The sequence below is a fragment of the Neisseria sp. genome, from assembly GCF_041804105.1.
In the GTDB taxonomy this organism is placed as follows: Bacteria; Pseudomonadota; Gammaproteobacteria; order Burkholderiales; family Neisseriaceae; genus Neisseria.
In genome coordinates this window covers 1-45,348 of sequence record NZ_JBHCJY010000060.1, presented here as the reverse complement: position 1 = coordinate 45,348, position 45,348 = coordinate 1, and the positions used below count along the sequence as shown (strand labels likewise).

Here is a 45,348-nt window from a genome sequence, read left to right as displayed (position 1 = left end):
GCCAAAACCATGAGCAAAAAAGAAGTCAAACCGAAACTGACACAGAAAGAAGCATTGACGCGCCTGCTGGATTTGATGAGCGTGGCGCAGACCACGGAAGATTTTTCTCCGCAGCGTTTGGAGCAGGTGTTTGGTTTGCCGGTTAAATATAATGAAACCGACAAGGGATATAGGATTAGTGAGCAGTTGCCCAATAGTGGGTGGTATATGTTTAAAGCCTACTATGTTCCCCCAAAAATGGAACAGTTGTCTTTCCGTTTTTCGGTCGGTGTCAACAACACAAAACCGGGCAGCGATCCCGATATGCGTCCTGTTTGCGAAATGACGATGGATGATTTCGGTGTGTTGGCCAAAAGCAAGGGTTTTACCATTCTGCCGAGAAGGGCATGGGGGCGCGCGCCTATTTTGGAAGGGTTTGATATGAAGAAAGGCAATCTTCAGGCCAAGATCAGTTTGACAGCCAGGGGCGGTCCGGGTACGGATTGGCGGAATCCGGGGCCTGCTTGTATCAAAACAATTGGCATTTATGTACCTGAAAAAAACAAAGGACGGTAAATCATGCCCAATCAACAGCTAACCTTAAGCCCTGCATCGCTGCAAATGTTGGATGATTTCCGCAAACAACCCGATGTGTTGCCAGAGCATTATCAAAACCTGATGGATGCCCTGACTGCTTCGCCCTTTTTGACGAAGCAGTTTAATACCGCCGTGGCCGAAGGGCGAGTGGCCGGTTTTAAAGCCCTTGATCCGTCGGTGAGCGCAGGCGGCAACTTTGATCCCGTTACGAAAAAAATCAGCCTGCCGTTAGGCAATCTGACCAACAGTGCATTTCAGGTTAAGGAAAACAAATACGATATGGTTTTTGTGCTGGCCCATGAGATACAGCACGGTTTAAATGACCCCGAGCAGCAAAAGGCAACGCATGAATTTTTCCAAGCCATTGACCGCAAAGCGCGGCAACCCGCCGTGCGCGACTATACCGAAGAAATCCAATCCCTGTTGGCATCTTTCCGGAGGGATGAAGCCAGCGCGGAGATTGCCGGATTCAACGCCTTGGTCAGCGCAGCAAACCCGACCAATAATCCGGCAAATATTCCGTCGTGGGCACAACTTTATGGAATGGCATGGCAACGAATGGAGGATTTTATTGCAGAGGAACCAACGTCGGAGGGCGATTTCTATTCTTTGAAAGGTATTGTGCCGAATGCCGATATGACTTTGTCGGAAGAGAAAAATCTGGACGTGATGGGCAGAAATTATTTTGACAAGGGGAGGGAAGAGGTGCAGCTGGCCAATTACTGCCCGCCGACAGGCTGCCAGCTCAACGACTATGTCGACTATTACAATCATTACGGCTCATGGATTGTGGGACAGGTTATTACGGCGGAACGCCGACACAATCCGAACAGCAAAGAGCCTTTGGTGTTGGATATGGTTAAATCGAGGCTGACCGAAGAAATGCTGGAAGAGAACGGCCTGTGGGTGGACGGGCAAACCATGCCCTACAAAGACATCGGTAAAAATCCGCCCGTACTGGGAACATTCAACCACACTTACGACGGCGCACAGCGCAATACTTGGATTCCCATTGCTTATGGCAGGGGCAGTTACCAGGAGTGGGCCGCTCAAGAAAAAGCGGTTGCCGACCCGCAGGAATCCAAATTGGATGCTCTGTTTTCCAAATACGGCAAACTGCTGGAAGCCGCCAAGCAGGACGACCATGAGACGTTCCGTCAGGCAAACCGGCAACTGATTGCCGACAGCCCCACGGCAAGCAGGAAAATGGCGGAATTTGATACAGCCGCCGAAATGAACAGGCTGCAGGCGGAAGAGGAGAAACGCCGTTTCAGTCTCGGCAATATGCCGCAGCGCGCCCAAGAGCTTTACGGCCAAATCGATACCAAGCTGCGGGCATATTACGACGAACACAAACTGCCTTATACCGAACACGGCATGAGAAACAGCGTTGCCGCGCTGACGGCGGAAGCCTATGCCAAACGTATGCCTGCGGTTCAAGATGTGGGCGTGAGTAACGACGGCAGGGTCGCAGCATGGCACGAGACCCGTGCCCACCGTTTCAGTGATGCCGTAATCCATGCGGAAAAAGCCGCAGCTACTCCGGCCCGCGAGAGTTTCGAGCAGACGCTTCAGGCACAGGAAAGGCTGGCGGAAGAAGACCGCAGGCGCGAATTGGAAAGGCAGATGGAGCGGCAGCATTCCTACGGCATGAGCCGTTAGGCCGTCTGAAACAGTATTTGATTTATTTAAAGTGATGGGAGTAGCGAATGGATGCGGAACAAACCGTTGAGAAGATAGATGCGGTTTTGGAAATGGGCGCGATGCTGACGGAAAGGTATCAGCAGCAGATGGAAGAGGCGACCGACCGGATGCAGCGCCAACTCGATGAATCGCTGGCGCAGTATAAAAAAGAACTGACGGCTTTTGCGACCGAAAACATCAAAACGGATTTGGACAGGGTGCTGCGGCAATACAGGCAGGACATGGACGAAACGCATGAAACGATGGTACACCGCAGTAAAGAGTTCAACACCTATCTGCATTTGGTAACGGAAGAAAACCGCAAAATTGCCCGCAAGGCTTGGATAGGAACAACGGTTTGTTTGGTGTGTATGGTGTCGATGCTGTTTTGCGGCGTATGGCTGGCGGCACATTATGCAGACAGAATCAAAGAAAACAAAGCGGCTGCGGAAATAACGGAGTTGTTGGCGAAATCGGATATTGTCCGCTGCGGCGGTTCGCTGTGTGCAAAAACGGATAAGGCAGGACGGGATGGGTATCGAACCATCAAGCTGAAGTAAATTATCTCTATATTAATATATGTAAATTTTAAGATGGAATGAAAGGCTAAACCATGCAAATCATCCACACAGTCAAAGAGTTGCGCGAATGGCGCAAAACCGCAGGGCGCGTGGCGTTCGTGCCGACGATGGGCAATCTGCACGAAGGGCATCTGGCGCTGGTGCGCGAGGCGAAGAAGCGTGCGGAAAATGTTGTTGTCAGCATTTTTGTGAACCGCCTGCAATTCGGGCAGGGCGAGGATTTCGACAAATATCCGCGCACGCTGTCGGATGATGCGGCCAAGCTGGAAGGCGAGGGCGTGGCGGTGGTGTTCGCACCGGACGAGCGCGAGCTGTATCCGAATGTGGCGCAGCGTTACAACGTCGAACCGCCGAATCTGCAAAACGAGCTGTGCGGCAAGTTCCGCCCGGGCCATTTCAGGGGCGTGGCAACGGTGGTAACGAAGCTGTTCAATATCGTCAAACCTGATGCGGCCTGTTTCGGCAAGAAGGATTACCAGCAGCTTGCGGTGATTAAAGGGTTTGTCGAAGATTTGGATTTCGACATCGAAATCGTGCCCGTCGATACCGGCCGCGCTTCAGACGGCCTGGCGCTGTCGAGCCGCAACCAGTATCTGAGCGAGGCGGAACGCGCCGAAGCACCGCGCCTGTACCGCGAACTGTGTGCCGTTGCCGAAGCGGTAAAAAGCGGCGATGTGGACTATGCGGGCTTGGAAGCGGCGGCGGCAGGCCGTCTGAAAGATGCGGGCTGGACGGTGGATTATGTGGAAATCCGCCATGCGGACACGCTGGAAGTGGCGCATGCGGGCGACAAGCGGCTGGTGGTGCTGGCGGCGGCGCGCTTGGGCAGTACGCGGCTGATCGACAATCTGGAAATCGTTTTGGCCTGACGCTGTTTTCAGACGGCCTTGATGGGTAAAGGTATGATAAAGAAACTGTTTACGGCCAAAATCGCCGTTGCCGCGATACTTGCCGCGCTCGGTGTGGCGGGTTATCAGAGCGACGAACTGGAATGGGTGCGCGACGGCGTGAGTCTGGTGGAAAAGGCGGGCGCGTCGGGTTTGGACAGTCTGCTGCCGGAAAAAACCGGTTTTCGCAGAGAAGGCGGGCAAAACGGGGCGGAAGCCGTTTCGGAAGCACCGTCGGGCGGAAACGGTCGGGCCGAATCCGCGTGGAAAAGCCTGTTTGACGACGGCAAAAGCCGCAGCGACGGCGGCCGCAACGATAAGCGGCAAGTTCCCTCGAAACGCAGCTACACGGGCCGAGTTACTTCCGTTGCAGACGGCGATACCCTGCGCGTAACCGATTCGGACGGGCAGAAGCACAAAATCCGTCTGGCTTACATCGATGCGCCCGAAATACAGCAGGCTTACGGCGAAGCCGCCCGTGATTCGCTGCGCGATATGGCCGACGGTAAAACCGTTGCCGTAACCGTGTTCGAGCGCGACCGCTACCGCCGCGAAGTGGCCAAAGTGGAAGTGGACGGCAAAGACCTGAACCTTGCCCAGCTGCGGCGCGGTGCGGCATGGCACTACACGTCTTATGCCGCGAAAAAACAGGACGGTTCGGACTATGCCGGTTACGCCGCCGCCATGAAAAAAGCCCACGCCGGACGGGTCGGTTTGTGGAAGAAAACCGATCCGCAAGAGCCTTGGAATTTCCGCAAACAGCAGCGCGAACAGCAGGAAAACAGCGGGAAAAAGAACCGGGATTCCGGCATGGAATGGTTGCGGTTGTGGTAGCCGGATAAGGTTCGGAGCGGTTGCTGAACCATTTTATTTTAAAAGCCTGTATTTGAGGGCTGTATTTGGTTGGTGCTGCCTGATGCAGAATCGTTCTCAGCCGTTATTCCCGTTCAGGCGGGAATCCATCTTTGAGGTTTCAGAAACCTTTTCAATCCATGAGCTTGTGAGTTGACGGTAAATTCCCGCCTGCGCGGGCATGGACGGTATTTTTAGTGTCATCAAATACATCACCTATACATTACCCGACACACCCGACACAGCCTTTGGAACAACTGCGACAGGCCGTCTGAAAACCGTCGGGTCGCCTTAATTGTGGCGGTTTGCGGCGGTTTGCGGTATGGTATCGGTTATTTCGGACGGCCTTTAACGGAGCTGCCCGAACGCTGGAATAGATTCAAACTGCGGCGGATGTGCAGGCCGCAAACGGAAAGGCCGTCTGAAAATCATGAAAACCATCTTAATCGTCCGTCCCGCGCAGCGTGCGGCGGCAGATGCCGAAACCTGCCGTAAGGCGGGATGGGATGCTTTGCCGTTCTGTCCGCTCGACATCGTGCCCGACGAAGCGGCGCTGGCGCAGTTTGCGGAACGGTATGCTGCGGCGGATGCAGTGTTTTGGGTCAGCCCGACGGCGGTGGAAACGGCGCGGGCTGCTGTGGATTTTTCAGACGGCGTCAAACCGCAGGTGGCGGTGGGTGCGGCAACGGCCAAAGCGTTGCAGGCGGCGGGCGTAGCGGAAATCCATTTTCCCGATGACGGCCACGACAGCGAAGCGGTGCTGCGTCTGCCGTTTTGGCGCGATTTGAAACTGGGTTCGCGGGTGTTAATCGTACGCGGCCACGGCGGACGCGATGTGCTGTCGGAAGGTTTGGCCGCGCTCGGCTTGAAACCCGAATATGCCGAAATTTATTTCAGACGGCCTCATACGCTCGATTGGCAAACGTTGGACAACCGCGATATGCGGGCTGTTTATGTTACTTCCGCAGAATTGGCGCAGGCCGTGTTCGCACAAGCGCCGCAGGAGTACGCCCAATTTTTGCGGAACTTGCTATACTTCACCCATCATCCGCGCATTGCCGAAGCGCTCCGCCGTGCGGGTGCGGAACGGGTGGAAGTGGTGCGGCGTTTGGACGGTGCGGCTTTGGCTTTGGCGGATAAAACGGATGCCGGGCCGTCTGAAAAAGCGGCCGTACCGCAACATTCTGAAGACAGGCCGTCTGAAAACGTTTCCGGATACCATGCCGAAGCATCCGTGCATGACGTTGCGGCATCAGGGAACGTGATTACCGTGGATGCGGCAGGGCAGGCTCTTGTTCATGATTCCCCCGTCAAGTCCGAGAATACGCCGCCTGTTTCAGAAGGCTCGAAAAGCAAAACTCCGGAACCCGTTTCCGAACCGATTCCCGCGCAGCCCCAACCGCAGGCTGCGCCACACACAGGAAAACCTATGCAAGAACCGAACAACCAAACCCCCGCCGCGCAGCCGGTGGTCATCAAGCAATCTTCAGGAAAAGGCGTGGCGCTCGGCGCACTGGTGCTGTCGCTTCTGGCTTTAGGCGCGGCAGGCTTCCTGTTCGTACAGGGGCAGAACGAGTTGAAAACCCGCGATTTGGCGGTAGAGCAAAAACTGGACAAAGCCGCGTTGGGCGAATCGCAAAACGCCACGCTGCTGCAGGAAAGCCTGCACCGCCAGCAGGCCATTACCGCGGAGCTGACGAAACTGGCTTCCGGCCAGCAGCAGAACAGCGGCCAAATTGCTTCGGCGCACCGTGCGTTTCAGGAATTGCAGAAAGGCCGCGTCAACTGGCTGGTGGACGAAACCGAAACCATGCTGAACCTGGCGTCGCAGCAGCTTTTGCTTTCGGGTAACGTGCAGGCGGCGGTGGGCGTGCTGGAACACATCGAAAGCCGTCTGAGCCGTTTCGACCAACCCGATCTGCTGCCCATCAAACAGGCGGTCAGCCAAGACTTGACCGCACTGAAAACACGTCCGTATCTGGACGTTTCCGGTACTGCATTGCGCATCGACCGTTTGGAAACTGCGGTAGCCGGTTTGCCGCTCATGGTTGACGGCACGCTCAAGCCGGGCGAAGCCGCTCCCGTGCAGCAGCCCGCACAGTCCGGCTCGTGGTGGGAAAACGCGTGGAACAAAACCGCCGAAACTTTGAAAGGCTTGGTGGAAGTACGCCGTCTGAACAGTTCGGATGCCATGCTGATGTCGCCCGAACAGGTTTATTTCGTGCGCGAAAACCTGCGCCTTCGTCTGCTGGATGCGCGTTTGGCGCTGCTCCAGCACAACGGCGAGGTTTATCAGAGCGATTTGAACAACGCGGAAGCAGCGGTCAAGCAGTATTTCGATGCGCAATCGCCCGCCACGCAGGCATGGCTGAAAGAAATCGCCGCACTCAAAACATTGGATTTGCGCATGATTTCCGATGATGCGCTCAAAGCCAGCCTGACTGCGGTCAATACTTATCAGGAAGGCCGCCGTACCCGCGTGGACGCTTCCGGTTTCGAATCCGCTCCCGCCGCCGCTGCATCTGCACCGGCAGCCGCTTCCCAGCCTGCGGCAGAACAGCCTTCGGCCGCACCGAAAATCCCTGCGCTGCCGTCTGAAAACAAAGCGGCAAGCGGTGTGAAAACGCCGGAGCCTGCCAAAGAAGCACCGAAAGCAGCCGAAAAACCTGCGGCCGCTCCAGCCGCGAAGCCTGCTTCAGCAGCCAAACCCGATACCGCTAAGCCGGCTGCGAAACCGGAAAACGGCGCGAAAGGGGCGTAACACATGAAAAGCGTAATCTGGATTGTGGTTTTGTTTGCCGTGGCTGTCGGTTTGGCGCTGGCGGCAGGCACGTATAGCGGCAATGTCTATATCGTGGTCGAACAGACCATGCTGCGTGTCAACCTTCACGCTTTCGTGGTCGGGCTGTTGTTGTTCGTGGTGGCGCTTTATATGCTGGTGCGCCTGGTTGCGGGGCTGTTGGGTATGCCCGACCGCATGCAGCGTTTCGGTACCGCCCGCAAAGGCCGTCAGGCTGCGCTGGCTTTGAACCAGGCGGGGCTGGCCTATTTTGAAGGCCGTTTCCAAAAAGCCGAGCAGGAAGCGGCCAGAGTGTTGGCCAACAGAGAAGCGGGCGATAACCGTACTTTGGCCTTGATGCTGGGTGCACATGCCGCCGATCAGATGGACGATGCCCCATTGCGCGACCGCTATCTGAAAGACATCGAAACCCTGCCTGCGAAACAGCAGCTTTCCCGCCATCTGCTTTTGGCCGAATCTGCGCTCAACCGCCGCGACTATCCCGAAGCCGAGCAGAATCTGAACGCCGCCGCGCGCATCAATGCCAACCTGACCCGCCTGGTGCGCCTGCAACTGCGTTACGCTTTTGATCACGGCAATGCGCTGGAAGTATTGTCCACTTCCGACAAGCTCGCCAAAGCAGGTGCCGTCAACGATTTTGAAGCAGCCGAATACCAAACTTGGGCATACCGCCGCCTGCTGGCGTTGGTGTCCGACGCGGGCGGCCTGAAAGCCTGTCTGAAACGCATTCCCGACAGTCTGAAAAACGGCAGCCTGAGCGTACCGATTGCTGAAAAATACGAACGGTTGGGGCTGTACGAACAGGCGGTCAAATGGGTAAAAGAACATTACCCCGACAGCCGCAATGCCGAGTTGCTCCGACCTTTTGCCGACAGCGTGCGTTTTCTGAGCAGCCGCGAGCAGCAGAAAGCCATCGACACTGCCGACGGCTGGCTCAAAGCCGATCCCGACAACGCGGGCCTGCTGCTGTGTTTGGGCGAACTGGCCTACGGCGGCCAGTTGTGGGGCAAAGCGCAGGGCTATCTTGAAGCCAGTTTGTCGGTCAAACCGACGTCGGCGGCCTATCTTGCGCTGGCCAAAGTATATGATGCCACCGAACAGGGCGAAAAAGCCGAAGCCCAACGCCGCCTCGCTTTGGAAAACATCACCGCAGCGGAAAACGCACAGTTGCCCGCTGTGAAATAACCGATCCGGCACAGGCCGTCTGAAACAGGTTTTCAGACGGCCTGTGCCGGTAAGTTGTTTGCAGATACCGGATTTGCTTGTTTTGCGGCAACAATGTATCCGCGTATCCGTCCGCAGTTTGGACTCTTCCGAACGTTATCCGCACAGGCCGTCTGAATCTTTCAGACGGCATTTCATCCGAAAGCGCACATCACATGACCGAACTTAAAAACGACACCTTCCTGCGCGCGCTGTTGAAACAGCCCGTCGAATATACCCCCATTTGGATGATGCGCCAAGCAGGCCGCTATCTGCCCGAATACAAAGCCACCCGAGCCCGTGCGGGCAGTTTTCTCGAACTCTGCAAAAACACCGAGTTGGCCACCGAAGTAACGATACAGCCGCTCGAACGCTTCGATTTGGACGCGGCGATTCTGTTTTCCGACATCCTCACCGTTCCCGACGCAATGGGCTTGGGGCTGTATTTTGCCGAAGGCGAAGGGCCAAAATTTGAGCGTCCGCTGCAACACGAAGCCGACATCGCCAAACTCGCCGTGCCCGATATGGCCAAGCTGCAATATGTGTTCGACGCGGTAACGTCCATCCGCAAGGCCCTGAACGGCCGTGTGCCGCTCATCGGCTTTTCCGGCAGCCCGTTCACGCTGGCCTGCTATATGGTGGAAGGCGGCGGCAGTAAAGAGTTCCGCACCATCAAATCGATGATGTATTCGCGCCCCGACCTGCTGCACAAAATTTTGGACGTAAACGCCCGCGCCGTTACAGCCTACCTTAACGCCCAAATCGATGCCGGCGCGCAGGCCGTGCAGATTTTCGACACTTGGGGCGGCGTGTTGAGCGATGCCGCGTTCAAAGAATTCAGCCTGCGCTACATGAAACGGATTTCAGACGGCCTCAAACGCGAAAGCGAAGGCCGCCGCGTGCCGGTCATCATGTTTACCAAAGGCGGCGGCCAATGGCTCGAAGCGATGGCCGAAGCAGGCGCGGATGCGCTCGGCTTGGACTGGACGTGCAACATCGGCCAGGCCCGCGAACGCGTCGGCGGCAAAGTCGCCCTGCAAGGCAATTTCGACCCGTTCGCCCTGTTCGGTACGCCCGACAGCATCCGCGCCGAAGTCGCCCGAATTCTCGAAGCCTACGGCCACGGCAGCGGCCATGTGTTCAACTTGGGACACGGCATCAACCAGCATACCGACCCTGAACACGCCAAAGTGCTGGTGGACGCGGTACACGAATTGTCGCGGCAGTATCACGGTTGACCGTGATAAGGACAAAGGCCGTCTGAATGTTTTTCAGACGGCCTTTGTGTTTGGAATGTGTTTGAACATGCTGTATTTAGAGATTGTGTTGATGACATGTTGGCACAATGGATTTCTCCAACTTCCGTCATTTCTGCGCATACGGAAAGCCGGTTGAAACTTGGGAAATCTCTTGCATTTATGAATTTGTAAATAAAGTAAATGCAGGGGGGAATTTTAATAGATAAGGCCGTCTGAAAAACAACGGCTTACGATGACGATGCAGTTTTCTTGGGGCAGCCTTTTCCTTTTTCTACACACCGCCGCGGCGCTGGCCTGTGCGGTGCGCGTACTCTATAAACAGCACAATACCGGCACGGCTTTTGCGTGGCTGATTATCCTGTTTCTTTTCCCGCTGTTCGGCACGGTTGCCTACCTGCTTGTCGGCGAACCCCGGCTGGGCATGGCGCGGGCGAAGCGGTCGGAAGAAATGAACCGCTTTTACCGCGGGTTTGCCGAGAAATATCTCGACGGCATTTATCTCGATACCGGAAGCGGTATCAGTCCGCGTTACCACGGGCTGAGCCTGGTGGCTTCCCGCAGCACGGGTTTGGGCGCAACCCGCAGCAATGCCATGCAACTGCTGTCGACCACAGACGGCATCATCGATACCATGCTGCAAGATATTGATGCGGCGGAGCATTCCTGTTTGCTGGCGTTTTACATCATCGAACCGCAGGGGCGGATTGAAGAGATTCTGAACGCCGTGCTGCGTGCCGCTGATCGTGGCGTGGATTGCGCGGTATTGGCCGACGCAGTCGGCAGCAGCGTTTTTTTCGGCAGTATTTGGCCGGAAATGTTGCAGGAAGCAGGTGTTGAAGTCCACAGCGCCCTACCGGTAGGGCCGCTCAGAACGCTGTTTACCCGCAGCGATTTGCGGAACCACCGCAAATTGTTGATTGTGGACGGTAAAATCGGTTATACAGGCAGCTACAATCTGGTTGACCCGCGCTTTTTCAAACAGGGAGCGGGTGTCGGCGAATGGGTGGATGTGATGATGCGCTGTACAGGGCCGATGGTGTTGGAAATGGCCGCGGTGTTTTATGCGGATTTGGCAGTCGAAAACGATGAAAACCTGCAAAGCATCCGCCAATATCTGACCGAAAACGAAGCGCGCATTCCCGAAATGCTGCCCGAAAAAATGCAGCAGGGCAGTGTGGTTGCGCAGGTGATTCCGTCATCCCCCGAGCAGAGCGACCGAGTGATTTACGAAACCATCCTGTGCGCCGTGCATCAAGCCAAGCGGCGCATTACCGTAACCACGCCGTATTTCGTTCCCGACGAACCGCTGCTTACCGCGTTGACCACTGCTGCCAAACGTGGCGTGGAAGTCATTCTGATTCTGCCGGAAAAAGTCGATTCGCTGATGGTGCGTTATGCCAGCCGGGCCTATTACCCGATGCTCTTGGATGCAGGCGTGAAAATCGCGTTGTTCAAAGGCGGCCTGCTGCATGCGAAAACAATGACTGTTGATGACGGCTACACGTTGTTCGGTACGGTGAATATGGATATGCGCAGCTTTTTCCTGAATCTGGAAATCAGCTTGGCTGTGTACGATAGAACCGTAACCGCCGAAGTCCGCGCACTTCAGGAAAACTACTTGGCCGACAGCAGCTACATTACCGTGAAAGCATGGCAGCAGCGCGCGAAGTGGTGGGGATTGGTGGAAAACACCGTCAGACTGATGGGGCCGCTGTTATGAACGGGAGTAGGAAGAACCGGAAGAGTATGGAAAATAGGCTTTAAAAATCATATATGTCTCGATATACATCGGTTGGTATTCGGTTTAGTCAGATCGGGAAACCATGTTGGATACGTTAAAAAACCGCATATTAACCGCCGTATTATCTGAACCAATTTTTCTCCGAGAAGCACGGCTTCCCAGTTGGACAGGGCGGCGGCAGGGAAAAATTTATATTGCTGTGCAAACTAATCCGTTAGAGGGCGTTGCAGCGTAATCTTGTTTTTAAAATAAGGCCGTCTGAAAAAGTTTTCAGACGGCCTTATTTGAGTGGCTGATTTGATAAATAAAAAATCCCTTGAATTATCAAGGGATTTTAATGTTGTGGCAGAGGGGAAGGGATTCGAACCCTCGATACGCTATTAACGTATACACACTTTCCAGGCGTGCGACTTAAACCACTCATCCACCCCTCTAAAAACTTTAGCTTTCAGACGGCATTATAAACCATAAGGCCATCTGAAAAAATCCTTAACCGTTAAAAAACGGAAAACCGGTTTGTTACCGGTATTCTGGTGCCCAGGAGAAGACTCGAACTTCCACACCCGTGAGGATACCAGCACCTGAAGCTGGCGCGTCTACCAATTCCGCCACCTGGGCAATTATCTTTATCCGAATGAAACAGAGCTGTGGTGCCCAGAAGAAGACTCGAACTTCCACACCCGTGAGGATACCAGCACCTGAAGCTGGCGCGTCTACCAATTCCGCCATCTGGGCTTTGCTTTATTCGGTGTTTTGCGATACAGTGCGACTGCAGCCGCAAAGAAGTCAGAATTATATATTTAAGTGAAAGATTGTCAACAGCCAAAATGAAAAAAAACACTAAACAGTTAAATTTGAGAGAGAAAGACCCTTTTTTAAATCGGGAAAAACAGCGTTACGATCAGCCGTTGCCCAGTCGCGAATGGATGATTGAAATTCTCGAGCGGGAAGGCGTGCCGCTGAAAACCGCCGTACTGGCGCAGATGCTGTCGATTACGGAAGACGAATATGAATTTTTCGTGCGCCGTATCCGCGCGATGGAGCGGGACGGGCAGGTGCTGATCAACCGCCGTGGTGCGGTGTGTGTGGCCCAAAAGCTGGAACTGGTAAAATGCCGCGTGGAAGCGCACAAAGACGGTTTCGGTTTCGCCGTGCCGCTGGTGTCTGCGGGGCAGGGCGATTTTGTTTTGTATGAACGCCAGATGCGCGGGGTGATGCACGGCGATATTGTTACCGTCCGTCCTGCCGGTATCGACCGGCGCGGCAGGCGTGAGGGGCAGGTGCTGGACATTGTCGAACGGGCGCAGTCGCAGGTGGTGGGCCGTTTTTATCTTGACCGCGGCGTAGCGATTCTCGAGGCCGAAGACAAACGCCTGCAGGACATTGTATTGGAACCTGACAGCGTGGCCGAATTCAAGCCTTCAGACGGCCAGGTGGTTGTGGCCGAAATCGACAGCTATCCCGACGGCCACCGTCCGGCCGTTGCGAAAATCGTCGAAGTGTTGGGCGGTTATGCCGACAGCGGCATGGAAATCGAAATCGCCGTACGCAAACACCATCTGCCGCACCGTTTCAGCGAAGCCTGCGGAAAAGCCGCCAAAAAAATCCCCGACCGTGTACGCAAAAGCGATTTGAAAGACCGCATTGATTTGCGCAGTCTGCCTTTGATCACGATAGACGGCGAAACTGCGCGCGATTTCGACGATGCCGTTTATGCCGAGAAAATCGGACGAAACTACCGCTTGGTGGTGGCGATTGCCGATGTGAGCCATTATGTGCAACCGCTAGATGCCATCGACAAAGATGCGCTGGAACGCAGCACCAGCGTGTATTTTCCGCGCCGCGTGATTCCGATGCTGCCGGAAAATCTGTCCAACGGCATCTGTTCGCTCAATCCCGATGTCGAGCGTTTGTGCATGGTGTGCGACATGACGGTAACTTATGCGGGCAATGTGAAAGCATACAGCTTCTATCCCGCCGTGATGCGTTCACATGCGCGGTTGACCTACAACCAGGTTTGGGACTGGCTCGAGCAGGGCGGCGATTATCCGCATAAAACCCAAATCGAAACGCTCTACAAACTGTTCAAAATCCTGCAGGCCAAGCGGCAGCAGCGCGGTGCGGTGGAATTTGAAAGCGTGGAAACGCAGATGGTGTTCGACGGTAACGGCAAAATCGAACGCATCGTTCCCGTTGTCCGCAACGACGCGCACAAACTCATCGAAGAATGTATGCTTGCCGCCAACGTGTGCGCGGCGGAATTTTTACAGAAACACAAGCATCCGGCATTGTTCCGCAACCATCTCGGCCCTACGCCCGAAAAACTCGCCGCCTTGCGCGAACAGCTCGCCCTGCTCGGCCTGACGTTGGGCGGCGGCGACAAACCTACGCCGAAAGACTACGCTGCGCTGGCCGAACAGTTCAAAGGCCGTCCCGACGCGGAGATGCTGCAAGTGATGATGCTGCGTTCCATGCAGCAGGCCGTGTACGAACCCGCCTGCGAAGGCCATTTCGGGCTGGCTTATTCCGCTTATGCGCATTTTACGTCGCCCATCCGACGCTATCCCGACCTGACCGTCCATCGTGCGATTAAGGCTGTTTTGCAGGGTAAAACATATGTGCCCGAAAAATCATGGCAGGAGCTCGGCGTGCACACCTCGTTTTGCGAACGCCGTGCCGATGATGCCAGCCGGGATGTCGAAAGCTGGCTGAAAACCTACTATATGCGCGACAAAGTCGGCGAAGTGTTCGGCGGCCGCATTTCCGGCATGACCAGTTTCGGCATCTTCGTTACCCTTGACGACATCCACATCGACGGGCTTGTCCACATCAGCGATTTGGGCGAAGACTACTTCAACTACCGCCCCGAAATCATGGCGATCGAAGGCGAACGCAGCGGCGTGCGCTTCAGTATGGGCGGCCGTGTTACCGTGCGTGTGGCGCGTGCGGATTTGGATACCAGCCGCATCGATTTGACGTTGGTGAGCGGCGGAGAGGCCGGTAAAAAACGCAGCCGGAAAAGCACGGCAAAAACAGCGGCCGCCCAACAGGGCAAAGCTGTGCAAGCCGCCGTACCGGGCAAAAAAGCGGGCAGGCCGTCTGAAAACGGCAACGGAAAATCCGCAGGCAAAGCCAAGGCAGACAAAGGCAAACGCAAGGCAAAAGGCGTGAAGATTAAGGTAAAGGAAGCTGCGAAAACCGAAGCCAAGCGCAAAAAACGGAGTAAAGCCAAGTAAGCGGCAAGTATTCCGCGTCGTTTAAGGTTAACGTGTTGCAAACGTTATGAGGCCGTCTGAAAAACATTTTTTCAGACGGCCTGTTTTCTGTACAGGATTTCCGTATCGGCGGTTGATGGTTTGGTTGATTCGGCAAGCGGTTTTTTTGATTGAAGGGGCGTGATTTTTATCAAGGCGGCAGATGTGGGCACGGGATGGCAGTGGAGAAATGCGTATTCCGTCTGTAAAGGAGCGGCTATATCGGATAAGTCGGATAAGGCAGTTGGATATCCGAAGGCTGTGTTTGGATATTGTGTTGATACTTGGTTTCCGTTATTCCTACGCAGGCGGGAATCCATTTTTTATCTTTTCAAGTGATTGTTTAAAAAAAGGATGTCGGATTTCAAGCATGGGTTTCCGCCTGCGCGCGAATGAAGGAAGTGGGAAAAAAACCATCTTGCCGCTGTGTTATCAACACTACCCAAATACGGCATATCTGAAAGCTTTCGGCCAACCTAGTCAATCGTGTATGAGTTATCAATACTACCCAAATACGGCATATCTGAAAGAGGCCGAACCACCCGTTACAAACCATATGCGGTACGGGATGGCGGCAATCAGGAGGGTTAACTGTTTTTCAGACGGCACGAAGTTGTCAGGATACGGGCAGGCCGTCTGAAAAAGTGTTCGGCACAACGTTCAGACGGCCTGCTGCCACCGTTGCAGGCGTTCGGCCAATCCTTTCAGAATCAGGGCGGTCAATCCCCAGATGTCGTGGTTCAGATAGGGCAGTTGCGGCGTGTGCAGGGTTTGGCCGCGATGGACGGCGGTGCGGCTTGTGTAGCGGGCAAGGTCGAGTGCGTCATCCAGCGGCAGGTAAATGATTTCCGCAACTTCGTCGGGATTGGGGAAAACGGGAGGATTGTGGCGGCAAAGCGCGGGAACGGGGTGGACGCGGTATCCCGACGGAGTGGCCAGACAGGGCAGGGCGGGGAAGGTTTGCCATGCTTCGGCGGGAATACCGGTTTCTTCGTATGTTTCGCGTAGGGCGCAGGTTTCGGGCGTGTCGTCGGAAACATCCATGCGTCCGCCGGCAAACGAGATTTGTCCGCTGTGGTGGCGCAGGTTGTCGGCGCGGCGGGTCAGCAGGATGTGCCAGCCGCTTTGCTTGGCGACGATGCCGATCAGAACGGCGGCTTCTTTCGATGCCGAATGTTCAAACATGTTCAGCCGTTGCGTTTCGCTCTCGAGCGGAATGGCAGCGGCCTGTTGCAGGAAAAGGACGAGTCGGTCGGTGTTCATGATGTTGCGGAACGGTTTTCAGACGGCCTGCGGCGGAACGGGAACTGCGGCATGTCGGTACCGTTTGGTTGTTCCGGCGTTTTGGCCGTTACAGGCCGTCTGAAAAAAACGGAAAACACCGCCGATGTTGCGGGGCGGCAAATCAACAAATGCGCGTGCTTGTGATAAAGTATCGGTTCTTCGGAAAACTGTCCACCGTTTTCCGGCTCTGGCGGACGGGCGCAGTAAACCCGAACGGGAAACCATGCCGTCCGGTGGACGGATGCCTGTTTCGACGGATGCCGTTTTTCCGCACAGTAAAGATTTGATTGGAATGCAGGGTTCAGGCCGTCTGAAAACCGCGTGTTCCCCCATTATGATATTAAGGATTCTGTATGTTTTTTGCCCGTAAACGCTTCGCCGCTCCGCTGTTGGCGTTTTGTATGGCATGTGCAGGCTATGCCCACTCTGCCGGAGAAGTGCCGGAAACCAAATTGAAAATGCCGTCTGCAAAGGAATACCGGCGTATTATTCCGACCAACCGTTTGGAGCAGGACAGCCGCCTTTCCGAAGAAAAGCGACGCAAAAGAATCGTGGAACGCGCGAACACGGTATTTACCCTGTTGGGCGGCGAAACCGCCCTGCAAAAGGGGGATGCGGGTACGGCTCTGGCCACTTATATGGTGATGCTCGACCGGCAGAAAAATCCCGACATCGCCGAACGTGCGCTGGAAATGGCCGTTTCGCTCAATGCCTTTGAACATGCGGATATGATTTACCGCAAGTGGCAGCAGATAGAGCCTGTGCCGGGCGAAGCGCAAAAACGCATGGCTTGGGTGCGCAGCCTGCTGTCGGGCGATACCGAATATACGCTGAAAAATTTCGACGGCGTATTGAACAATGCCGACGAAACCCAGGCGCGGCGGCTGTTTCTGCTGTTGGCGCAGGCATCGGTGCGCCAGCCCGGTTTGAGTGAGAAAATCGCAAGCCAAGTGCACAAGGCTGCCAAAAAATACCCCGATATGCCCGAGGCGGCGATTGCCGACGCAATTTTCAGCGCGCACGGCAACCATGAAAAACACGCTGTCGAAGCCTTGCAGCGTTTGGCAAAACTCGATTCCGAGCTTCTGCCGCCCACCGAGCTGACCCTGCGCCTGATTGCGCACCGCAATCCCAAAATCATCAGCCGTTTTTTTGAAAAAACCGATACGAAAAACCTGTCGCCGATTTGGCAGGAGTTGGAAATCAGCAGCCTGATTACCGCCAAAGACTACGGTAAGGCTTACAGTCGCCTGCAGCAGATGCTGTCGGAAAATCCCAGCGCCGATCTCTACATGCAGGCCGCGCTGCTGGCGGGTATCCGCAAAGACGATATTTCCGTGTTCGGCAATTATGTGGAAAAAGCCTATAACGCAGGTACGCGCGAACAGAAGAGCCGTGCCGCCATCATCGCCACCATGCGTTATGCCGACGACAAAAACTACCAATCCGCCCAAAAATGGCTTGACCGCGTGAGTGCTTCCGATTATGCGTTTGACAAAGCCGTATTGAGTGCTTCCCTTTATGCCGACCGCGGCAACTATGCAGCCGCGCTGAAAGAGGCGCAAAAAGGGCAGAAACTGCCTGTGCAGCAAGGGCGTTTTTTCAACAGCGGCGATTTGCAGCGCATCCAGATTTATGCGCTGTCCAGAAGCAACCGCCCGAAAGAAGCGCTGTCCGAATTAAACAAACTGTCCGCCAAAGTCGAAAAACAGCGCGGTTCGACAGAACAGTTGTCCGACATTCTCTACCACCGTGCCATGATTTACGCCGACGGGCTGAACCAGCCAGCAAAAGCCGTATCCGACTTGCGCCGCTATCTTCAGCTCAACCCCAACAGCGCCACTGGCATGAACGCGCTCGGCTATACGTTGCTGACTATGGATAAAAAGCATGTCGACGAAGCCTTGACCCTGATTCAGGCGGCCCATCAAATCGAACCTGATTCTCCCGCCATCAACGACAGTCTCGGCTGGGCGTATTACCTGAAAGGCGATGTGCAGGCAGCCCGCCCCTATCTCCAATTTGCGTTCGAACAGTATCCCGATCCCGAGGTGGCCGCGCATTACGGCGAAGTTTTGTGGCAGCTCGGCGAAAAACAGCAGGCGCAGGAAGTGTGGAAAAAAGGGCTGGAACGCGGCGGAAAAAGCCAAGTCATCAGACAAACCGTGCGACGTCTCGGAGCCAGGCTGCATGCGGTTAACCCTGCGGCGAAAAGAAAAAACTGACCCTGTTCCAACTCCGATACGGTCGGCCTCGATTGCAGGGATTGCCCGAACCGAAAGCCTGACGGCACAGCCGCCAGGCTTTCGTCAGGCCGAAACCTTCGGCTTTATGGCAGATAAACGCTGCAATACGACCCGATACGGCAGGCCGTATTTAGAACCGATTTGCCTAATAAAGGCCGTCTGAAATTCCGATAATGATGAAATCCACGCTTTTTTTCCTGCTGCTTGCCGCCGTCGGCAGCAGCCTGTACCACGTCGGCCAAAAATCCCTACACGACGTTTCTGCCAATCCGATGCTGCTGCTCAGTCTTTACTACGTCAGTGCGCTGGCGTTGTGTTTGGCGGCTATGCCGTTTTTCGGCAAAACCGATTTTTCATCCGTAGGCACGTTGGCTGCGGATTGGCGGCTGTGGCTGGTGGCCGCAGGCATTTTGTGTATCGAACTCGGTTTTCTGCTGGCTTATCAGAGCGGCGGTTCGGCACAATGGTCTGGTGTGGTGGTCAACGGCGCGGCCGCGCTGTTACTTGTGCCCCTGAGCCTGATACTGTTTCAGGAGTCGTTTTCTTGGAACAAAATCATCGGCATTGCGATGACGCTGACAGGCATCTATTTTGTGGTGAAGAAATAAGCTAAGGCCGTCTGAAAAACATTTTTCAGACGGCCTTTCAGTTGTATGTGCATGGCAGACGGAGATGTTCCTGTGATGTCCGAAGCGGATGAAAATCCAATCATCCGCATGACGGAAAACCGATGGCGTCGGCGGAGTCGGTAACCGGTTTTTCGGATGGTGTTACGGGAACGGCCACTCCTCCGACGGCTTGATGTTTCAGGTTTCCAGTGCCTGCCGCTGCAGGGCGGTCAGTTCCGATATGCCTTTCTGCGCCAGCGCAATCAGTTTGCCCAATTCGTTGGTGGTAAACGGCGCGCCTTCAGCCGTGCCTTGGATTTCGATGATTTTGCCCGATGCGGTCATGACAATGTTGACATCGCTGTCGCAGCCCGAGTCTTCGGGATAATCCAAATCCAGCAGCGGCACGCCGCCGACCACGCCTGCGGATACGGCGGCCACGGCTTCGCGGACGGGGTTTTCCGCAATCAGGCCGTCTGAAAGCAGCTTGTTGACGGCGATTTGCAGGGCGACGAATGCGCCGGTAATCGAAGCCGTGCGCGTGCCGCCGTCGGCCTGAATCACGTCGCAGTCAATCAGAATCTGGCGTTCGCCCAGTTTTTCCATATCGACCACGGCGCGCAGCGAACGGCCGATTAAGCGTTGGATTTCCTGCGTGCGGCCGGACTGTTTGCCCGCGGCGGCTTCGCGGCGCATACGGCCAGCGGTGGAGGCAGGCAGCATGCCGTATTCCGCCGTTACCCAGCCTTCGCCTTTGCCGCGCAGAAAAGGCGGCACGGCTTCGTCGATGCTGGCGGTGCAGATGACTTTTGTGTTGCCGAATTCAATCAGCGCCGAACCGTCGGCATGGGGCAGGAAACGGGGCGTGATGGTTACGGCGCGCATCTCGTCGGCGGCGCGGCCGCTGCGGGCGTAGTCGGTCATGGTTTGTCCTTGCAATGATGGTGCGGCGGATTATATCACGCGTAAATGTGTTATATTTCGGGCTACTTCCACCCGCAACCAGAACGGAGCTAAATCGATGACCGCACGCAAAGCCCCTGCGAAAACAGCCGAAACGCAAACCGTAGAAAAATCACCGGCCAAAGCCGCCGCCCGTAAAACCCCCGCAAAAACCGCACCGGCCAAGGCAGCGGCAAAACCCGCCGCAACGCCGTCTGAAAAAACCGCGGCCAAAGCCGTTGCCAAATCTGTTTCCAAACCTGCGGCCAAAGCCGCTGCGGGCAGCATTCACAGCATGACCGGTTATGCCAACGCTTCCGGCGAAGCTGCGGGCAAACGCGTCAATCTCGAAATCCGCTCCGTCAACCACCGCTATCTCGACTTGCAGTTCCGTATGCCCGAAGACCTGCGCCATTTGGAAGGCACGCTGCGCGAACAAATCGCCGCAGCTGCCCAGCGCGGCAAAATCGAATGCCGCATCCAGTTGCAGGACGTTCAGAACGGCGCCGCTTTAACCGTTAACCAAGAGTTGGTCGGAAAACTTGCCGCGCTGTCGAAAGACATCCGCAAAGCGCACGGCGGTTTGGGTAAGCTGACGGTGGCCGACATCCTCAATTTCCCCGGCGTGCTGGCCGCAAACAGCACCGATGCCGAAGCCCTCGGCACGGCGGTGGCCGGTTTGCTGACGGCGGCTCTGAAAGAATTTTCCGCCTCGCGCCTGCGCGAAGGGAAAAAACTCGCCCAGCACCTGATCCAGCGTCTTGATTTGATGGAAGAAATCATTGCCGCATTGGAAGAGCTGTTTCCTGCGCTGATTGCCGCCTATACAGACAAACTGAAAACCCGCCTGCAGGAAGCCGTCGGCAACATCGACAACGACCGTTTGCAGCAGGAGCTTGCCCTGTTCCTGCAAAAATCCGACGTTGACGAAGAATTCAGCCGCCTGCGTACCCACATCGCCGAAGTGCGCCGCACCGTTACCGAAGGCAAGGGCGGTGCGGGCAAGCGTCTCGATTTCCTGATGCAGGAACTCAACCGCGAAGCCAACACGCTCGGCAGCAAAGCCATCGCCGCCGAATGCACACAGGCTTCGGTCGAACTGAAAGTGTTAATCGAACAAATGCGCGAACAGGTTCAGAACATCGAATAAGCCGTGTTTTATTCGTGCATAAACAAAGGCCGTCTGAAAAATGTTTTCAGACGGCCTTTAACTTGCAGACGGACGGCGGAACCGTATGCGGATTTGTTCCTTATCGCCACAGGTTTTGCGGGCAGTCTGGGGGATTTTGATGCGCCATAGTCCGCCAAACGGTTGTACACAGAAAAAAGGAGCGGGGTTGGCGGTAAATAACTTTCTTGAAAAAACAAATGGTTGTGATGGAAAAGAGCAAAGAGAAAGCCGTGCTATACTAGGCTCGGCCTTTTTCGTGAATGCTTGGCGAAACTCGGTGGCGGAAGCCTGATGCGGCAAGGTTTTCGGAGAAGGCTCAGCCGTTTTCAGACGGCTGTGTGTTGAAACGGCCAGTAGCCTTTGGTTACCGGCCAGTATTTGTCAGCCGTTTTCAGACGGCTGTGTGTTGAAACCAGTCTCGCCGCCTGTGGGGACAACCACGGGGACCAGCCGTTTTCAGACGGCTGTGTGTTGAAACTGCGGTTATTGACAACAATATGGATGACCGGAAACAGCCGTTTTCAGACGGCTGTGTGTTGAAACGCGATTGGACAATTTCCGCAGGCGGTAGCTGATTCAGCCGTTTTCAGACGGCTGTGCATCAAAACCGCCTATTGAAATTGCTGAATTTGGTGGTATCACGTCAAAGGCCGTCTGAAAAACGTTTTTCAGACGGCCTTTCATTTCAAACTGTACGCGAATCAGTTTTCCGGTTTGGCATCGGGCAGCAGCCAGTTGAGCAGAATCGCCAGAATCGCGCACAAACCCACACCGGCGAAGCTGATGCTGCCCGCTTTGATAATCATGCCGCCCAAGCCCGTGGTCAGCACGGAGCTGACAATCACCAGATTTTTCGGCTGCATCAAATCCACTTTCGCATCAATCAGGGTTTTCAGGCCGAGCGAGGCGATGGTGCCGAACAGCAGAATCATGATGCCGCCCATCACGGGCAGGGGAATCGAGGCGAGCAGGGCGTTGAATTTGCCGAAAAACGCCATGCAGATGGCGAATACGGCCGCCCAAGTCATGATTTTCGGATTGCTGTTTTTGGTAATCATCACCGCGCCGGTTACTTCGCCGTAAGTGGTAACGGGCGGGCCGCCGATCAAGCCGGCCACGCACACGCCCAAGCCGTCGCCCGCCAGCGTTTTGTGCAGGCCGGGGTCTTTGGTGTAGTCTTCGCCGGTCACTTTGCCGATGGCCATGATGCCGCCGATGTGTTCGATGGCCGGGGCGATGGCGACGGGCAGCATAAACAGCGCGGCCTGCCAGTTGACTTCGGGGGTGACGAAATCGGGTACTTTAAACCAAGGCGCATCGATAATCGGCTGAACGTTCACCACGCCCAACGCCAATGCCAAAACATAGCCTGCGGCCACGCCGATTAAAATCGGGATGAGCTTCATCATTTTGCTGCCGAACACGGTTACCACCACGGTGACGGCGAAGCTGAACCCGGCCAGCAGCAGCGACAGCGAATAATCGACCACCTGTTTGCCGTCGGCCTGCCCCATCGCCATGCTGCTGGCGGCTGCGGCCACCGATAGGCCGATGACCATAATCACGGGGCCGATCACCACGGGCGGCAACAGGCGGTTGACCGCGGCCAAACCGCGCCAGCGCACGAGAGCTGCGAAGACGAAATACATGAAGCCCGCCGCAAACAGGCCGAACATGGTTGCAGGCAACCCCCATTCGGCCACGGAGTAGATAATCGGTGCGATAAATGCAAACGAAGAGCCGAGAAAAATCGGCACTTTCTGTTTGGTGAGCAGTTGGAACAGCAAAGTGCCGATGCCTGCGCCGAGCAGCGCCATCGCGGGGTTGAGTCCGGTCAACAGCGGCACGAGCACCATCGCGCCGAAAGCGACGAACAGAATCTGTGCGCCCGAAACCGCCAATTTGAGTTGTTGCATGGTTAAGTTCCGTTAGGGAGTTTAAACAAACGGGGCGGATTATACTCTGATTTCAGGCGGATTCCGTACGCCGCACCAGGGCAGGGTGGAATTTTTACATTCGGTATGTCAGGCCGTCTGAAAACCGTTTTCAGACGGCCCGGAAGATGGATGGCAATACCCACTCTGATTGCCGCTTTGCTGCGGCGGCAACCGGATGGCAGGCAGATTTCGAAACATGGCACGGCGCCGTTATTGCCGTGCAGGAAAGTAGCGGCAAAATAGAGAAGAACATTGATGGAACAATGGCTCATGCCGGAGACGGATTCCCTGTCGCATGGAAGAGGCATTGGTCGGATATGGCAGGCCGGATACGGCACGGCTTAAAAATCCGGCCGGTTCGGTTCCGTTTTATCTTTAGGATAAACGTAGCGGTTTCCCTGCGGCTGCTTTACAATCCGCAGCAACGGCGGACGTTTTCAGACGGCCTGTGCCGCAACAGGCCGTCTGAAATTCTGTTCCGCATTTTCCGACTGTTTTTCATTAAAGAACCATCATGACCCATACCAAACAGAAAGTCATCGCCATCGACGGGCCGAGCGCGTCGGGCAAAGGCACGGTTGCTTCGCGCGTGGCCGCCGCGCTCGGCTTCGATTATCTCGATTCGGGCGCGCTTTACCGTTTAACCGCGCTGTATGCGCAAAAACAGGGCGCGGCGTGGAACGACGAATACGCGGTGGCGGCATTGGCGCAGAAACTGCCGGCGGTGTTTTCAGACGGCCTGATTCTGCTCGACGGTGAAAATGTAAGCGAAGCCATCCGGACGGAAAGCATCGGCATGGGCGCGTCGGAAGTGGCTCAGTTCCCCGCAGTGCGCGCCGCGCTGCTGCAACGCCAGCGCGATTTCCTGACCGCAAAAGGTTTGGTGGGCGACGGGCGCGACATGGGGTCGGTGGTGTTTCCCGACGCGGAGCTGAAAATTTTTCTGACGGCCAGCGCGAAAATCCGTGCCGAACGCCGCGCCAGACAGCTCGGCCTGCCGTGCGAAGGCGTTGCATTCGACCGCATCCTGTCGGACATCGAAGCCCGCGACGAAGCCGACCGCCGCCGTGCGGTTGCACCGCTGGTGCAGCTTCCCGATGCCTTGCTGCTGGATACTTCCGATATGGGCATAGAAGAATCTGTAAAAAAAGTGCTTGATTGGTATGCGGAAATCTGATTTTGCAGTATAATCCCGCCAGTTTTTCAGACGGCCTTACGCTTTATCAAAAGGCCGTCTGAAAATACGTCTGCAGTTTTACCGGTCTGCCGCGCCAGGGGCGGCAGGCTGTTTTCAAACCAACCCCGCGCCCCTTGGCGGTGCACCGAAAAGAGTTATTTATGACTATGGAAAATTTTGCCCAACTGCTGGAAGAAAGCTTTACCCTTCAGGAAATGAACCCCGGTGAAGTGATTACCGCCGAGGTGGTCGGCATCGACCAAAACTTCGTTACCGTAAATGCCGGCCTGAAATCCGAATCCCTGATTGACGTAAGCGAATTCAAAAACGCCCAGGGCGAGATTGAAGTAAAAATCGGTGATTTCGTTACCGTAACCATCGAATCCGTCGAAAACGGTTTCGGCGAAACCAAACTGTCGCGTGAAAAAGCCAAACGTGCCGCCGACTGGATTGCCTTGGAAGAAGCCATGGAAAACGGCGACATCCTGTCCGGCGTCATCAACGGCAAAGTCAAAGGCGGCCTGACCGTAATGATCAACAGCATCCGCGCATTCCTGCCCGGTTCGCTGGTGGACGTGCGCCCCGTCAAAGACACTTCGCACTTTGAAGGCAAAGAAGTCGAGTTCAAAGTCATCAAGCTCGACAAGAAACGCAACAACGTGGTGGTGTCGCGCCGTGCCGTTCTGGAAGCCACTTTGGGCGAAGAGCGCAAAGCCCTGCTGGAAAACCTGCAGGAAGGCACTGTGGTTAAAGGTATCGTTAAAAACATCACCGATTACGGTGCATTCGTCGACTTGGGCGGCATCGACGGCCTGCTGCACATCACCGATCTGGCATGGCGCCGCGTGAAACACCCGAGCGAAGTGCTGGAAGTGGGTCAGGAAGTCGAAGCCAAGGTATTGAAATTCGACCAAGACAAACAGCGCGTTTCTCTGGGTATGAAACAGTTGGGCGAAGATCCGTGGAGCGGCCTGACCCGCCGTTATCCGCAAGGAACCCGCATTTTCGGCAAGGTTTCCAACCTGACCGACTACGGTGCGTTCGTTGAAATCGAACAGGGTATCGAAGGTTTGGTACACGTTTCCGAAATGGACTGGACCAACAAAAACGTCCACCCCAGCAAAGTCGTACAACTGGGCGACGAAGTGGAAGTGATGATTCTGGAAATCGACGAAGACCGCCGCCGCATCAGCTTGGGCATGAAGCAGTGCCAGGCCAATCCGTGGGAAGAATTCGAAGCCAACCACAACAAAGGCGACAAAATCTCCGGCGCGGTTAAGTCCATCACCGATTTCGGCGTATTCGTCGGCCTGCCCGGTGGTATCGACGGTTTGGTTCACTTGTCCGACCTGTCTTGGACCGAAGCCGGTGAGGAAGCCGTACGCAAATACAAAAAAGGCGAAGAAGTCGAAGCCGTCGTATTGGCCATCGATGTCGAAAAAGAACGCATCTCTTTGGGCATCAAACAGCTCGAAGGCGATCCTTTCGGCAACTTCATCAGCGTGAACGACAAAGGCTCTTTGGTTAAAGGCACTGCCAAAACCGTTGATGCCAAAGGTGCGGTCATCGCCCTGTCTGACGAAGTGGAAGGCTACCTGCCTGCTTCCGAATGGTCGAGCGAGCGCGTGGAAGACCTGCGTAACGTTCTGAAAGAAGGCGAGGAAGTCGAAGCCGTTGTGGCAACCGTTGACCGCAAAAACCGCAGCATCAAGCTGTCGGTCAAAGCGAAAGACGCCAAAGACAACCGCGATGCCCTCAACTCTGTCAACGCGGCCGCTACCGCCAGCGCCGGTACCACCAGCTTGGGCGACCTGCTGAAAGCCAAACTGTCGGGCGACCAAGAATAAGAGGTTTGCAGACATGACTAAGTCTGAATTGATGGTTCGTCTGGCCGAAGTGTTTGCCGAACGGAACGGAACCCAGCTGATGGCCAAAGACGTGGAATACAGCGTAAAGGTTTTGGTGGATACCATGACCCGTTCGCTGGCGCGCGGCCAAAGGATTGAAATCCGCGGTTTCGGCAGTTTCGACCTCAACCACCGTCCGGCCCGTATCGGCCGCAACCCGAAAACCGGCGAACGTGTGGAAGTACCCGAAAAGTATGTCCCGCACTTCAAACCGGGCAAGGAATTGCGCGAGCGTGTCGATTTGGCGCTGCAAGCCGCTTCCAAATAACCGAAGTCATGAAAGAAACGCCGCAGCAATGCGGCGTTTTGTTTTGCCGGTACACAGGCCGTCTGAAAACCCAAGCGGCATCCGAATCATCTGTTGATCAATGCAGAATATGGCAGCAGCAAATAAACTGTACCAGCCCTGTGTGATTCAACAGATGATTCGGATGCCGCTTGGGTTTTCAGACGGCATCTGACGGGAGACTGAAGGATTCCGTTCGGTTCAAATATATCGAGTAGGTACGGTTAGCCGCACCAAGCGGCGTAACCGTACGGAAGGCTAACTGTTTTCAGACGGCCTCCTTGCCGTAGGCCGGAACCCTTGCGCTCTTGCGTACGGTTACGCGCAAAAGGCGCTAACCGTACCTACGCAGGTTTTCAGACGGCCATACCGTTTTATTAAGAGAAGTTTTAAAAGACTGTGTACACAATATCCAAACACAGCCAAATCAAAAAGCCCTGAAAAGGGCTTTCTATTTTGAAATCAGCGTCGGTGGAATAAGCTGTTTTTTTATCACGGTGTATTTTCAGACGGCCTGTTTGCTGCCTTTAAACTTTACCGCATCAAATAGCCGAGTATTCCTGATGATGCCACGCCGACCAAGACGGTTACCAGCATGGAACAGCGTGTGGCGGCGGCAAGGGTCAGAAAGATGGCGATGAGTTCGTGCGGTTTGTCGGATGCGAAATAGGGGGCAATCACCGAAATCAGTACGCAGCCTGGTGCGGCTTCCATCACGGCGGCGGTGCGGGGACTGAAACTGCGGTTGCGCAGCGCGAAATAACCGGCAAGCCGTGTGGAATAGGTAACGGCGAGCATCACGGCAAATACTTGGAACGATTCCCACGAAATCATTTCGGTTTCCCCCACCAATAAGCGGCGGCAAGACCGGAAAGCGCGCCGGCAGGTACATACCATGCGCCGTCAGCCGTCAGATAAACCGTTACGGCAACCGCCAAGCTGACCAACCACGGGCGCGCGGCCGCAAAGCCTTTCCACATGCCGCGCAGCAAAACCAGAAATACGGCGGGAAATGCCATCCCGAAACCCCATGCGGCCACATCGCCGAACATCGGCCCGACTGCTGCGCCGACAGCGGCAAACGAGATCCAAACGATATAGATCACCATGCAGTTGCCCGCATAATAAGGCAGGCTGAATGCGGGCAAACCCAATGCCTTGCGTTTTTGCGCATCGGCCAGCCCCATTGCCCAGCTTTCGTCAGTCATGAAAAACAGTGCGGGCAGAACTTTTTTCAGCGGAAGGCCGTTCAGATAGGGAGCCAAGGCTGCGCCCATCAGAATATGGCGCGAGTTGATCATGAAGGTTACGGCAGCGATTAAGGCCACGGGCAGCGGGTTTTGCCACAGGTTGACCGCCGCGAATTCGGAACCGCCGGCAAAATTCATGGCCGTCATCAGCAGCATTTCCAGCCAGCTCATGCCTTTTTGCCCGCCCTGAACGCCTAAAATCAGCGCCCACGGCAGCATGCCCACCAGCATGGGGGCGCATTCTTTGATGCCGCGTTTGAATTCGTCGTGCGGGGAGGATTGGTCGGGAGTGGTCATGATGTCTGCGATGGCTTTCAAGCAGGGGGCGTTATTATACAAGGTTAAGGTGCAGAACAAGGAATTCAGACGGCCTGCGGTGGTGCAGCGGTATTGGGGAACGGCTGTATGCAGCCAGAAGCTGTATTTGCCGTATCGTTTATGCTGTAGTTTTACGCTTTAATCCAAACTGCTTTAAGGATTATTTCGATTGGAAGAAGGCCGTCTGAAAATGGATTTTCAGACGGCCTGATACGGTTTCAAACCGGTACACCGCTTAATGCGCTTCCAGTTCCCATTTCAGCGCGGGATTGCTTTCAATCACGGCTTTAAACTGGTTTTGGATGCGTTCGATGGCGGCATCGTTGTCTGCTTCGAAGCGCAAAACCAGAATCGGCGTGGTATTTGAAGCACGCATCAGGCCGAAGCCGTCGGGGTATTCCACGCGCAGGCCGTCGATGGTGATGGTTTCGACTGCACCGTCGAATTCGGCGGTTTTGGCGAATTCTTCAATCACTTTGTGGCCGCTCATGCCTTCGGGCAGGGCAATGTTGAGTTCGGGCGTGGAAATGTTTTGCGGCAGCGCGTTCAATACGGCGGACGGATCGTCATGGGCGGACAGGATTTCCAGCAGGCGGCAGCCCGTGTAAAGGCCGTCGTCGAAGCCGAACCAGCGTTCCTTGAAGAAGGTGTGGCCGCTCATTTCGCCTGCCAGCAGCGCGCCGTTTTTCTTCATCGACGATTTGATGAAACTGTGGCCGGTTTTTTCCATCACCGGTTCGCCGCCGCGTGCTTTAATCCACGGGGCGAGCAGGCGGGTGGACTTGACGTCGAAAATGATTTTTGCGCCCGGGTTGCGGCTTAATACGTCTTCGGCGTAAAGCATCAACTGGCGGTCGGGATAGATGATGTTGCCGTCTTTGGTAACCACGCCCAAGCGGTCGGCATCGCCGTCGAACGCCAGGCCGATTTCGGCATCGCCGCTTTTCAGTTCGGCAATCAGGTCTTGCAGGTTTTTCGGTTTGGCGGGATCGGGATGGTGGTTGGGGAAGTTGCCGTCCACATCGCAGAACAGCTCGGTTACTTCGCAGCCCAGTGCGCGGTAGAGTTTTCCGGCAAACGCACCGCCTACGCCGTTGCCGGCATCGGCTGCGATTTTCATCGGGCGTTTGAGTTTGATGTGGCCGACGATGTGGCTGATGTATTCTTCGGCAACGTCTTTTTCGGTTACGCTGCCGGTACGGCCGTCTGAAACGAAGCCGCCGTTTTCAATCATGGCCAGAAGTTCCTGAATGGCTTCTCCTGCGAGCGTATCGCCGCCGAGCATCATTTTGAAGCCGTTGTAGTCGGGCGGATTGTGGCTGCCGGTAATCATCACGCCGCTGCCGCTGCATTCGCGGATGGCGGCGAAATACAGAATCGGCGTGGCCACCATGCCGACGTTGAGTACGTCGATGCCGCTGTCGGTAAAGCCTTTCTGTAAGGCGGCCATCAGGTCGGGGCCGCTCAAACGACCGTCGCGGCCGATGGCGATTTTGCCGATGTTTTTCTCTGCCGCTTTGGCAGCGATGGCACGGCCGATAAGGTAGGCCGCTTCGTTGGTGAGCGTTTTGCCGACGATGCCACGGATGTCGTAGGCTTTGAAAATATCGCGTGCGATGGTTGCTGACATGGTTTTTCCTTTGTTTCGGGTAAAGTTTCGGAGAAAATTGTAACACATACGAAAGGCCGTCTGAAATCGGGTTTCAGACGGCCTTCAACTTTATAAACGGCAGCGGCACAATATCGGCAAACTGAAACTGCCCGATACCGGCACAGGCCGTCTGAAAAAACGGTTTACGAGCCGAATGTGTTGCACTGGTTGATGTCGCCGCCTTTGAAGCCGCGCTGGAACCATGCCATACGGTCGGCAGACGAGCCGTGGGTAAAGCTGTCGGGGACGACATGGCCTTGGTGGCGGTGTTGCAGGCGGTCGTCGCCCACGGATTCCGCTGCGGCAATGGCCTCTTCCAAATCGTCTGTTTCCAAAAGGTTTTCCTGCTGGGCGTAGTTTGCCCAAATGCCTGCGAAGCAGTCGGCCTGCAATTCGAGTTTGACCGAATGGGCGTTGGCCTGGGTTTGTCCCACGGCCTGTTGCGCCTGATTGACTTTGGGCAGAATGCCGAGCAGGTTCTGCACATGGTGGCCGACTTCGTGGGCGATTACGTAGGCAAACGCGGCATCACCCTGTGCACCGAGCTTTTTGCGCATATCGTCGTAAAACGATAAGTCGATATAGACTTTTTGGTCGGCAGGGCAGTAAAACGGCCCCATCGCGGATTGCCCCGTGCCGCAGGCCGTACGCGTGCCGCCGCGGTAGAGCACCATCGTAGTAGGCTTGTATTGGCTGCCGTGTTTGGCGAAATAGGCTTTCCATGCGTTTTCCGTGCTTTTCAGGGTAACGCCGGAAATTTTGCGTAAATCGGCTTCAAGCTGGTTGTCCAATTGGGCGGTCTGCTGTTGGGGCGCGCCGCTTAAACCCGGAGTGCCGACGATGCCCGATAAATCCACGCCGTAATAAGCGCCCACCAGCAATACGATGATGCCGATGATGCCGGGCGTTTTCCCGCCGCGTCCGCCGCCTTGTCCGCGGCGGTCTTCGATATTGGAACTTTCTTCCCGTCCCTGCCAACGCATGATGTGTCCTTTTGCTGTCGTGGTTAAAGATAAAGATGGCATTATACGGTACAAATGCCAAGCAGGTTCGGTATCCTGTGCCGAACGGTATTTTTATGCCCTGATTCGGGCATAAGGGGCAAAGGCCGTCTGAAATCTTTAACCGTAAGGTTTTCAGACGGCCTGTTTAGCTGTTATATTTCGGTCTGTATCCTGTTTTGCCACCGTATTTATGGAAGACCATTTGGGCAGAATGCCTTTTACCATCGTGTTTATCGACCCGCTGCACACCGATTTTGAGGGCAGCAGCCGCAAAATCAATGAATATCTCGGCCGCCATCCTTCGGTTTTGCCGCGTCTGCACCAGCCCGTATTCGCTGCGAAAATCTTGGCCATGGCCGCACATTGCTGCAATATGCGCGTGGTGGTGCGGCGTGCGGATGCGAAGGTCAAAAGAGAACTGTATTATATTGTGCGGAAAGGATTTTTTGATACCGACGAAGCAATGTGGGCATTCATCAACGATCCCGAAAATCTGGCTGCGGCAGCGGGGATACAATAAAATATGACATATCGGCACGAGCCGTTTACAATGTACCCCAACGGCATTTTCGGAATGCGGCGCCGTCTGAAAACAGCCGGGGAGACAAGAGAATACCGATGCTTTTAATGATAGACAACTACGACAGTTTTACCTACAACATCGTGCAGTATTTTGCCGAACTGGGCCAAACCGTCGAAGTCCGCTGCAATGATGCCGTTACGTTGGAAGAAATCTCAGCACTGAATCCCGAATATCTCGTTATCGGCCCCGGTCCCTGCTCGCCGAAAGAAGCAGGGATTTCCGTAGCCGCCATGCGGCATTTTGCAGGTAAAGTGCCGATTATGGGCATTTGCCTGGGGCATCAGACCATCGGCGAAGCGTTCGGCGGCAACGTTGTACGTGCCAAAACCCTGATGCACGGGAAAGTTTCGCCGGTACGCCACCTTGATAAAGGCATGTTTTCAGGTTTGCCCAATCCTGTAACCTGTACGCGCTACCACAGCCTTGTCATCGACAGGGACACTTTGCCGGATTGTCTGGAAATCACCGCTTGGACGGACGACGGCGAAATCATGGGCGTGTGCCATAAAGAATTCGCAATCGAAGGCGTGCAGTTCCATCCCGAAGCGCTGCTGACCGAACACGGGCATGAAATGCTGGATAATTTTCTGAAGGAGTTTGCCGGTTTTCAGACGGCCTGAACAGGCCGTATGTCTGTGTTCAGTACGTTGGTTTTTAATTGATAATTTACGACACTCGGATGTTCCCGTTTTGCCTGAATGACGACAATAAGGGTTAAGGCAAAACCGGATTGTCTGCTGCTAAAAAATACAGGTGTTCGACCAAACACCGGAAACAAAGGCTGTTGGAAATGCCAAACCGTTATTACCCCCACCCGCAAGTTTTTCTTTATGCCATGCTCGGCGGTTTTGCCGCATCGCTGATGCTGATGGAACTCAACTGGCAGATTGTCCAGTGGGCAGATGCCCAAGCCGGCTTTCCTGCCCGCAATGACGGCATTTTCAGCCATCTGCTGGAAATCGTGTTTTATACGTCGTTTACCGGTTTGCCGTTGACGCTGATTTCGGCTGTCATCATCAATGCAGGCCGCGCCCGCCGCGATTTTTCGGGCCTGCGCCTGATCCTGATCAGTGCACTGGCCGTATTTTTGGTGTTGGTGCTGGTTTCATGGGTGGTCAATCTCATCAATACCTACCGCCATATCGGTATCTTGTGGCTGCCGCCGTCGGATTTTGAAACCGCTGCCGCTTATACTTGGTTGTGGTTGTGTATTTTTGCCATCATGGCCTGCGCATGGCTTGCAGGATCGCCTGCGCCATTGAAGGAAACGGTTTCCGCACCTGATGCGGAGCGGAAACAGGTAGAAGAATTTAAGCCGGCAGCCGTTCCCGTTGCCCAAGCTGCCGCGGTTGTTCCGCCGGTGCCTGCGGCAAAGAAAAATTTGGCCGATTTGTTGCCGCCGCCGATTGACTTGGAAGCCGTTGCCGCTGCCAAAGCTTTTGCCGATGCCAAAAAAACGCCTGAAGAGTTGGCTGCTGAAGCACGGGCTGCTGAAATCCGTGCCGCCGCAATCCGTTTTGCGGAAGAGCGTGCTGCACGGGCAGCCGAAGCGGAAGCCGCGAAGTTGGATGAAGAAGCAAGAGTGCAACGCGAACGCGAAGAGGCAGAGCGTGCGGAGCGCGTGAAACAGATTGAACAACAAGCCTTGCGTGCAAGGGAGGCTGCGGCGGTTGAGGCTGAAAACGCCAAACGCCGCGAGGAGGAAGAACGTGCGGCAGCTGAGCGCGCAGCTGAAGAACGTGCCGCCCGCCTGAAGGAAGCCGAAGAGCGTTTGGTGCAAAAACGTGCGGAAGTCGAAGCAGAGGAAAAACGGAAAGCGGAAGAAGAGCAGGCTGAACGTGCACGAGAAGAAGCTGAAAGAGCAGCCCGTCTGAAAGCGGCAAAAGAATGGGCCGATCAGGAACTCAAAACAGCCGAACTTAAAGCCCGCAAACGGATGGAGGAGCAACAGGCCGAACGCGAGCGGCTGGCGGCGGAGCAGGAGGCTTACAGAAGAGCCGCACAAGAGCGCGCCGAACAGGAACGCATACAGGCCGAGCTGGCAGCCCGTCGGAAAGCTGAGGAAGAACAGGCTGCACACGAGCGTGAGGAAGCGGAACGCGCTGCACGCTTGAAAGCCGCACGCGAATGGGCCGCCAGAGAGCGCGAGGCTGCCGAGCGCGAAGCGCGAAGAAGGGCTGAAGAAAAACAGGCTGCCCGAGAGCGTGAAGCCGCTGAATTCGCGGCACGGATGAAGGCTGCTCGAGAACGTGAAGCCGCGGAACGTATCGCCCGTCAGAAAGCTGCCGAAGAGCAGGCAGTCCGCGAGCGTGAGGCTGCTGCCCGTGCCGCCCGTCAAAGAGCTTTGGAGGAGCAGGCTGCACGCGAAAGGGAAGAGGCCGAACGTGCGGCGCGTTTGAAAGCGGCAGAAGAGCGCGCTGCCAGAATGCGTGCCGCCGAAAGAAAGGCGGCGGAATTGGCTGCACGCCAAGCGGCAGCAGAACGCGCGGCACAATTGAAAGCAGCGGAAGAGCATGCCCGCAGGATACGTACCGCTGAACTGAAAGCGGCTGAAGAAGCCGCCCGGTATGCTGCAGCACGTGAAGCCGCGCGCATCAAATCGGAAGCGGAACAGGCCGCCCGACTGCGTGCGGGAGAGCCGGAGCCGTGGCAGACGCCTGCCGAACATGCCGCCCGTGTTCAGGCCGCCAAAACACACGAACCGCAAAACAAAGCGGAGGACGGCAAGATTTCACTGGCAGGCCGTCTGAAAATGCCGCTGCATTGATGCTGTGTTGAACAGGATAACTGCAAGATTATGCATGATGTCCCGTTAAAAGGTATGGAAACTGAAACGGGATGGCATTGTATGCGGCGGATAGTGTGGTGATGTGGGGTACTATCGCCGATTCATCGTGTTGAATCTTTTAGGTAGGCCGTCTGAAAAGCATTTGTGGTTTTCAGACGGCCTTGTCTATAATCAAAACCTGTCTGCCGCGAGCCGGTATTTTTAATACGGATGTACTTGGCCTGAAGTGATGAGCAAAGTTTCCATCCCGTTTGTCCTGATTACCGGCCCTTATGCAGCAGATGGATTTTAAAACGATACATATCGCATGGATTTTTATCGGTGCGGGACTGACGGCGGTCAGAAACTTTCCGCATTATTTTCAAAGCAGCCGTCCCACAGTATCGATTTTTTATTTGTTGATGATGAAGCCAGTCTCAAAGGAAGCAAAAATGATTACCCCGCAGCAGGCCATTGCACGCCTGATTGACAACAACGAACTGTTTTACGATGAAATGACGGATTTGATGCGTCAGATTATGCGCGGAGAAGTGCCGCCGGAACAGCTGGCCGCGATTCTTACCGGACTGCGCATCAAGGTCGAAACCGTTTCGGAAATCGCCGCCGCCGCTTCCGTGATGCGCGAATTTGCCGCCGCCGTTCCCGTATCGGGGGAAAAAGGACATTTGGTGGACATCGTCGGTACGGGCGGCGACGGTGCGAAAACCTTCAATATCTCCACAACCGCCATGTTCGTTGCGGCGGCAGCGGGGGCGAAAGTGGCCAAACACGGGGGACGGTCGGTGTCATCGTCCAGCGGTGCGGCCGATGTGTTGGAACAGATGGGAGCCGATTTGGCGCTGACTCCCGAACAAGTCGGCCGCAGTATCGACGAAATCGGCATCGGTTTTATGTTTGCGCAAAACCACCACAGTGCCATGCGCCATGTTGCACCTGTGCGCCGCCTGCTCGGTTTCCGAAGTATTTTCAATATCTTGGGGCCGCTGACCAACCCCGCAGGTGCGCCGAACCAGCTGATCGGTGTGTTCCATATCGATTTGTGCGGCATTCTCAGCCGCGTATTACAGCAGCTCGGCTCGCAGCACGCGCTGGTGGCGCACGGCAGCGACGGGCTGGACGAAATCACGGTAACGGGCAGCACCCGAATTGCGGAGCTGCGTAACGGCGGCATCGCCGAATACGACATCCATCCCGAACAGTTCGGCCTGCCTGTTTATCCGAATCTCGACAGCATCAAAGTGGCCGACAGTACCGAATCGCTGGCTGTGATGAAGCGCGTTTTGGGCGGTGAAAAAGGTGCGGCGCGCGACATCGTTTTGCTCAACGCGGCAGCCTGCCTGTATGCAGGCAATGTGGTCTCCGATATTTCAGACGGCCTTGAAGCCGCACGGGAAGCGGTTGATTCGGGCAAGGCAAAAGCGAAGCAGGAAGCGTTTGTGCGCTTCGGGCAAACGGGAAGTTGAAGCCCGTTGCGAAGCAGAGGCCGTCTGAAAAATGTTCAGACGGCCTCTGCATAATGAGCGGCATAACGGCAGCTAAGAACCTGCGGTGTTTTTGCGGTATTTTGCAGTTTGCGCGGTTACGCTGTTGCAACGGATAACGGTATCTGCCCGGCAATGGAAGTATTGATACAAGCGGGTAGCGTAAGGCCGTCTGAAATGGGCTTCAGACGGCCTTTATGTGGTTGCGCGGTATTTTGATTTGTACGGTATTGTTCAATCTCCGTCATTCCCGTAAAGGCAGGAATTTACAGTTAATGTTTTCAGGTATTTGAATAAAAAGGGTTTTTTATCAGAGACGGCGAATTTCTGCTTTTGAAGGAACGGTGCGGCCGGCTTGCGTAAGTTAATGCGGGCATCATCCAATAGGATTTTCCGGTTTGGACGGAGTTTTCAGATCCACCAGCCGCGTTCCGGAGAGAAAGTCGTACAGAAACTGCCTGTCGGGATGGAACAGTGCAAAGCCCCACGGCAACATCCACCAAATCAGGGCCGCACCGAAGGCGGGTTTGGGCGGAATACCGCCCCAATGACGCAGGGCGGCATAAGCGAGCAGGGGGATGAAAACGAGGAATACGCATGCCCACATGAAACGCAGGAGCAGACGGTTGGGGACGGGACGTGCGCCGGACAGATCGGTCAGTCCGATTTGCCATACCTTCATCGGCAGCGTACCGCCTTTTTTGTGCCAGCAGATTTTGAAATACATCCACCACGCGCCCATCAGAATCAAGATGGCTGCGAAACTGGCAGGCAGGGGGGAGAGTTTGTTCAACAACATGGCGGCGGCACCTGCGGCGAACGATGCAAGCACGGTTACAGCGCCGACGAGCAGAAGTTCGTAGAGTAGGGCGGCGAAACGGCGTTTGAGTGGGGCGGTGGGCATCATGGTCGGTGTGGTGTTTTCGGGATGTGGAACCTGCCGGCGGTATGTTTTTCGGCTGTGGCATAGCGGAGTATGCTTCGCAGCGGCGGTGACATGACGACGGAAACTGTGGTCTGGTTGTGGCATTTTGGCAGAGTCGGCAAATTGAAGCAGTCTGCCAAGCCGTTGTTTTCAGGCAGGCACAGATGGCGGTTCGGTAAAGCCGTTTGCTGCGGCTGTCAAAAACGGTTTGCCGTAACAAAGGCCGTCTGAAAAATGTTTTTCAGACGGCCTTGGCACGCATCAGCGGTGCGGACGTTTCTGGCCTTTGGACATTTTCGCCGCCATCTGGTTGAGTTCCTGTTTGGTGGGGCGTTTTTTGAACATGGCGTGGGCTTCGTCTACCGAGCATTTCTGCGACATGCACAGGATGGTTACGGCATCTTTCTGGGCTTGTCCGCCGCTGTGGTACATGCGGCGCAGGTTGGCTTCGTTGAAACGGCCTTTTTCGGGGTCGATGTCGAATTTTTTCAGGCGTTCGAGAAACTGGCGCTGCTGGCGGCGGGATGTCCAGTAAAAGCCGCCGCACGCTCCGGCCATAATGAGGACGGCGAGCAGGATGGCAATCGGCCATGAATCGGTAAACAGCACGAGTATCAGGCTTAAAACGGCGGTGGCCAGCAACAGCAGGCCGGCAAGGCGTAGTTTGGCTTTGTTGTCCATAAGGGTGTGTTTCTTTCGTAACGGGGTTGTGAAGGCCGTCTGAAACGGATTGTGCGGGCTTTCAGACGGCCTTAGGGTTTAACCGTATTTTACAGCGTTTCATGCGGCGCGGGAAAGGTTCTTGGCTTGGCGCGGCAGAATGGAAAACGGAACGGAAGAGACAGCGGAGACGGTGCGGCTGTTTGGCATGAGATTCGGCTGTCGGGATGCAGCCTGTTTGCGGCGGAGAACGGCTTCGAGGGCTGTATAGGGAAACGGGTTAATGCGTGATGAAAGGCTGTCGGGAACGGGTCTGCCGGAAAAATTTTTCCGGTATTTACGGCATCATATTGCCAACCGCGTAACCAGATGCTTGAATTCCGCCCACGCATCGCCGTCTTCCGCGCCTTTGATGATGCGGTCGATGCGGGCGCAGGTTTGCAGGGCTTCGAGCAGGCGGTTGATGTTGATGCGTTTGACCGCCATCGGCGCAAGCGTTTGTTTGTCGCCCCACAGGCGCAGGCTGTTGCGCACGGCCTGTATACTCTGCCCTTGCTTGATTGCGGCGGTCAGGCGGATGAGCGTGCGGATGTCCTCGGCCACCGCCCACAGCAGCAACACGGGTTCTTCGCCACCCGCTTCCAGACCTTCGAGCAACCGCGCGGTGCGTGCGGCATCACCGCCCATCCATGCCCCCGCCAGTTGGAACACGTCGAAACGCGCCACATTCGCCACCGCTGCTTCGGCATCCGCCATGTTGACGAGATGGCCTTTCGGATGCAGCAGGGCGAGCTTGTCGATTTCCTGTTTGGCCGCCAGCAGGTTGCCTTCCACGCGTTCGGCAAACAGCGACAGCGCTTCGGTTTCGATGTCGAGTCCGTGTTTTTTCAGACGGCCTTGAATCCATTGCGGCAACGCGTTTGCATTCACGGCTTTTGCTTCGAGTATCACGCCGTGTTTGGACAGCGCGGCAAACCATTTGGCTTGGGTTTGCGCCTTTTCCAACTTGGGCAGCATCACGATGACGACGGTATCTTCGGGCAGGTGTTCGACCAGCGTTTGCAGCGCATCGCCGCCCGCTTTGCCCGGTTTGCCGTTCGGAATGTGGATTTCCAGCAGTTTCAAGTCGGCAAACAGCCCCATACTGCCTGCCGACTGCAACAGCTCGTTCCAGTCGGACGACGTGTCCGCCGTATAGACTTCGCGGTTGAGATAGCCCTGTTTTTTTGCTGCTTGCCGCAGAGTGTCCAAGGCTTCGATGCGCAGCAGGTCTTCTTCGCCGTGCACCACATACAGCGGTTTCAGCGGCATATCGGGCGTAAGCTGCGCGATGTCGAACGCGGCCATTATTGCGCTTTCAGGAAGGTCAGGCGGCGGACGATCTGTTCGGCCGCGTCGGTACGCATTTCCGCCCAGATGGTGTTTTCTTCTTCGGCTTTACCTAAAATTTCGCTGTCGGCGTAGTCCATCCTGCGGTTGACCACCACTTCCATCGGCGCGCCTAGCGGTTGCCCGTTGCGGGAAGCCTGGGCCACTACGCGCAGCGTCAGCATATATTCGTTGATTTCGGCCGCGCGGGTAATGGTGTGGATGTCGCGGCGGTTTTGCAGTTCCGTTACCGTGATGACGGCTTGGGCTTCGGGCGCGGAAACGGGTTTGCCGTCGGCACGGCGCAGCGCGCGCTCCAAAGCCTGCTGCAAGCCTTGGCCGTTGACCTGCCAGCTTTGGTAGGGCAGGGCTTGGTCGAAGCCCGCCGAACCTTTCAGGTGGAACCCGCAGGCAGACAGTGTGAGTACGGCGGCGGTAAGCAGAATTTTCTTCATCGGTTTGTCCTTGGTTTTTCCTGAAAACAGGCGGTGGATTATAGCCTGAGCGTTCGGGTTTTGTCAGGCGGGGCGGCAGGTGCGGTTTGGAAATGTTAAGGCCGTCTGAAAAACCGGTTTTCAGACGGCCTGATGTTTATTGCTTTGTTTCGGGCAGGTCGGCGACATAATGTAATTCATAAGCCAACGGGCTTTCATACATTTCTACCGATACGCGCTGTCCGATTTCGTGTTCTTCGCGGCCGGTGTCGCATACTCGAAATATGCGGCCGTCGTCGAGTTTGAGTTGCCATTCGCTGCAGTGTTCACTGTCCGGATAAAAATCCGTAATTTCCGCAGACACGGTTTGCGGCCGGATAAAGCCGTGGTGAATGACGATAACGGCGGTTTTGACGACAAACACGGCAGGCAGGGTACCGAGTATAAAGGCCACCGCAGTCCACCATATTCCTTCGGCAAGGTTTTTCAGACGGCCTGTCTGCTTTTGACTGTTCCTTTGGCGCGGTTTGCGTGATGGTTTGGGCGGATGCCGCCGGCGTTGGAGCAGCCATTGTGCTGCCAGAAAAAGCGGCAGCAATCCGCCTGATGCCGCAATCAGATACCATGCAAGCGGCTTGAATTTGGTTGGACGGGAAAATAGCCAATCCATCAGCAGGCTAACCAGTAAAAATGCACTAAATACTAGAAAAATATAGAAAATAATGAGTAATACTTCTTCTGCGTTGCTGTCGGGTTTTATCCATTTCCGCCAAAAAGGCGGCGTTTTTTTGTGTTTGGCGGTACGGGCGTTCATGGTCGGGAAACAGGGCTGTTTGATGGGTATGGTTAACCGCTTTTTACGGCGGCATAAATGTTTGTTTTTTCAGACGGCCTGAAGCCTTTGCAAACCCGGTTCAAACTTGGAAACCTATGCCGTCATTTCCGCGCAGGCAGGAATCCAGAATTTTAACTTTCTGTAATTTATAAATATTCCTGAAGCAGACAGATCTGGATTCCCGCCTGCGCGGGAATGACGGATTAGGGATTTTTGAGTATTTTCGAATTTTGCCAAGGTCTCAGACTCTGTTTATTCTCCGGCATTCCTACACACCTCCACCGCTTCCTGCAAGGTGCTGACACCGAAAATCTGCAAATTCGGAAACTCTTTCGCATTGCGCGGCAGATTGGCTTTCGGCACGATGGCGCGTTTGAAGCCGAGTTTTTCCGCTTCTTTGAGCCGTTCCTGCCCGCGTGCGACGGGGCGGACTTCACCGCTCAGGCCGATTTCCCCGAAGGCGACCATTTTTTCGGGCAGCGGGCGGTTGCGGAAGCTGGAGAGCATGGCGAGGATGACGGCCAAATCGGCTGCGGGTTCGCCGATTTTCACGCCGCCGACGGCGTTGAGAAACACGTCTTGGTCGAAGCAGGAGATGCCCGCGTGGCGGTTTAAAACGGCCAGCAGCATGGCGAGGCGGTTTTGTTCGAGGCCGACGGTGAGGCGTTTGGGCGTGAAGCCGTGCGCGTCGTCAACAAGTGCCTGAATTTCCACCAGCAAAGGCCGCGAACCTTCCTGCGTCACGAGCACGCACGAACCGGCCACGTCGTCGCGGTAGCTGGCGAGAAAAATCGCCGACGGGTTGGACACGCCTTTCAGGCCGTGTTCGGTCATGGCGAACACGCCCAATTCGTTGGCCGCGCCGAAGCGGTTTTTAATGGCGCGTATCATGCGGTAGTTGGAATGCTGGTCGCCCTCGAAATACAGCACGGTATCGACCATATGCTCCAGCACGCGCGGGCCGGCGATGGCGCCGTCTTTGGTCACGTGGCCGACTAAAATCATGGCAATGCCCATCTGCTTGGCCATGCGGGTAAGCTGGGCGGCGCACTCGCGCACCTGCGAAACCGAGCCGGGCGCGGAAGTGATTTGGTCGGAATACATGGTTTGAATCGAATCGATAACGACAACGGCAGGCTCGTGCTGTTTCAAGGCCGTCTGAATCGCTTCCATGCGGATTTCGGCCAACAGGTTCACGCCTTCGCTTTTCAAACCCAAACGCTGCGCGCGCAGCGCCACCTGCTGCGCCGATTCTTCGCCCGACACATACAGCACTTTGCGGCTTTGCGCCATCACCGCCACGGTTTGCAGCAGCAGCGTCGATTTGCCGATGCCGGGGTCGCCGCCGAGCAGAATCACCGCCCCGCCGACCAGGCCGCCGCCGAGCACGCGGTCGAGTTCGCCGATGCCGGTCGGCTCGCGCGGTACTTCGATGGCGCTAACCTGCGACAAATCCTGCACTTGCGCCGTATCCGCCGCCCACGATTGGAAACGCGCGTTTTTCGACTCGGGCGCGGCCAGGCTTTCCTGAAGCGTGTTCCACTCGCCGCAATGCGGGCATTTGCCCTGCCATTTGGGCGAAGTGCCGCCGCATTCGCTGCATTGGTAAACGGTTTTGGGGGCTTTTGCCATGGTGTGTTTCCTTGTGTGTCAGGCCGTCTGAAAAAAAGCGATTGTAAGCGCAAAACGGTACGGATTGAAAAAGTATGGAACAGGCCGTCTGAAAACGTTTTTCAGACGGCCTTCGGTTGTTCGGGCGGGGTTATTCCGTTTTTTTGGCCGGAGCCAGCCGCAATACCGCATATCCCGTCAAACCGGCCAGCAGCGAACCCAAAAATACGCCGACTTTGCTGTAATCCTGCAAGACGGGATCGTCGAACGCCAAAAGACCGATGAACAGGCTCATGGTAAAACCGATGCCGCACAGCAGCGACACGCCGTACACCTGCAGCCAGCTTGCACCATGGGGCAGTTTCGCCCAGCCGAGTTTGACCGCCAGCCACACCGTGCCGAAAATGCCGAGCTGTTTGCCGAGAAACAGGCCGAGTGCGATGCCGAGAACCACGGGCGAGAACAGCGTTTCGGCAGAAAAGTTGTCGAACGACACGCCCGCGTTGGCAAAGCCGAAAACGGGTACAACCAAAAACGCCACCCATTTTTCCAAACCGTGTTCCCATTTCAGCAGCGGCGGTTCGCCCGCAGCCGCAGTAACGCGCAGCGGAACGGTAAAGGCCAGCAGCACGCCTGCGAGCGTGGCATGGATGCCCGACTTCAAAAAGAAAAACCACAACAGCAGGCCGAGCAGCAGATAGGGTGTGCTGCGGATACAGTCTTTCAGGTTGCAGTACACCAATGCGCCGAACGTAACGGCCGCCAGCGCGAGATACGGCCAGGCAATTTGTTCGGTGTAAAACAGCGCAATAATCACGATGACCGCCAAATCGTCCATAATCGCCAGCGCGGTCAGGAAGATTTTCAGCGATACGGGCACACGCCTGCCCAACAATGCGAGTACGCCCAGCGCAAAAGCGATGTCGGTGGCGGCGGGAATGGCCCAGCCGTCGGCCGTCGGGCCGTCCGCGCTGTTGAACAGCAGGTAAATCAGCGCAGGAGCGGCCAAGCCTGCAAAGGCCGACAGCGCAGGCAGGAAGCGTTTGCTGTTGCTGTCCAATTCCCCTTGCAGCAGTTCGCGTTTCACTTCCAGCCCCACATACAGGAAAAACACCGCCATCAGGCCGTCGTTTATCCAATGCAGCACGCTTAATCCGGCAACATAGCCGTTCATCACGCCGAAATACGCGGCGGATACGGGAGCGTTGGCCGCAACCATGCCCGAGAGCGCGGCAAGCATCAGCACAATGCCCGCAGCAGGTTCGGAACGGAAGAAATGGATGATTTTCTGCATATTTTCTGTTTTCTTTCAGGTAGGATTTGTGTTTTCAGACGGCCTGGAACAGGAGGCCGTCTGAAATTGTCATTTTAAATGGCCTTTTGGGTTTAAAACTGTGTCGGAACATGATTTAAGGCTGCGTTTATACTGCTTGCCGATTGTGTGTGCTGCTGTTGCCGCATCGTCGCGATTTGCCCGAATATCCGATATTCCGGCGGTTTTTTGCTCTCCGGCCGTCTGAAAAAGTTTATTTTGGTAGCGGTGTGCGGCATCAGACAAGCATGCCAAGCATCGGTTGCCTGTCTGCCCCCCGATTCAACCGTCTGCCAAAGCCGAAACAAATTGCTCAATCAGTCGCGCCGCTTCGCCGGCATGGCTGAAGGCCACGTCGTGTCCACCTTGCGGCACCACCATCAGCCGCGCGTCGGGCAGTGAGCGTTGCAAAAACTCTCCTGCGGCGGGCGGGCTGACGGCATCGCGACCGCCCCAAATCAGCAAGGTCTTTTGGCGGATTCGGCCGAAGTCGGGCGAAAAATCCTGCGGCGGGGCATCGGCAAACCATTGCGGCAACTGCGCCATTTCCACCCGATAATCGGTGCGCCAGTCCGCCGCCGCGAAACGCCGCATGTCCATGCCGCCCGACGTGGCGGCCAACACCAAACCGCGCACCAGATGCGGTTTCTGCAAGGCGGCCTGTACGGCGATGATGCCGCCCATCGATTGCGCCACCGGAATGACCGGCTTCTGAATTTTTCCGATAATCCAACGGCTTAAGTCTTCTAAACTGTTCACGTCGGGCTGCGGCGGTTCGCCCCAAAATCCGGGATAGGGCTGTACTGCGCAGTCAAACGACGGCGGCAAATGGTCGATAACGGGTTGCCAGAATCCGGTGCTGCCGGATGCGCCGGGCAGGAAAAGCAGTTTGTTGCCGGTTGCGGTCATGGTGCGGAATGCCTGTCTGAAAAGTTAGAGGGAGGGCGGGGATAGGCCGTCTGAATGTTTTTTCAGACAGGCATTGTTTCTGCCCGCAGGGAACGGCTGTTTCCAAGCAGCCTGAAAACTTTGCAAACCCGGATTGAATTTGAAAGGCTATACCCGTCATTCCCGCGCAGGCGGTCATTCGGAACATCAATATATTTCTGTTGCTGATAAGCTTGGATTCCCGCCTGCGCAGGAATGACGGATTGGAGATTTTTGTTTACAAGGTCTCGGCCTAAAAAGGCCGTCTGAAAAAACATCGTGGACTTTGCGCTGAACGCCGTCACAACGGCGGCATGTCATCCGTCCACGGCTGCATCTGTTCCAGCTGCGCGGCGAGCTTGAACAGCACGTCTTCCCGCCCGTGCGCGGCGGCGAACTGGGTGCCGACGGGCAGGCCGTCGTGCCGGTAGAGCGGCACGCTCATGGCGGGGTTGCCGCTCATGTTCATCGGCGAGGTGTAGCCGACGTAGTTCAGCGTGGCGGCGGCTTCTTTTTCCAGCAGCGGATTGTTTTTCAATAAAAATCCCAAACCCAGCGTGCCGAACAGCAGGCGCATGATTTTCTGTGCGCCTTGGGGCGGCAGCATTTCGCCGACTTTCGGCGTGGTGCGCGGGCAGACAGGCATCATCAGCACGTCGTAGCGTGCGAAAAACCGCCGTGCCGCGCGTTCCTGCGCCAGCATGATGTCGCGCGCCCACGCCATTTCGCCCGCGCTGATTTGCCGCCCCTGCACAATCAACGCCCAAGTGACGGGTTCGAGCAGATGGTGCGGCAGTTTGCGCCCCGTTTCGCGGCGGTAGTGGTAAAACAGCTTGGCCGTTTCGCCCATCACCAGCACCCGCGCGGCGCGGTTGAGCAGCTCGGGCGCGGCGAATTCTGGCGAGGCCTCTTCCAATTCGTGCCCAGCGTCCCGCACGAGTTTCAGGCTGTGGGCGAACGCCGCGTCCGTGCCCGCATCGTTGCCTTGGCCGCACAGCCAGTCGCGCTGCCAAAACGCGATTTTCAGACGGCCTGTTTCCTGTTTCAGGCCGTCTGAAAAACCGTTTGCGGGCGGCGGCGGGCAGGCATAGAGCACCTGCGGTTGGGTCTGCACGGCGATGTCGAGCAAGGCCGCGCTGTCGCGCACGCTGCGGGTGAGCGCGTGGTCGCACACCAAACCCTGCCACGCTTCGGAGAGCAGCGGCCCGTAAGCCGTGCGCCCGCGCGTGGGTTTCAGGCCGAACAGGCCGCAGTTGTGCGCGGGCAGGCGGATGGAACCGCCGCCGTCGCTGCCGTGCGCCGCAGGCACCACGCCCGCCGCAACGGCCGCCGCCGCACCGCCGCTGCTGCCGCCTGCGGTGTGGTCTAAATTCCACGGATTGCGCGTGATGCCGTAGATTTCCGTTTCGGTAACGGGATACGCGCCCCATTCGGGCGTGGTGGTTTTGCCGAACACGCGCAGCCCCGCGTTCAGGTAGGCTTGGGTTAAGTCACTGTTTTGTTTGGCGATGTGGTTCTGCATCATGCGCGAACCCGACCAAGTGGGCGCGCCTTCCCAGTCGGCCAGCAAATCTTTGAGCAGAAACGGCACGCCCGAGAGCGGCGCGTCGGCGTTTTCAGACGGCATCCGCCACGCCGCCGCCCGCTCGCGCAAATCGTGTGCCAGAAAATTGAGCTTGGGGTTGACTTCGTCCAAACGGTTCAAGGCCGCCTGCAACACTTCGTCGGCGGAAACTTCTTTTTTACGGATAAGCTCCGCCAAACCCACGGCATCGTGGCGGACATAGTCTTGAAAGTTCATGGGCTT

At 55.9% G+C, this 45,348-nt stretch carries 37 protein-coding genes, 3 tRNA genes, 1 pseudogene and 1 CRISPR repeat array; of the genes and pseudogenes, 22 read left to right on the top strand and 19 right to left on the bottom strand.

Translation table 11 applies throughout. The features are described from left to right. The 10 genes and pseudogenes from ACEYDX_RS06015 to cls form a co-directional block, all read left to right on the top strand. Positions 1-555: hypothetical protein (locus tag ACEYDX_RS06015; RefSeq protein WP_373741118.1), on the top strand; the 555-nt coding region annotated here is incomplete at its 5' end. 3 nt (positions 556-558) lie between these two features. Then, positions 559-2,238 (top strand): hypothetical protein, encoded by a 1,680-nt coding sequence (locus ACEYDX_RS06010; protein ID WP_373741117.1) that lies wholly within the window; start codon positions 559-561, stop codon positions 2,236-2,238. A gap of 47 nt (positions 2,239-2,285) precedes the next feature. Beyond that, positions 2,286-2,819 (top strand): hypothetical protein, encoded by a 534-nt coding sequence (locus tag ACEYDX_RS06005; protein WP_373741116.1) that lies wholly within the window; start codon positions 2,286-2,288, stop codon positions 2,817-2,819. 53 nt (positions 2,820-2,872) lie between these two features. Beyond that, positions 2,873-3,709, top strand: coding sequence for a pantoate--beta-alanine ligase (panC, locus tag ACEYDX_RS06000; protein WP_373741115.1), 837 nt, complete (start codon positions 2,873-2,875; stop codon positions 3,707-3,709). A 21-nt stretch (positions 3,710-3,730) separates the two neighbouring features. Next, on the top strand, positions 3,731-4,561 hold the full coding sequence (locus ACEYDX_RS05995; RefSeq protein WP_373741114.1) for a thermonuclease family protein: 831 nt from the start codon (positions 3,731-3,733) through the stop codon (positions 4,559-4,561). A 448-nt stretch (positions 4,562-5,009) separates the two neighbouring features. Beyond that, positions 5,010-5,660, top strand: a pseudogene (locus ACEYDX_RS05990) (uroporphyrinogen-III synthase); the annotation flags it as partial. A 348-nt stretch (positions 5,661-6,008) separates the two neighbouring features. Next, positions 6,009-7,340, top strand: coding sequence for a uroporphyrinogen-III C-methyltransferase (locus ACEYDX_RS05985; protein WP_373741122.1), 1,332 nt, complete (start codon positions 6,009-6,011; stop codon positions 7,338-7,340). 3 nt (positions 7,341-7,343) lie between these two features. After that, positions 7,344-8,564, top strand: a complete 1,221-nt coding sequence (locus ACEYDX_RS05980) for a heme biosynthesis HemY N-terminal domain-containing protein (protein WP_373741113.1) — start codon at positions 7,344-7,346, stop codon at positions 8,562-8,564. A gap of 194 nt (positions 8,565-8,758) precedes the next feature. Beyond that, complete coding sequence (gene hemE / locus ACEYDX_RS05975; RefSeq protein WP_373741112.1) at positions 8,759-9,820, top strand: uroporphyrinogen decarboxylase; 1,062 nt, start codon at positions 8,759-8,761, stop codon at positions 9,818-9,820. Positions 9,821-10,073: 253 nt separating this feature from the next. Continuing rightward, complete coding sequence (gene cls / locus ACEYDX_RS05970; protein WP_373741111.1) at positions 10,074-11,561, top strand: cardiolipin synthase; 1,488 nt, start codon at positions 10,074-10,076, stop codon at positions 11,559-11,561. 364 nt (positions 11,562-11,925) lie between these two features. Here cls and ACEYDX_RS05965 read toward each other — a convergent pair. The 3 genes from ACEYDX_RS05965 to ACEYDX_RS05955 all read right to left on the bottom strand — a co-directional run bounded on the left by ACEYDX_RS05965 (position 11,926) and on the right by ACEYDX_RS05955 (position 12,317). Beyond that, positions 11,926-12,016: transfer RNA gene (locus tag ACEYDX_RS05965), tRNA-Ser, on the bottom strand. Between the two features lie 97 nt (positions 12,017-12,113). Then, positions 12,114-12,200, bottom strand: a tRNA-Leu gene (locus ACEYDX_RS05960). Between the two features lie 30 nt (positions 12,201-12,230). Next, positions 12,231-12,317: transfer RNA gene (locus tag ACEYDX_RS05955), tRNA-Leu, on the bottom strand. A 77-nt stretch (positions 12,318-12,394) separates the two neighbouring features. Here ACEYDX_RS05955 and rnr point away from each other — a divergent pair. Next, positions 12,395-14,818 carry a ribonuclease R gene (rnr, locus tag ACEYDX_RS05950; RefSeq protein WP_373741110.1) on the top strand — a complete coding sequence of 808 codons (2,424 nt, stop codon included), beginning with the start codon at positions 12,395-12,397 and terminating at the stop codon, positions 14,816-14,818. A gap of 283 nt (positions 14,819-15,101) precedes the next feature. After that, on the top strand, positions 15,102-15,476 hold the full coding sequence (locus ACEYDX_RS05945; RefSeq protein ID WP_373741109.1) for a hypothetical protein: 375 nt from the start codon (positions 15,102-15,104) through the stop codon (positions 15,474-15,476). Positions 15,477-15,496: 20 nt separating this feature from the next. Here the strand turns inward: ACEYDX_RS05945 and ACEYDX_RS05940 are convergent, their stop codons facing one another. Beyond that, positions 15,497-16,099: a CoA pyrophosphatase gene (locus tag ACEYDX_RS05940; RefSeq protein ID WP_373741108.1), complete on the bottom strand. Its 603-nt coding sequence runs from the start codon at positions 16,097-16,099 to the stop codon at positions 15,497-15,499. A 374-nt stretch (positions 16,100-16,473) separates the two neighbouring features. Between ACEYDX_RS05940 and ACEYDX_RS05935 the strand changes: the two genes are divergently transcribed. Both ACEYDX_RS05935 and ACEYDX_RS05930 read left to right on the top strand, forming a co-directional pair. After that, positions 16,474-18,345, top strand: a complete 1,872-nt coding sequence (locus tag ACEYDX_RS05935) for a hypothetical protein (RefSeq protein ID WP_373741107.1) — start codon at positions 16,474-16,476, stop codon at positions 18,343-18,345. A 194-nt stretch (positions 18,346-18,539) separates the two neighbouring features. Continuing rightward, on the top strand, positions 18,540-18,974 hold the full coding sequence (locus ACEYDX_RS05930) for an EamA family transporter (RefSeq protein ID WP_373741106.1): 435 nt from the start codon (positions 18,540-18,542) through the stop codon (positions 18,972-18,974). 198 nt (positions 18,975-19,172) lie between these two features. Here the strand turns inward: ACEYDX_RS05930 and rph are convergent, their stop codons facing one another. Then, positions 19,173-19,898 (bottom strand): ribonuclease PH, encoded by a 726-nt coding sequence (gene rph, locus ACEYDX_RS05925; protein ID WP_373741105.1) that lies wholly within the window; start codon positions 19,896-19,898, stop codon positions 19,173-19,175. Between the two features lie 313 nt (positions 19,899-20,211). On the opposite strand from rph, the gene ACEYDX_RS05920 reads away from it, so the two are divergent. Continuing rightward, positions 20,212-21,066, top strand: coding sequence for a YicC/YloC family endoribonuclease (locus ACEYDX_RS05920; protein ID WP_373741121.1), 855 nt, complete (start codon positions 20,212-20,214; stop codon positions 21,064-21,066). Between the two features lie 338 nt (positions 21,067-21,404). Then, positions 21,405-21,695: direct repeats of the CRISPR family, unit length 31 nt; unit sequence CAGCCGTTTTCAGACGGCTGTGTGTTGAAAC. Positions 21,696-21,788: 93 nt separating this feature from the next. Here the strand turns inward: ACEYDX_RS05920 and ACEYDX_RS05915 are convergent. After that, on the bottom strand, positions 21,789-23,003 hold the full coding sequence (locus ACEYDX_RS05915) for a uracil-xanthine permease family protein (protein WP_373741104.1): 1,215 nt from the start codon (positions 23,001-23,003) through the stop codon (positions 21,789-21,791). A gap of 535 nt (positions 23,004-23,538) precedes the next feature. On the opposite strand from ACEYDX_RS05915, the gene cmk reads away from it, so the two are divergent. The 3 genes from cmk (at position 23,539) to ACEYDX_RS05900 (ending at position 26,376) form a co-directional block, all read left to right on the top strand. Beyond that, the gene (cmk, locus tag ACEYDX_RS05910) at positions 23,539-24,201 is read left to right on the top strand and encodes a (d)CMP kinase (RefSeq protein WP_373741103.1); all 663 of its coding nucleotides are present in this window, start codon (positions 23,539-23,541) and stop codon (positions 24,199-24,201) included. A 161-nt stretch (positions 24,202-24,362) separates the two neighbouring features. Further along, on the top strand, positions 24,363-26,048 hold the full coding sequence (gene rpsA / locus ACEYDX_RS05905; RefSeq protein ID WP_373741102.1) for a 30S ribosomal protein S1: 1,686 nt from the start codon (positions 24,363-24,365) through the stop codon (positions 26,046-26,048). A 13-nt stretch (positions 26,049-26,061) separates the two neighbouring features. After that, on the top strand, positions 26,062-26,376 hold the full coding sequence (locus ACEYDX_RS05900; RefSeq protein ID WP_373741101.1) for an integration host factor subunit beta: 315 nt from the start codon (positions 26,062-26,064) through the stop codon (positions 26,374-26,376). Positions 26,377-26,928: 552 nt separating this feature from the next. Here ACEYDX_RS05900 and ACEYDX_RS05895 read toward each other — a convergent pair. The 4 genes from ACEYDX_RS05895 to ACEYDX_RS05880 all read right to left on the bottom strand — a co-directional run bounded on the left by ACEYDX_RS05895 (position 26,929) and on the right by ACEYDX_RS05880 (position 30,596). Further along, positions 26,929-27,228: an AzlD family protein gene (locus ACEYDX_RS05895; protein WP_373741100.1), complete on the bottom strand. Its 300-nt coding sequence runs from the start codon at positions 27,226-27,228 to the stop codon at positions 26,929-26,931. Next, positions 27,225-27,941, bottom strand: coding sequence for an AzlC family ABC transporter permease (locus ACEYDX_RS05890; RefSeq protein WP_373741120.1), 717 nt, complete (start codon positions 27,939-27,941; stop codon positions 27,225-27,227). Before ACEYDX_RS05890 ends, ACEYDX_RS05895 begins: the two co-directional genes overlap by 4 nt. A 256-nt stretch (positions 27,942-28,197) precedes the next feature. Further along, positions 28,198-29,592: a phosphomannomutase/phosphoglucomutase gene (locus ACEYDX_RS05885; RefSeq protein WP_373741099.1), complete on the bottom strand. Its 1,395-nt coding sequence runs from the start codon at positions 29,590-29,592 to the stop codon at positions 28,198-28,200. A gap of 164 nt (positions 29,593-29,756) precedes the next feature. Beyond that, complete coding sequence (locus tag ACEYDX_RS05880; protein ID WP_373741098.1) at positions 29,757-30,596, bottom strand: neutral zinc metallopeptidase; 840 nt, start codon at positions 30,594-30,596, stop codon at positions 29,757-29,759. A 232-nt stretch (positions 30,597-30,828) separates the two neighbouring features. On the opposite strand from ACEYDX_RS05880, the gene ACEYDX_RS05875 reads away from it, so the two are divergent. From ACEYDX_RS05875 to trpD, 4 genes are all read left to right on the top strand, one after another. Beyond that, positions 30,829-31,137, top strand: coding sequence for a hypothetical protein (locus tag ACEYDX_RS05875; RefSeq protein ID WP_373741097.1), 309 nt, complete (start codon positions 30,829-30,831; stop codon positions 31,135-31,137). A gap of 98 nt (positions 31,138-31,235) precedes the next feature. Beyond that, on the top strand, positions 31,236-31,820 hold the full coding sequence (locus ACEYDX_RS05870; protein ID WP_373741096.1) for an aminodeoxychorismate/anthranilate synthase component II: 585 nt from the start codon (positions 31,236-31,238) through the stop codon (positions 31,818-31,820). Positions 31,821-31,990: 170 nt separating this feature from the next. After that, the gene (locus ACEYDX_RS05865) at positions 31,991-33,967 is read left to right on the top strand and encodes a hypothetical protein (protein ID WP_373741095.1); all 1,977 of its coding nucleotides are present in this window, start codon (positions 31,991-31,993) and stop codon (positions 33,965-33,967) included. 452 nt (positions 33,968-34,419) lie between these two features. Beyond that, the gene (gene trpD / locus ACEYDX_RS05860) at positions 34,420-35,451 is read left to right on the top strand and encodes an anthranilate phosphoribosyltransferase (RefSeq protein WP_373741094.1); all 1,032 of its coding nucleotides are present in this window, start codon (positions 34,420-34,422) and stop codon (positions 35,449-35,451) included. A 394-nt stretch (positions 35,452-35,845) separates the two neighbouring features. On the opposite strand, the gene ACEYDX_RS05855 is transcribed toward trpD, so the two are convergent. The 9 genes from ACEYDX_RS05855 to ACEYDX_RS05815 all read right to left on the bottom strand — a co-directional run bounded on the left by ACEYDX_RS05855 (position 35,846) and on the right by ACEYDX_RS05815 (position 45,342). Further along, on the bottom strand, positions 35,846-36,376 hold the full coding sequence (locus tag ACEYDX_RS05855) for an RDD family protein (protein WP_373741093.1): 531 nt from the start codon (positions 36,374-36,376) through the stop codon (positions 35,846-35,848). Between the two features lie 279 nt (positions 36,377-36,655). Further along, positions 36,656-37,075, bottom strand: a complete 420-nt coding sequence (locus ACEYDX_RS05850) for a hypothetical protein (protein ID WP_373741092.1) — start codon at positions 37,073-37,075, stop codon at positions 36,656-36,658. A 324-nt stretch (positions 37,076-37,399) separates the two neighbouring features. Continuing rightward, positions 37,400-38,401 (bottom strand): DNA polymerase III subunit delta, encoded by a 1,002-nt coding sequence (holA, locus tag ACEYDX_RS05845; protein WP_373741091.1) that lies wholly within the window; start codon positions 38,399-38,401, stop codon positions 37,400-37,402. Next, on the bottom strand, positions 38,401-38,877 hold the full coding sequence (gene lptE, locus ACEYDX_RS05840; protein WP_373741090.1) for an LPS assembly lipoprotein LptE: 477 nt from the start codon (positions 38,875-38,877) through the stop codon (positions 38,401-38,403). The genes holA and lptE overlap by 1 nt, the downstream gene beginning before the upstream one ends. 136 nt (positions 38,878-39,013) lie before the next feature. Next, positions 39,014-39,670 carry a hypothetical protein gene (locus ACEYDX_RS05835; RefSeq protein ID WP_373741089.1) on the bottom strand — a complete coding sequence of 219 codons (657 nt, stop codon included), beginning with the start codon at positions 39,668-39,670 and terminating at the stop codon, positions 39,014-39,016. A gap of 273 nt (positions 39,671-39,943) precedes the next feature. Then, on the bottom strand, positions 39,944-41,323 hold the full coding sequence (gene radA, locus ACEYDX_RS05830; RefSeq protein ID WP_373741088.1) for a DNA repair protein RadA: 1,380 nt from the start codon (positions 41,321-41,323) through the stop codon (positions 39,944-39,946). A 130-nt stretch (positions 41,324-41,453) separates the two neighbouring features. Continuing rightward, entirely contained in the window at positions 41,454-42,596 is a 1,143-nt protein-coding gene (nhaA, locus tag ACEYDX_RS05825; protein ID WP_373741087.1) for a Na+/H+ antiporter NhaA, read from the bottom strand. A gap of 300 nt (positions 42,597-42,896) precedes the next feature. Next, positions 42,897-43,523, bottom strand: coding sequence for an alpha/beta fold hydrolase (locus tag ACEYDX_RS05820; protein WP_373741086.1), 627 nt, complete (start codon positions 43,521-43,523; stop codon positions 42,897-42,899). 319 nt (positions 43,524-43,842) lie between these two features. Then, positions 43,843-45,342 carry an amidase gene (locus ACEYDX_RS05815; protein WP_373741119.1) on the bottom strand — a complete coding sequence of 500 codons (1,500 nt, stop codon included), beginning with the start codon at positions 45,340-45,342 and terminating at the stop codon, positions 43,843-43,845. Between the last annotated feature and the right edge of the window lie 6 nt (positions 45,343-45,348).

Bases quoted from the DNA above. Each gene is read 5' to 3' on its own strand.
- panC (WP_373741115.1), top strand. From the start codon at position 2,873: ATGCAAATCATCCACACAGTCAAAGAGTTGCGCGAATGGCGCAAAACC.
- rpsA (WP_373741102.1), top strand. From the start codon at position 24,363: ATGACTATGGAAAATTTTGCCCAACTGCTGGAAGAAAGCTTTACCCTT.
- ACEYDX_RS05900 (WP_373741101.1), top strand. From the start codon at position 26,062: ATGACTAAGTCTGAATTGATGGTTCGTCTGGCCGAAGTGTTTGCCGAA.
- trpD (WP_373741094.1), top strand. From the start codon at position 34,420: ATGATTACCCCGCAGCAGGCCATTGCACGCCTGATTGACAACAACGAA.
- holA (WP_373741091.1), bottom strand. From the start codon at position 38,401: ATGGCCGCGTTCGACATCGCGCAGCTTACGCCCGATATGCCGCTGAAA.
- ACEYDX_RS05935 (WP_373741107.1), top strand. From the start codon at position 16,474: ATGTTTTTTGCCCGTAAACGCTTCGCCGCTCCGCTGTTGGCGTTTTGT.
- ACEYDX_RS05835 (WP_373741089.1), bottom strand. From the start codon at position 39,670: ATGAACGCCCGTACCGCCAAACACAAAAAAACGCCGCCTTTTTGGCGG.
- ACEYDX_RS05880 (WP_373741098.1), bottom strand. From the start codon at position 30,596: ATGCGTTGGCAGGGACGGGAAGAAAGTTCCAATATCGAAGACCGCCGC.
- ACEYDX_RS05915 (WP_373741104.1), bottom strand. From the start codon at position 23,003: ATGCAACAACTCAAATTGGCGGTTTCGGGCGCACAGATTCTGTTCGTC.
- ACEYDX_RS05850 (WP_373741092.1), bottom strand. From the start codon at position 37,075: ATGGACAACAAAGCCAAACTACGCCTTGCCGGCCTGCTGTTGCTGGCC.
- ACEYDX_RS05930 (WP_373741106.1), top strand. From the start codon at position 18,540: ATGATGAAATCCACGCTTTTTTTCCTGCTGCTTGCCGCCGTCGGCAGC.
- ACEYDX_RS05995 (WP_373741114.1), top strand. From the start codon at position 3,731: ATGGGTAAAGGTATGATAAAGAAACTGTTTACGGCCAAAATCGCCGTT.
- ACEYDX_RS05875 (WP_373741097.1), top strand. From the start codon at position 30,829: ATGCCTTTTACCATCGTGTTTATCGACCCGCTGCACACCGATTTTGAG.
- ACEYDX_RS05895 (WP_373741100.1), bottom strand. From the start codon at position 27,228: ATGATTTCGTGGGAATCGTTCCAAGTATTTGCCGTGATGCTCGCCGTT.
- ACEYDX_RS05940 (WP_373741108.1), bottom strand. From the start codon at position 16,099: ATGAACACCGACCGACTCGTCCTTTTCCTGCAACAGGCCGCTGCCATT.
- ACEYDX_RS05855 (WP_373741093.1), bottom strand. From the start codon at position 36,376: ATGATGCCCACCGCCCCACTCAAACGCCGTTTCGCCGCCCTACTCTAC.
- ACEYDX_RS05920 (WP_373741121.1), top strand. From the start codon at position 20,212: ATGACCGGTTATGCCAACGCTTCCGGCGAAGCTGCGGGCAAACGCGTC.
- radA (WP_373741088.1), bottom strand. From the start codon at position 41,323: ATGGCAAAAGCCCCCAAAACCGTTTACCAATGCAGCGAATGCGGCGGC.
- ACEYDX_RS05890 (WP_373741120.1), bottom strand. From the start codon at position 27,941: ATGACCACTCCCGACCAATCCTCCCCGCACGACGAATTCAAACGCGGC.
- lptE (WP_373741090.1), bottom strand. From the start codon at position 38,877: ATGAAGAAAATTCTGCTTACCGCCGCCGTACTCACACTGTCTGCCTGC.
- ACEYDX_RS06010 (WP_373741117.1), top strand. From the start codon at position 559: ATGCCCAATCAACAGCTAACCTTAAGCCCTGCATCGCTGCAAATGTTG.
- cls (WP_373741111.1), top strand. From the start codon at position 10,074: ATGACGATGCAGTTTTCTTGGGGCAGCCTTTTCCTTTTTCTACACACC.
- rph (WP_373741105.1), bottom strand. From the start codon at position 19,898: ATGACCGACTACGCCCGCAGCGGCCGCGCCGCCGACGAGATGCGCGCC.
- ACEYDX_RS05815 (WP_373741119.1), bottom strand. From the start codon at position 45,342: ATGAACTTTCAAGACTATGTCCGCCACGATGCCGTGGGTTTGGCGGAG.
- ACEYDX_RS05865 (WP_373741095.1), top strand. From the start codon at position 31,991: ATGCCAAACCGTTATTACCCCCACCCGCAAGTTTTTCTTTATGCCATG.
- ACEYDX_RS05870 (WP_373741096.1), top strand. From the start codon at position 31,236: ATGCTTTTAATGATAGACAACTACGACAGTTTTACCTACAACATCGTG.
- ACEYDX_RS05985 (WP_373741122.1), top strand. From the start codon at position 6,009: ATGCAAGAACCGAACAACCAAACCCCCGCCGCGCAGCCGGTGGTCATC.
- ACEYDX_RS06005 (WP_373741116.1), top strand. From the start codon at position 2,286: ATGGATGCGGAACAAACCGTTGAGAAGATAGATGCGGTTTTGGAAATG.
- ACEYDX_RS05885 (WP_373741099.1), bottom strand. From the start codon at position 29,592: ATGTCAGCAACCATCGCACGCGATATTTTCAAAGCCTACGACATCCGT.
- hemE (WP_373741112.1), top strand. From the start codon at position 8,759: ATGACCGAACTTAAAAACGACACCTTCCTGCGCGCGCTGTTGAAACAG.
- nhaA (WP_373741087.1), bottom strand. From the start codon at position 42,596: ATGCAGAAAATCATCCATTTCTTCCGTTCCGAACCTGCTGCGGGCATT.
- ACEYDX_RS05820 (WP_373741086.1), bottom strand. From the start codon at position 43,523: ATGACCGCAACCGGCAACAAACTGCTTTTCCTGCCCGGCGCATCCGGC.
- cmk (WP_373741103.1), top strand. From the start codon at position 23,539: ATGACCCATACCAAACAGAAAGTCATCGCCATCGACGGGCCGAGCGCG.
- ACEYDX_RS05980 (WP_373741113.1), top strand. From the start codon at position 7,344: ATGAAAAGCGTAATCTGGATTGTGGTTTTGTTTGCCGTGGCTGTCGGT.